Here is a 43,801-nt window from a genome sequence, read left to right as displayed (position 1 = left end):
AGACGGCCCGCGCCACCGAGGCCGCCATCCTGTTCGTACCCCACGTGATCCGGTCCAACGGATTCACCCCCTTCGCGATCTCGATCGCCCGCTGACGGTCGAGCCGCGCCAACTTCGGGTGACCGGAGCCGGAGCCGGCACCGGCACCGGCACCGGCACCGATTGAGTGGTTACGGCCGGCCGGTGAGCCGGTACCGGTCAGAACACACGGCTTCCAAGGCAGGCAGGGCCTGGCGAGGCGATCCCATACGGGATCCACTCCAGGATCCATCACAGGATCCATGACATCGCCGCGAACACCGGCCGGGTGAGCGTCGGCACCGAACACGACACCACCGCGTTCGCGGTCGCCTCCACCCGCCGTTCATGGCGGCCCGAGGCAGGCCCGACGGTCCGGCCGCCGCCGCCTGCTGATCACTGCGGACGCAGGCGGGTCCAACGGCTACCGCACCCGAGCCCCCGAGCCTGGAAGACCGAACTCGCGCTCCTCGCCGCGAAGACGGGCTCGGACATCACGCTCTGCCCCACGCCACCGGGCACCCAACGCCGTTGTTCGAGCATTCATCGAGCGTGTGGGTGGTGACAGGATGCGCAATGGGTCGCTGGGCCGGCTGTGCATCCGTGGGGTGGAGCATCCGAGCGAGCGCGGCCGGGTTGATCACGCAGTGGGTGACGCCCGAGCTGGTGGACGAGGTGCCGGCGGAGTGCCGTGGGCCGGACCGCCGGCCGGGAGCGTTGTCAGCGGGCTCCATGGTCTCCTTCACGTCGCCCTGGCGCCGTTCCATCAGGACTCCCATGACGATGAAGCCGAGCATCTGGTCGGCGAACTCGTCCCGGTCTTCGTGTCCGACGGCCTGTCTCCGGACCCGGATCTCGGTCCCGGCAATGATCCTGATCTGCCCGCCGGCACCGAGATGGCCGATGGCGTCGGCCGGGAACCGCAGGCGCACACCCGGGCTGACAGGGCGGCCTCGCTCGGCGAGCAGGGGCCACACCTCGGCGGAGACGGACAAGCGTGGCCAGGAGTTGGCCGACGAACGCCGGCCTGCACTTCGCACCGCTGTCGGAAGCCCGCTTCGGTGAAAGCGAGTTGAGCCTGGCTCGGCCACGAGTTCAGCGACCACACCGACCGACAGCCCGGTGATCCTCCGGTGGCTGGTGATCGCCGCCCGAGACGAACTCCCACATACAACCAGGGTCAACGATCGAGAGCTCGAAGTCTCACCACCAGCCATGCACGGGTTCTGCGCGGTGGATCGAGCGCGAACGCGACTCCTGGTGATCAGGCTGCGAAAAGCCTGATCACCAGGAGTCGCGTCTCTCGTTGCCGAACTGGGCGAACCGACCACCACGGCGCGTACTCGGGCGATCAGCTCATCTCGCCGATTCGAAAGCATCAGCTCTACCCCTCGACCACTGCCGTGCGCCGTCCATAGGAAGATGGGCACAGCGCCCACGTGAGCCATGGCCACGCCTATGGAACACGAGCACCACAGGATGGCGTTGACGCAGTGAACACGAGGAATCGGAGAGGGATGCACAGGACTGGAGCGGAGGTCGACGGCGCGAGCGGGGTGTTCGCAGTGGACTCGACCGCCCCGGGCGCCGCACCGCAGGGACTCGACGCCTTTCGGCGCGGGTGGGAGACGCAGATCGGCGACGATGTCTTCCAACTGCCGGCCTTCAGCCCGGACACGATCGGTGACTTCCGGGTCAAGGGCAAAGTGGCCAAGGTCCATGGCGCGGCGATCGCCGATCTTCACGCCGCGTCGGCGACCCGGACCGCAGACGTCCCGGGCGGTGATCAGGATCTGATTGCCATGTACGTAGTGCGGCGCGGCGCGTGGACCCTGGGCGGCCCGCCCGCTTACGGCGACCAGACCGTGTCGGCTGGGCAGTTCCTCGTTCGGCACCTCGGGCGCCTGACGGCCTTCGAGACGACGGCGGACCTCACGGCGAAGTTCCTCGTCCTGCCCCCCGACGTGCTCAAACCCCTGCTCGGGAACCGGGTCGTCACCGGGTCGGCGGACTCGGCCGAGATGCGCTTGCTGACGGCCCTCACCGACATGATCCACATCACCGTGGCGGACCTCGGCCCGGCCGGTGTGACAGCCGCCCAGGGCACCCTGATCGAGCTGGCCAAGGCGGTGGCGAAGGGTCGGTTCGACGACGTGGAACCCCGGCTGGCTCCCGCCCTCGCCCAGGCAGCCAAGGACCTCGCGGACCGTCGGCTCGCTGATCCCGAACTCTCTCCGGCGATGCTCGCGCGTGAACTCAACGTCTCCGTCCGTACGCTGCACCGGGCATTCGCCGCGGTGGGTGAGCAGGTGACCACCTACATCCGCCACCGGCGACTGCACGAGGCTCGACTCGCCCTTGTCGCACCGTCAGGTCGCCTGAGTATCTCGGAACTCGCCGCACACTGGCAGTTCGCGGACGGCAGTCACTTCACCCGGGCCTTCAAGAAGCACTTCGGTCAGACTCCCACTGAATACGCGCGTTCGACCGAAGCAGCCACACTCTCGGCGGACCGGCACCCGACGGGCCGTGGGCCGGCCGAAAGGGGCACCCCTCCGCCGCGTGCCTGACCGCTTCCACGCGCCTGGGACGGGACACACCTGTCCCCGGCCCCGGGCGTAAGGAGGACGGACCGCGCCGGCCCAGCGGAGGTCGGTGCGCGGCCACCACCCCAGCGACCGAAGGAGGCGCGAGGGCGGTCCCGGTGGAGCAAGTCCTGGCCGCCGGGCGTCCGCGGACCTGCGTCAGTACACGAGCAGACGGTCGCAGGTGATGGTGCCGCTGGGGAGTGAGGCGTCACTGTTGAGGACGTAGAAAGCGTTGTCGAAGCCGGTCGGGGTCATCCTCGGCACGACGATCAGGGTCTGGCCCGCCATCTGGAGCCCGAACCGCCGCACCACGTTCGTGTCCAGCAGGGCGAACAGGTTCGTCGTCAACGCCGGGAGCCGCAGGATCCGGTAGGTGCGGTCCCCTTGGCTTCCCGTCACCAGCGCCTGGTACTGGGTGTCCCCCCATTGCGACGGGTGTGTTGCGACCCGTCCCGCCGCGTCCAGGGCCTGCAGCCGCAACTGCGTGCTGTCTCGGACGCCGGCCATGTGGATGTGCAGTTGGTCGAGCCGCCGGGCGGCCTGCGAGTTGATCCCCAGCCCGATGTAGCGGTACTGCACGGGAACGTCGCCGCCCCTGCGGGCGTTCTCCCAGGCCTCGTGCCAGTAGTTCGCGACGTTGGGCGTCAGCAGGAACGGGCACTCGATGCCCGTGATCCGGCAGGTCGGGACGGTCAGGTAGTTGTGCGTCGATACGGGCTCGCCGTGCAGCACCACGTGGTTGGGGGTGGTCTTGAGGCAGTCCGCCTTGTGCCCGCTGGGCGGGACGATCCCCTGCGTGCAGTACTGGACGTCCTGCCACAGCGGGTCGGTGTCCGCGGGGCTGCCGCAGAGGGGCTGCATCTGGGCCGGGGGGCACGGGCTCGGACCGCCGGGAGGCGGCGGATCCGTCGGGCACGGACAGCACGACGAACCGCCGGAGCCGGGCGGCGGACACGCCGCCGCGGACGCGCTGCCGCCCGCCCCGGCCAGCAGGGCACCCGCACCCAGGGCACCGGAAAGCGCCACGAACTGACGCCGGGGCATGCCGGTCGACGTGCCGGTCGCATTCATGCAAGGACTCCGATGGTCGACGGCCTCTGCTTCGACAGACCAACCTAGGCGCCGGACCGCCCGCCTCCCGGGAAGGTGCGGGGGAAGCGCCCAGGATTGCGCCGGAAGGCTCAACGACACCGGCCCGCGGCGCGCGGCCGGCCGCCGGGGCGGGGGCGCGCGACCGGGGACCGGGTTGGGACGTGATCACCCACGCGCGCAGTGCGGCGAGCGTCCGTACGTCCGTTCGACGGTTCAGCGCATGCGGAGGGTGATCTCGGAGAGCGGCACGTCGGACAGGTTGAGCTGGAGCCCGGTCATGGTCAGATTGGTCTGCGAGTCGCCCGGGCTGTTGGACGGCGCCTGGGTCGTCCCACGCGTGTTCACCAGCAGGTACCAGCCCCCGCGCTTGTGGCCGCGGGAGACATCGGCGCTGTCGCGGTGCGGGTTCAGCACCCAGCCCTGGCGCTCCAAGTCCGCACGGATCTCCTTCATTTCGGACTGTGCGGCGGCCTTCTCCACGACGGCCGTCCAGCCCGTCTTGTTCGGGTCGGATCCGGCCGGGACCGTCGAGCCCTGCTCCGGGTCCAGGCCCGCCGAGCGGACGGCCGTCCGGATCACTTCGTCCACCTCTGTTGGAGTTGACGAGGGTGAACTGCCGTAGCGACCCGAAGCGCGCCTCGATCGGCCGCACCGCCGCACCGCCGCACCGTCCATGACCCCGCCGTGACGACGGCGACCGCGTCAGGCCGGGGGCTTCTGCAGCCAGTCTGCCTCGGTCGTCCAGAACATGTGGCGCGCGCCGAGGTAATCGTGGGCGAAGTCCGTGAACCGTTCGCGGGTGTACGGCTTACCGGTCTTGGGATCCTTGGCGTTGATGTCGGGTTCCTGGACGGCCATCGCGACGAGGGGCAGGGCATCCTTGTACTCGTGGAGGAACTTGTAGGAGTTCTCCATCTGGTACTTCCGGTCCGGCAGGGTGTCCGGTCCTCCGATGCCGATCTGCCTGTCCTTGGCGATGTCGAACATCTCCTTCATGCGCTTGTGGTCCTCGTCATCCGGCAGGAAGTTGATGTACTGGATGAACTGCGTCTTGGCGAAGACCTTCTTGCCGTAGCGCATGTTGTCGATCTCGGCATCGATGTAGGACTTCGAGGTGTACTTGGTCTGATCCTTCTTGGTGTCCACATCGACCGCGGTCTCCGGAAGGTTCACCCCGGCGAGCTTGCCGTCGAACTTCTCCGCCATCGCCTTCAGCATGGCCTGGAAGTCTGCTCGCACCTCCTTGTTCCACTGCGCGGCCATGGCCCCGTGGGTGGTGGGGTTGTCAGGGTTCTCATCGACCGTCGGCGCTACCCCGCCCTCGTCCTTCACGTACTGGGGAAGGTTGGCGTCCGCCATGGCGACATCGAAGAACCGATCCTGAACCTGGACGAACAGCTTCTTGTGGCGTTCCTGGAGATACTTCAGGGCATTGTCCAACCGCGACCACTTGTACTCCCCCTTATTGCCCTCAAGGGCCTTCCAGGGCGCCACCACCTGTACGCCGCCGATGTCCGTACGGTCAATCATGGCCTTGACCTTCGGGTCCTCGCCGGACATGGCATCCTCGAATGCGCCGAGCGACATGTACAGATTGTCCGTCGCCTTGCCGTGGAACACCGAGGCGGGGGCCTTGTCAGGGGCGGGGGCCGCGGCGGCCACCCCAACAACGGCCGTCAAGGCCACGGCCGTGAGGACAACAGATCCGACTGCACCACGTTGCATCATCATGAACGAGACGCTAGGGGCACGTTCTAAGAGAAGGATAAGAGCGTCCGTCGCGGCGATACGGGCCATCCACGGTGGAATCAACCACTCATGTGTGGCGCGTGTCGGCAATCTCTTGTGCAGGTCGCCTGGTTCGAGCCCCGTTCGGCGCCGGACCTCAGGTGGCAAGCTCATCAGCGAACCCTGTTCACCAGAGTTCGGATTTCACCTCACGGAAAATGTCGACCACTTCTTGAGGAGTCAACACGGGGGCGGTGAATCCGAGCCGGGCAGCGCGCTCCTCGAACTCCCGCGGAACCACGCAATCGTGTTCGCGCACCAGGTGACCCGCGATGTCCGGCCAGATCCACTCGCCGTCGGTCTTCAGGCTGAAGCCACCCATGACCTGCTGCGAGGGTGCGAACGGATGCTTCTCCACTCCGGGCACCACCGCGAGGGTCTCGCACGCGCCCATGTAGCGAGCCAGATCCGCCCGGTTGACGCTCATACCCCCTCGGGGAAGGTCTGCCGCCCGCATGCCCGCTCCGGGCGCGTACGGCATCGCGTCATAGAAGCCGAAGTATCTCAATCGCGTACCCAATCGTCATCCTTCATCGTAGATCCCGCACACCACAAGGTAGGCACCAGGCCCCCGCCGAACGCCCCTCGTCCCATAAGGGCTGTCCCGCAATCCCTGGCGGGCGCACGACGCCGACCACGGCACCTCGCCGCGTCGTCGGAACGCCTGAATACGACCAGTATGAGGACGTCCCTCCGCCTTTCGACGCACCGAATCCGACGCCGTGCGCTGATCCACCAGGGATTGCGTGACAGCCCTTGAGGAACGCCCGCTTGGCCCGGTTGCTCACGTTCTTCTTCGTCAATAGCGATCCGAACTGCCGCACCGGCGACGCCACTGAACGTGGGGCGTCAATGAGTCCGGTTCGGCCACCTGAGAGCCACGAGGCCAGGTGGGCGGTTCCCGTTGGGCATTGGAGTGAAATCGCGTGTCCGGGAACGCCATGTGATGACCTTGGCATATATTCCTTTCCGGCGGTCCGCAACCGCAGGACATCCCCTTACTCGACCTGAAGGGATTGGCAGGACATGCAGCGCATCCGCAATCTGGAAGATCTCCTCGACTTCGTCACCTACAATCCTGGCGTGGCAAAAGAGCTGAAGAAAGACCCTCGGAAAGTCGCCGCGATGCTCGGGGTCGAACTCAATGACAGCGAGGCCGAACTGATCGCGGCCAACCTGGACATCGACGCGGTGCTCGCCAACGCGGAAAGTGCGGATTCAATGGCGGCGAAGGTCGCTCAGGGCGTCGGACTGTCGAGGCATCAAGGCGAATGACCTGGCGGCTCTCCGCCGGCCGGATGCCTCCGGCCGGCGATCCCCGCCCCCGCCTCCTGCGCCCGCGCAAGCGACTTCGCCTACCTCGTGAGTAGATCAGGAACAGCATGCGACCGCATGGTCGAGGAGTGGTGAAGAAATGAAATCTCACATCTTGCTGCTTAGGCCACGCGGTCGAATGACGGACAGCCGGGTTTTCGCACTGGAGCAGCTCGGACTCTCGTACGTGGCCGCGACCGCACGAGCTGCCGGGCTGACCGCGGAGATCGTCGACGGCGCGCTGGAGCCCGATCGTTACGATGCCCTGCTGGAGCAGATGGACGACGGGGACCACGCACTTATCGGATATCCCATCTATCCCGAGACCGTCCGTCGAGTGGAGCGGGATGTTGCCAGGGTCAGGGCGCGCGGCGTACGAGCACATGTAACGGTCGGCAATCACCTGGCCACACTTCACGACAAAGCAGTCTTGACAGACTTCCCGAAATTCGACTCAGCCATTCGAGGCGAAGGGGAGTCCACTCTGCCGGAACTGGCGCAATGCCTCCTGTCCGGAGGCGATTTGACACACATCAACGGCCTCACCTACCGACTGGGGAACGAGATCCGGAGAAATCCTCCGCGGCCTAACATCCAGGATCTGGACACCATTCCCTTCCCGGCCAGGGACACGCTGCCCATGGTGTTGAAGGCGGGAAACGTACCCCTTCTCTACACGAGTCGCGGGTGCAACGCCCGGTGCGACTTCTGCTCGGTCCACAACTACTTCAACGCGTCACCAAACGGGGCGTGGCGCGGCAGATCTCCCGGCAACGTCGTGGACGAGATGGAATCCATCGCGCAAAGATACGGAGTCCGCGAATTCGCATTCGCCGACGAACAGTTTCTCGGCCACGGAAAGTCCGGAAGCCAGAGGGCACTCGGCATCGCCGAAGAGATCACAAAGCGCGGTCTTGACTTTCGGTGGTACATGGACACGAGGGCTTCGAGCGTGACGCCGGATGTCTTCGCAACCCTGCGCGATGGAGGGCTCAGAGTCGTCTTCATGGGCCTGGAGTCCGGATACAACCCCGCCCTCAAGCAGATGCGCAAAGGTTTGACGGTCGACCGGAGCATCCAGGCGATCGACATCCTCAAGGGACTTGAAATCATCCCCAGCGCGGGATTCATCATGTTCCGTCCAGATACCACAATGGAGGAACTCTGGCACAACATGGAGTTCCTGGACGAGGTCGGATGCGTCGAACTGACCGCTCTGGCGACGGCCATGCGGGTGTACTCGGGGACAGCGCTGGAGTCCCGGCTACGCTCCGAGGGCCGCCTGCGCGGGCCGTATTACAACTACGAGTGGTCATTTCAGGATCCGAAAGTCAAGGATTGCTATGCGGTGGTGATGGAGTCAGCTGACACCCTTTCCACCACGTACAACGCCTTCGCAGCTTTTCGCCGCAAAGGTGTTGCATCCTACGCCGAGTGCTCGAAGCTTCAACGGGCGATGAATCGCGGGCCCATCGCGATCATGCGTGAACTCGTCGACGCAGTTGCGAAGGAAGACGGCGCCTCGGACTCCGTCCGTGCCGGAACGCGAGCGGCCTTCAAGGAATGCTGCGAAGACTTCCTCCGCCTCCTGCGTTTCGTAGAGGCATGTTCGAACGGCCGGCCCGCCGACACGGGTAGCCCTCTGCTGAGTCCTACGTATCTTTGCTGAGTTGCCTGCCCTCACGTGGCTCGAGGCGACCACCCTCCGGGTCGTACGACCTGATGCCCCGAGAAGCTGTCCGGCCGAGGCCGGGTGCTCGATGAGGCACCGGGCACCCGGCCGCGAAAAGCCTTCCTTCGTCAGGGATAGAGGCAGAGAGGGACCGCCACGCGTCCGGCATTGCTCACGATGCCCGTGGTTTCGTCGACCGCGAGCACGTACATGTTTCGGTTGGGACTCTGTCGGCACTCCCGAGGGGTCACCACCCGGTCGCCGTAGTAGCTGCCGAAGTTGGCCATCCCCGACTGGTAACCCCTGGCAGGTTCCCAACCGTGGAAGTCGAAGTGCGAGGGGCTTACGGCCAATTGACTGCCGTACTGCGTCCAGTACGCATGGGTGCCATTGGCGGGTAGCTGATCGGGGTGCGCATATCCCGTATACGCGTTTCCGTTGGCGCGGCGGTTGTCGGTGCGACTCTGCACGGAGACGCAGACGTGGTCCGAAGGACGGGTCTCGCGCCAGACGAATCCCTGCTTGCAGGTGTCGGGCCCGTACGGTCCGCCACCGGGCTGCACTTGCGAGGGGCCGATCCGATTCTCCTCCCACGTCTTGCTTCGCCATTGCGGACTTACGCAGACGTGGTCGGAACTCACTGCTTCACGCCACACGAGGCCGTTCACACACGTGTATGGACCGTACTGCGCTTGAGCGGGAGAAGATGGAGCGAGAATCGCCGCTGCCACCGCGAATGCCAATCCTCCCGAGGAAAGCAGACCAAGGCGTCGGCCGCGGCCGCTGAAATTCTTTCCGCCCATGTGGAACCTCCGGACGGGTAGTTGGGTTTCGCGACGAAAAGAGACGGGTCCCCTTCTGTGCCGCCATAGGGGGTTGCATTACGCCATTCGGCGGGCAACACCTCTCCCAGTACACCGCCACTCGGCTCACTCGGCATCTCAGAGTAATTAGCGGTTCAACTTTATCGATCCCTGTGAGTGGTCGTCGCCGATCGCTTGGGTCTTCCACGGGCCGGCCGGTTGGTGCCGCCGCTCTGCGGGCCGTGGCCGTACAGGATGTCGACGTCGGTCTGGAGCGCATCCGACCCCCACGGCCGCTTCCGACTTGCCGTTGCCGTTGCCGTTGCCGTCGAAGTCGAAGTCGCCCCATGGGAGCCGGTGATCCCGACGACCCGCGCTCGTTCCAGCGCTGCTGAAGGCTCGGCCTGTCCGGCGTTGGCGTGCCCAGGTCGTGAAGTCTCCCGCGGGACGGGCGGGCTCAGTTGGCGTCGCCGGCTCGCCGGCGCTGGATCAGGTCGGCCACGGCGGCCGGGCGACCCAGGTAGGGCGAGTGGCCGGTGTCCCACGTCTCGGCGCGAGAGCAACGCCCGGCGAAGCGGTCCGGAAGCGGAGTCGCGATGGTCCAGTCTCGCTGTCCGCGGATGTAGATCGACGGGGTGTCCCGCCAACTCACGCGAGTGGGTGTGGCGTCGAAGATCGAGGGAGGTTCCGGACGCAGCAACTCCACGGCACGCGTGGCCGCCGGTTCGTCGATGTCGCCGTAGAGTTTCGCCCGGGCGTCGTCCGGGTCCAGGCAAAGCCGCCCGTCCCCGTCCGGCAGCGCGAGCAGCCCCTCGCCGGGCTCGCCAGGGGTCTCCGCGAGCACTTTGGCCGGGGATTCACCGACGTCGAGGATCCAGCTGTTGAGGAAGATCAGCGCGGCAGCACCACGCACCGTCCCGGCGACGACGCCCCCGAAGGAATGTCCCACCACCACCGACGGCTCCGACGAGCCCGAAACGATGGCCTCGACCTTCGCGGTGCTCTCGGCGAGCGACAGCCCGTAGAGGTCGGGCACCTCAACGGACAGTTCCCGGGCGCGCAGCACATCGGCGAGTCCGGCGTAGTGAGCGGGCTGGTGCCAGGCTCCGTGAAGGATGATCACGTCAGTCACTTGTGCACATTACCGCTTGTCACCCGGTCGGCGTCAGTCACGTACTGGGCATGATGCGGTCGACACCAGACCTCCTCGACTCCACTTGCCACCCGATCGCCACCGGTGGTCGGGCACACGATCCTCGGTGAACGCGGGACCGGTCGCTGCGGCATCCGACGCGCTGTCAGGCCGGGTTCTCCTCGAGATTGGCGACAAGCCTCGTCAGCAGGTCCACAAGGAGATCGATCTCCTCGGCGCTGAAGCCTCGCAACGCCTGATCGTTGGTCTCGAGCAGCGCCGAGTGCACCTCTGTGAGCTTCGCCAGTCCGGTCTCGGTCAGCGAGATCAGGCTGACGCGTCGATCACGCTCGGAGGCAGTGCGCCGGATGAGGCCGTCGCGGTCCATCCGGGCGAGCAACTGGGCCATGGACGGCTGCTCGATCCGGGCCAGCCCCGCCAATTCCTTCTGGGAGAGCGCGTCGGCCTTGCTCAGCGCCGCCAGCACGGGCATCTGCGCGAAGGTCAACCCCAGCGGCCGCAGCCGCCGGTCATTGACCCGGGACAACGCACGCGAGGCGATGTTGATCAACGCGGCGGGCGCGGAACCGAACCTGGAGTGCATCACGCGTCAAGTGTATAGGCTCCTATTGACCAACTATATAGGCACCTATACAGTTCGATGCATAGGGCCCTATGTATTTGAGCCGTCGGAACAAAGGGAGAGATTCGTGATCACTCGCAACGTGACCGTCATCGACGGGCAAGAGGCCGCCCCCATCACCGATGCCGAAGTGGTGGTGACCGACGGACGGTTCAGCGCCATCCGGCCGGCGACCGACGCGCGGCCGGCGACCGGAGGCACTCCCGTGCTCGACGCGCGGGGCGGCTACCTGGTGCCGGGCCTGTGGGAGAGTCATACGCACCTGGGTGGGCACGCCTGGTTCAAGCCCGAGAACGAGCGCGCGAAGTACGTATCCCGGTTACTCACCGACTTCTTGAGTGCGGGGGTGACCAACGTCGTCGACCTCGGCGGCCCACTGGAGATGGAGCTCGCCGCCCGCGACTACCGCGACAAGGCCACCGACGTCGCTGCCGGGTTGTTCTTCGCCGGGCCGGTGTTCACCGGTGTCAAGGGTTGGCCGGTCCTGGACGATCCGGCACGTGCGCCCATCGCCTACCAGACCGACAATGCCGACGTCGCCTATCGTCAAGCACTGGAGCTGGCCGATCAGGTCGACTTCATCAAGTGCATCTACGACGGCGAGCCCGGCGCTCCGGACAAGCTGCCCCTCGACGCCCTCAAAGCCATCGTCGCGGCCGCGCACGAGAAGGGCAAGAACGTACTCGTACATGTCCACGAACGCATCGACCTGGAGGAGGCGGTGGCGTCCGGCGCGGACGGCATCGAACACGCCTTCCAGCCGGAGGACCCCGGTAGCACCGCAGAGGCCATCGACGTCGCCGCACTACTGGCGGAGACGAACACCTATTACTGTCCCACCCTGGTCACCTGGGAGCAGATCGCGCACAACGGCGAGGCCGGCTATCTGCAGCAGTTGGTCGATGACGGTTTCGCCACGCACGACGACATCCCGCAGATCACCGGCCGCCCGATCTACGGGCACCAGTTCCCCCGGCATTCCGCGCAGGACTCCCACACTCGTTTCACCTACGCGATGCGCACGCTGGCGCTGATGCACGACGCGGGAGTGAAGATCACCGCGGGCAGCGACGTGGCCATGTTGATGCCCTCGCCACCCGTCGCCCTGCTGCGAGAACTGCACTTGCTGGCAAAGGCAGGCCTGCCGCTGCCCGCGGTCCTGGCGGCCGGCACCCGGCACGCGGCCGAGAAGATCGGCCAGCAGGCGACGACGCCGGGGACGATCACCGTCGGCTCCATCGCCGACGCTCTGTTGCTCGATGCCGACCCCTACGCGGACATCGCGCACCTGGTCGACCGTTCCCACCACATCGGGACGTTGCGGGCCGGGCGGCCAAGCTGGGACGAGGGCCACCTCCGAGCCTGACACGGCCGATTCAGGTTCCGATGCGCCGGCACGACGGCGACATCGCCGGTGCCGGGCGATGTCGCCGTCGTGCCGGCGGGCTCGTACGGCACCTCCTCCAACTGCCGCGTTGGTCCGGCCGATCATCCGCTCCGCCATGGGGATTAATTACACGGGCATATGCGCGTAGCGGCCGGTTCCGCCTCTGGGAGTCCCTACCGTGGCGTGCACCACGCAGGCTTGGCTCAGGTGCCCGTCCTGCCCTCCATGTACCGACCACGAAAGGAGTGAGCGTGAACGCTCGCTTCGGCATGAAGCGGAAAGTCGTGCTTGGGGTAACGGCGCTGATCACGATCGCTGCCGGGGTTGCCCCGGCCTCCGCCCTGACCGGCGCAGGTCAGGGAAGCTCGCACCACTGGGGCGTCATCACCCGCAACACGATCGGCTCTCCCGTCGCTGCTCTGAGAGAAGGCCCGTACGGATCGTTCGGCGTGACGGGGACCGCCGCGAGGCCGCCCTACGGACGGGGCAGCCTCGGAATCGAGGTTGCGGACGGCTCCACTTCGCTCACTCCGCCCAGTGAGAAGGCCAGCTTCGGCAATGAGGTCGACTTCAACGGCAAGCCGGTCCTTGGCGCCCAGGGTCTGAACCAGGTCGGTTTCCACGTCTTCCAGACCGGCGAGAACGTCACCTACGGCGGCCCGACGAACATGCCGAACGTCACGTTCGAGATCAATCCGAACCTCACCGCGGCGCCGGCCACCACCTACTCGTCGCTGGTCTGGCTGCCGCCGGCCTCCCCGGTGACGAACCGCTGGAGTGGCTACCTGGACGCCACCACGACCGGTACGTGGTTCCTCACGGGCAACGCGGGCACCGTGACCGGCTGCGGCCCGGGGACCCCGTGCACCTTCACGCAACTGAAGAGCGCGCTCAACGACGGCGGCACACAGCCGAACATCTACACCGCCGCGGTCGGCAAGGGCCGCGACAACATGTGGATCGGCGCGGTCGACGGCCTGCGGATCAACGGGACCATCTACGACTTCGAGGCTGACGGAGTCAGGACGCGTCGCGCCACCTGAGCCCTGACCGGGAGGGCGTTGTCGTCCGCGGCCGTGAGGCTGCGGACGACGCCATCCTCACCGTCCGTTTGCTTGTGTCCGCCGCCTGCACGTGGCGGCGGACAACGATCCTCTCGTGCACCCCCAGCCTGTTTCAGGAGGCTGCGGCAGCCTTCTCGACACGAGGGACGAAGAGCTGGGCCAAGGAGTGGACGGTGGCATCGACCGCAAGGCCTTGACGTTCCGCGGCGCCGTTCCCCGAAGCGGTCGGCGAGGAGTCCACCGGGAGGGCGGCGCTGCCGTCATGTCCCATGAGCATCCAGAGTGCCGATGCTCACTGGACGCCGCCGGAACCCACGAACAGACGCTGTCGGTTGAGGGTTGAGGTGAACGAAGCCAGGTCGCTCGTCCTCTCGTTCGAGCGTCTAGGCACCCGGGTTTCCGTGCGTGGCGAAGCGCGCGAAGACGAGGACTTGCGCCCGCGCCGCTCGATCAACGCTTCAGGGCGCCCACGGCCCGAGCATGTCCTTCATCGCATCCGTCATCGCGAATTGCAACAGCGGGCCGTAGGTGATCCGGCCGATGCCGAGGCGGCGAAAGCGCTCGAGATCGTGCTTGACGGGATGGGCCGTGGAGTTCACGGGAATGGCGACGGCGCCGGTCACCGCCGCGAGCAGGTCGTCGTTGTCCTGGATGCCCACCGGGTAGACGCTGTCGGCGCCGGCCCGCTCCATGGCCCGCAGTCGCTCGATCGCCTCGTCGAGGACGTCGGAGGGCTCTTCCGCGTACAGGAAGAGGTCCGTGCGCCCGTTGACCCAGACCGGAATCCCCGCGTCGTCGGCGGCCGCGCGCAGGCCGGCGATGTAGTTCGCGTGCTCTTTTGTGCTGCGGACGCGTCCGCCCTCCGAGTGGACGGTGTCCTCGATGTTGAGGCCGACGCCGCCGACCTCGATGAGTCCGGCGACGAGATCCGCGGGCTCCTGCCCGTACCCCGCCTCCAGGTCCACGGACACGGGGACGTCGACCGCCGAGATGATCGGCCTGACCGCGGCGAGTACCTCTTCGAAGGTCTGCCCCTCGTGATCGTCGGCTCCCCGCGAGTCGGCGAGCGGATGACTGCCGACCGTCAGCGCGGGGAACCCGGCGCCGGCCGCCGTCCGCGCGGACCAGGCATCCCAGACGGTCGGCAGCACAAGCGGCTGGTATTCGGCGTGCAGTTGCCTGAGGCGTTGAGCGCGCTCAAAGGTGGTACGAGAGTCCATGTCGAGGACGCTACCCCCGAATCGCCACGAACAACGTACCGGCGGGGCACGACCCGGCGACGGAAGACGCAGCCTGGTTCCCGGTCGAGTCGGGGACGGTTGCGAGGTGCTGGGCCTGTGGAGCGGGTGGCATGGAGCGGTGTCGACCGCGCTGCTCGGCAACTGGATGATGCCGTTGTCGCAGGAAGGCCGGCTGTCACCCGGAGCGCTCGCCCTCCTGAGGAAGGAAGTCAGCACAACCCATCAGCAGTGGTGTGCCCACCTGAGGGTGCGTCATCGGAGTACTGGCGCGGGGTGGTTCAGCGGCCGAGGGAGGGGCTGGAGCGGCCCTGGGTCGGTGGTGGTACCGGTGACTCGCCCCGTGCCTGGCGCCTTCCTCTCGGAGACTCCCTGGCCGACGCCTCTCTGAGACCCCCTGGCCGACGCCAACAGCGCCACCCAGTTGAGAAAACCCCCTTGCCAAATGGTCAAGAAGTGTTGACCATTGGGGACATGACTACCGATGATCTTCCCGAGACGTTCCACGTCACCACTGACGAGCAACTGCGCGCCGTTTCCAACCTCACGCGCCACCGGATCATGGCCGTGCTCCGCTTCGAGCCCACGACGATCACGCAGGTCGCCGAGCGAGTGGGCCTCGCGAAGGGGAGTTCCAGCTACCACATACGGCTGCTCGAACGGGCCGGCCTGGTGAAGGTGGTACGAACTCGGAAGGTCCGGGGAGTCACCGAGCGGTACTACGCCATGGCCGCGCGGTCGATCGTGCTGCCGGATCCGGGCGAGGGAGGCCCGGATGTGCTGATGCGGCACGCGGTGGCGGACCTGGAGGCAGCGCCGGCGGATGGCGAGCGGCACGTACGGATGGCGCACCTGCGGCTCACCGACGAGCAGTTCGCGGAGCTGGGGGCGCGGCTGGAGGCACTGGCGGACGAGTACCGGGAGCTGTCCGATCCTTCCCTGCCGGACGCGTCACTCGTCTTCGCACTGTTCCACCCGACATCGCGCGAGCAGGCCGAGGGGGACGTCAAGTGACCACAGACATGCGGAAGTTGCCGGCCGGGTTCGGGCGGCTGTGGACCGCGCAGACGGTGTCCTCGCTCGGTGACGGGGTGTCGCATGCCGCGCTGCCGCTGATCGCGTTGACGTTGACGCGGGATCCGATGGCGCTCGCCGTCGTCACGGCCGCCGGAACGCTGCCGTGGCTGCTCTTCGGAGTGCTCGGCGGCGCGCTGGTGGACCGCTGGGACCGCCGGCGCACGATGTGGGTCACGGACGCGGCGCGTGCGGTGCTGCTCGCGATACCGGCGGCAGCGGCCGCGCTCGACGTGCTGAGCATTCCACTGCTCGCGGCCGTCGCCTTTCTCCTCGGCCTCGGCGGACTCTTCTTCGACACGGCCGCCACGGCCTATCTACCGGATCTGCTCGGCCGCGACCCCGCACTCCTGGAGCGCGCCAACTCCCGCCTGCGCGGCACCCAGACCGCCGCGTCCGGCTTCGCCGGGCCGCCCGCGGGCAGTGCCCTGCTCGCGCTCGGGCGGGCGGTTCCACTGCTCGCCGACGCGGTGTCATTCGCGCTCTCCGCACTGCTCGTGCGGTCGCTGCCTGCCGCACCCCGGCCCGCACCACAGGCCCGCGAGTCGCTGCTGCGGCAGGCGCGGGCCGGCGCCTCACACGTATTCAGGGATCAGCTGCTGCTCGGACTCGCGCTGCGCCCGGCGGTCGGGAACATCGCCTTCCTCGCCGTGGAGACCGTACTCGCCCTCTTCGCGCACGATCGTCTCGGCATCGACACCTTCGGTTTCGGCCTGCTCCTCACGGCGGAGGCCACCGGCGGTCTGCTCGGCGCGGGCATCGCCTCCTTCCTCGGCCGACGACTCGGCACCGGCACCGCGTTGACCTGCACGGCCGCGGTCGAGGGACTCGCCATCCTGGGCCTTGCCGCCGCCCCGAACCCGTACGTCGCCGGCCTCGCGCTCGCCGTCTGCGGAGCGGGAATGGGCGCCACGATGGTGCTCGCCCCCTCCCTCCGACAGGCGATCGTCCCCGCCCACCTGATGGGTCGGGTGGCTTCCACCTCCCGCATGCTCGCCATGTGCGCCGCCCCGTTCGGCGCCTTCCTCGGCGGCTGGCTGGCCACCACCTACGACGTGCGCACCCCGCTCTACGCCGCCGGTGGCCTCCTCCTCACCATGACCACCGTCACCGCGACCATGACCGGCAACCGCCGGGTCGAGGCGGCGCTGCGTGCCGCCTCCCCGGCCGATGATCGAGATCGACTGGAATCCCTCACGTAGACATCACGGTGACCAGTCGTCAGGCATGGGGCGGGATCACGAGAACCGGAGGGACGGCCCCCAGAGACGGGAGGGCTGCCACGATCGGATGGTCCCGTTCGATCGGACCGAGCTTCGCGCTGCTGCCTGGGGCGCCGATGTCGGAGAAGAACTCGGCGTTCACGGTGTTGAAGTGCTGCCAGTCCTGCGGGGTGTCGTCCTCGAAGAAGATCGCCTCGACCGGGCACACCGGCTCGCAAGCTCCGCAGTCGATGCACTCGTCCGGCTGAATGTAGAGCATGCGCTCACCCTCGTATATGCAGTCGACAGGGCACGCCTCGACGCACGCCTTGTCCTTGACATCCACACAGGGCAAAGCGATCACAAACGTCATCGAACTGCCGTCCTCTCCAGGTAGTTCCTGCCTGCTGTTCCCATGCGGCCGACCGTATGGCCTCAAGTAGCCTTGAGGTCAACAGGAGGCTTTCCATGGCGAGTGACCGTTCCGGCTCCGTCCGGGCCACCCCGGACGACTGGCTGAGCATCGGTGAGGTGAGCGCACGAACCGGGGCGGCCGTCTCCGCCCTGCGCTTCTACGAAGAGCTCGGCCTGATCGCGTGCGAACGCGACGACCGCAACCAGCGTCGATTCCCTCGGCACATGCTGCGCCGTGTCGCATTGATCTCGGTGGCCAAACGGATCGGCATCCCGTTGCAGGACCTTCGGGAGGCGTTCGCCGACGTACCGCTCGACCGCCCGCCGAGTCACCAGGAGTGGCAGCGCGCCTCACGGAGCTGGAAGCGTCGGCTGGAGGAGCGCCGACAGACCATCGAGCGACTTGAGGCGGAGCTCACTGGATGTATCGGATGCGGATGTCTCTCGATGAGGGCATGCGCTCTGCTGAACCCCGGAGACACGCTCGCCGGGGACGGTGTCGGCCCCCGACGGCTCTGAGACGAGGCGTCGCGCCGGTGAGTTCGGCGCGGTCGCCACACGGGCCGGCGAGACATCGCCTGAGAACAGATCATCGCCCCCAACGGCCGATCCATAGGCCCTTTCTCCGTGTCTACCGGGATACCCGTCCGATGGAAACGCTTCCAAAATTCGGAAGCGCAATTGGCGATAGCACAATGGGCGATATACGGAACGGCGGAATGACGGAATGGCGGAATGCATGACACGCGATACGGTCAGCCGCCATGGATTCAGCCGCCATGGATTCAGCCGCAGGGCCATGGCCTGCCAAGTAAGTCAAGACTTACCTTCAGGGAGCTTTGACCGTACGGTGTGGCTCGGATCGAAGGAGCCCCCTGTTGTCGAACATGAAGGATCCCGCTGTGCGTGCGCTTGAATCGGAGCGGGATTACGTGTCCTCCTTGTACGAGTTGCTCACCGAGCGGCTTTCCGAAGCGCGAGCACACCGAGCGCGTGTGCTGAAGGCCCCGGCGGAAAGCACCGGGGAGGCATACGAGAGGGAAATCGCCGCCGAGCGTCTGGCCAAGGAAATCAGTCGGCTGGAGGGCGCCGAAAGGGGGCTGGTCTTCGGGCGCGTCGACTGGACGGATGGCACGGCCCTGCGCATCGGGCGGATCGGACTGCATACGGAGGAGGACGACCTGCCTCTGCTCGTGGACTGGCGCGCGAACGCGGCGCGGCCCTTCTACGAGGCGACACCGGTCCACCCGATGGACCTGCGGCGGCGCCGGCACCTGCGCCTCGAGGGGCGCACGGTCATCTCGGTGAGCGACGAACTGCTGGACGGGACCGCCCCGACCGACGAGGACGTCGTGGGGGACGGCCCGTTGACCGAGGCTCTGTCGGCACGGCGTACGGGCAGGATGCACGCGGCCGTCGCGACGCTGCAGGCCGAGCAGGACGAGATCGTCCGCTCCGCCCATCGCGGGGTGACCGTGGTGCAGGGCGGGCCCGGCACCGGAAAGACGGTGGTCGCCCTGCACCGGGCGGCCTATGTCCTGTACGCGTTTCCGCGCGCCGCGGAGGAGGGCGTCCTGGTGGTGGGCCCGAACGCCCGGTTCCTCGACTACATCTCCCAGGTCCTTCCCTCGCTCGGAGAGAACGACGTCGTTCTGGCGACCTGCCGGGAACTGGCCGGAGTGTCCACGGACGCGGTGGACCCGTTCGATACGGCGCGCCTCAAGGGCAGCTCCGACCTCGCTGACGCCTTGGCCGACCTGCTGCGCGTCCACCAGGCCCCGGCCGGTGACTTCACCGTGCGGGTCGGACGGGAAGTGGTTCACCTGTCCGGCGAGGAAGTCGCCGCGGCACGCGACGCCGCCGTGGCGGCCGCACGGGGGCACAACCCCGCGCGCCAGGTGTTCAGGGAGCTCTTGGTCGACGCCGTCACCGACGCGATGCGACGAGACATGGGCGACCTCCTGGAGCAGATCGACGCCGATGCCGTCACGATGACGGGCTTGGACCTCGACCGGTTCACGGGAGTGGCCCAGCACCGTACCGAAGGTGCGGCCGACTCGGTTCCGGTCCACGAACTGGACCTGGACGCCATCCGAGCCGATCTCCTCGACGACGCCGGCGTCGACCGAGCGATCGAGGTGTTGTGGCCGCGGCTGGTACCGGGTGACCTCGTGAAGGCGCTCCTGACGAACGCCGGCGCGCTCGCCGAGCGCCTGCCCCGCCTGACCGCGCAGGAGCGGTCCCTTCTGCTGCGCGGTCCGGACGACCCGTGGACCGATGCCGACGTGCCGTTGCTGGACGAGGCGGCGAGCCTGGTCGACGGCTCCCCCGAGCGGACGTACGGGCACGTCGTCGTCGACGAGGCGCAGGAACTGACCGCCATGCAGTGGCGGATGATCGTCCGCCGCTGCCCGGCAAGGGCGATGACGCTGGTGGGTGACTTCGCCCAGGCAGGCCCGGTCGCGATGGCACGCGACTGGAAGGAGGCACTGAGCCCCCACGTCGGATCGCGGTTCACACTGCACAATCTGACCGTCAGCTACCGCACTACGCAGGAGATCCTGGAGAGCGTCCGGGACCTGCTGGCGCGCATCGCTCCGGACCAGAAGCCCACACGGTCACTGCGAAGCGGTGAGAGCCCTCGCACCGTGACCACACCTCAGGACGGGTTGGTCACCGCCGTCGTACAGGAACTCCGCGCGCAGAGCGCCGCGCACCCGGGCGAGCTTCTGGGAGTGATCTGCGCGGACACCAGGGTGAGTGAGCTGACGGCCCAGGGCATCGCTCACCACGCACGCATCGTGCCGGCGTCCGAAGCCCGCGGCCTGGAATTCGACGGGGTCGTCGTCATCAACCCCGAGGAGATCATCACCGCCCGCCCCGGTGGGGAAAGGGACTTGTACGTAGCCCTGACCCGGGCCACCAAGCGCCTCCGCACCATCACCGTCCAGCCCGCCTGACCACTCGGCGCCCGCGTCGCCGCCGCGGGCGCACCCGGCGCCGTACGGACACCGGACCCCACGGGAACTCGTCACCGAGCCGCGCGGGCTGACCGACATCCGCTGGGAGACCATGGCGAAGTGTCATGAGCCGGTGGCAGTACGGCGCAGTCGCACCTCAGACCCGCTCGAAGCCGCTCCGGGATCCGTGCCGGAAACCGAGAACGGGCCAGCCCCACTTCTTCTGGTCGCGCACGTGCTGCGTGACGGTTGATCTCTGGGTGCCGCGGGTTGAGTCGCCCGACAATCGCCCGGCCGGAATCCGGTGGGGGCGACAGTGCGCACCGTGAACGAAATGCGGCCGCAGTGGGATGTGCTGCTGTTCTCCTCGGCAGAGGGCGTGTTCGTGGAATCCGTCAAGGTGTCCGATACGGTCGTCCGGGTCGAGGCCCGGACGACCGCCGACCGGGCGGCACGCACGGTACGCGGGTGCTGGGCGTACCGAATCCAAGGCTCCCACCTGCGGTTCCCTCGTGATCTGCCAGATCACGAGACAGCTCTACGGTCGAGCCGGATTCGAACCGCTTCGCACAATGAATCTTGCTTCAGCAGCTTTCGCGACGGTTCTGGTCTGTCGCCGGCCGGCACGTTCGAGGTCAGAGTTCGGTCGTCCAGATCCCGACAGGGTGTTCACTCGGTGGCAGCCACAACTGAGGCTGCGACTCCCGATGCCTCTCCTCAGCCTGTTCTTCCCAATGAAATCGGTCGTCCACGTCGGGCCACGCAACTTGCAAGACGGGAAAGGGAGGCCGCCGGTAGAACCCAATGGCCCGCCCGAAGAAGGTCCGGTACCAGCGAAGATCGACCTGCCTGAGCAGGACTTGGTGGCCTTCGACAACTTCAGGATGTCTCTGGCCGTCAGTCAGTACGGCGCCTGCGGCGGACTTCGCTCCGAGCCTGTTGAGCATGCGGTGCATGGCGTGGATGTCGAGTCCGAACATGGCGAGTTCAGGTCCGCCGTGAGTGTGCGCAAGGCCGATCGTGTAAGCGAATCCAGGACCGATCTCGTCCTCGGGAACCATCACGACGTGCCATCCGTGCTGCTGCACATTCTCGATGATCGTCAGATCCGCGCGGTCCGCGCCGTCCCGGTCACCGTAGTCATGACAGAGGACACAGCGGCACTGGAACGGATCATCAGTCATGTGTGGAGGCTACGAGGTGAGCGTTCGAGTCCGTCAGTCGGGGTTCACGACCCCCCTCTCGATCGAACAGCATCGTCACCTTCCCGAGACCGCTCGGTTTCGTTCGATTGCAGGGCACTCGCGAGCTCGAGATATGCGGCTCGTGGTGGAGAAGTTGTGACGGGGATCGAGGAGGTGACCACTATTCGTGTACCCAGCGGCCGTCTTGTCGTCGATGCTCCATTCGACGATGACGACGTCTCGAGATACGAACGAGGGCTGCCTACGAGGCCCCCGCGGGAGCTGGCGGTGAGCATTCCCCCGGGCGTCTACCCCGTGGAGATCGCCTGGACGGCGGGCCCGTACGAGTTTTTCGGCGAGTACTTCGATGGCGTTGAGTGTGCCGCGACGCGCTTGCGTCTCAGCGACGACCCTGTGATCGGGTGGGAGATGGGCCTGGGGGTCGAAGACGACATCGACCGGATTCAGCCAGGCAAGGAACCCCAGTTCTACTCCGACGCCAATGTCGGCTGTTTCGCCGACGCAGGTGCGTGGACGACCTTGGCCGCGCCATTTCGAGCTATCAAGGACGGCATTCCGGTGCCGCGCGACACCGAACGGCTGCCCGGATGGTGCGAGCGGGTACGCGACGAGTCGCAACAAGCCGATCTGGTCACGTTCGGGGCCGAGTCGGGCGGCATCGTCTGGTTGGGCCGCACCGCGACCGGCGACGTGGCCGCGATCGTCGTCACCAGCGGTATGCCGGGCACCAAAGCCTGATGCAGCTGCTGCCTCTGCTTGTGCGGATCGCGAAGTCATCCACGCCCAGCACACGCGGCGTGCTGAACTGTGGATCAGGCAATGCCATGACCCTGCGTAGCAAGGTCATCCGTCCCGCACTGAAGCCCAGCTGGGCAGCCAGCCGAGCCCCGGCCCGCCCGGCCGGCGCGAGCCCCACTCGCTCCAGGGCGTGGTTGAGCCGCGTGGTGAACCGTGCGTGAGGGGCAGCCCGCCGCGAGAACGGCTCGGCGAACGTCCGGCGCGGGCAGTCCGCAGACCCGCAGATGAAGCGCCGGACCGTCAGCCGGATCCCGAAGCCCTGTTCAGCAAGGGGAAGGTGTCTCACCCGAACCATTCCCTCGCAATCGAACAACGAGGTGACGCTCCGCAATGACTCCCCAAGATCTGTGCCAGAACCGAGTTCGGAAGCCACGGCCGTCTTGGCTTGAGCGAGGGCGGGACCGGGACCGGGGCCGGGGCCGGGGCCGGGGCCGAGGGCATCAAGTCAGGCGCCTGAGCGGCTCATTGACTCTTCTCGGTGATCATGTTGATCAGGCCCTGAGGGCGGCGGTGACGTGTCCGCCCGCCCTCGCGCCCGGGGCCGGCCGAAGACGAACTCAGCGCCGTGCTTGGGCGGGCCCGCTTCGCGGCGCGCTGATCCACGGCATCGAGACGGGCTCGCGCGTCACCCGGCCGGAACGAGTGCCGGGTCACGGGTGTTTCTTCCTGCCCTTCTTCGGGCGCCTCTTGACCATGACCGGCTCCATGTCCGCGCCGATCATCGGGACGTCGTCGTCGTGCCGTGAGGGCCCGGCCTCCGGAGCGGCTTCCGGCACGGCGGTCTCCGGTTCCACGAGGTGGAGCATGACCTGGGCGCGCAGGGCGAGGATCCCGTCGTGCAGGCGGCCGAGTTCGTGGGTCATCGCCGGATACTCGCGGAGCTGAGTGAGCAGCGTGCCACGGGCATCCGGTCCCGACGCCTCGTCCAGGGCGCGGACCTCGCCCAGGAACCCGCGTACCCGGACGTGCATCGCCTGGATGTCGCGATGGTACTGCCGGATCGGTTCCAGGACCTGCCCGATGGCGGCGGCGGCCTCCGGGGTGCCCTGGTCGGCGCTGGTCTTCAACTGGGCGATCAGGTCCGCCACGTCCTGCTCGGCGGCCGTCAGCTCGCGGTCGAGAACGCCCATGCCCGCGACCAGGTCCCGCTTGGCGCTGCCCTTGCGGTGGCGGTCGAGGTCCTTCCCCGGGTCGAGCATGTTGTACGGGACCCCGTAGTTCTGCGCGATGTCCATCACCTCCTGCAGGGGGTGGTACGCGAGGTCCGAGGTGTGGTCGTAGTCCAGGCGCCAGAAGGCGAACGTGCCCCAGGCCACCGCGCTGAGTTCCGAGATGGTGCCGCCGACGGCCTTGGTCAGGCCGAGCATCCGCATGGCGGTGAACGAGGACCCGGCCCACACCGGCAGGTGGTGCCGCCGGGCCAGTTTGGTGCTGTCGGCGTACTCCGCGCGGGTCGAGGGGATGTGCCGGACCCGGTTGCCCGGGATCCGGAAGGCCATCTGCCCGCGGTCCTCGGTCGTACCGGTCCGCTTCCCGTCCGCGTCGATCTCCGTGGTGGTGAGGTTCATCCCGTCCTCGTCCGGGACCGTGCCGTTGCCGGCGGTCTCGGCGTTCCACGGCTTGCGCGGGCCGAAGAACTCCATGAGGTCGTGCAGGACGATGATCTTGTCGCGGAAGGTGAACCGCGTCGGCTGGTTCAGCACCTTCCCCATACCGCCGTTGATGGCGGTCCGCAGCCGCTGCCGGACGGGCTCGGGGATGTCCATCTTCGCCTGGATCACCCGGTCGTAGTACTTCTGGTAGTGCCCGAACTCGTGCAGTCCGTCGTGCCCCTGTCCCGGGGTCAGCCCCGTGTCCAGTTGCTGCTGCACGTCGTTCCACCGCCCGCTCTCGTCGGCGGGCGCGTTCTTCTGCTGCTCGTCGACCCACTTCCGGACGCGCAACAGCAGCGACTCCAGGTGCAGTTCGACGTCGCTGTTGTTCTTCACCTCCTCGGCCAGCTCCTTCTCCCGGTGGCGGTTGTCCTTCGCCTCCACCCAGCCGACGAGCGCCCGCGCCAGGTCGCTGTACCCCGCGTAGGTACGGTCCTGCTGCTTCGACCCGAAGTCCGGGTGGGACTTGGGGCCCCGGGTGCCGGGGACACCGGCGACCCACTTGTGCAACTGGTCCTTGACGGTGTCCTGATGGCGTCGCAGCGCGGCCGTCTCGTCCGAGGAGAGCGTGCCTTCCCCGGCGACCCGCTGGAGGAGGAACGCCAGCAGCCCGTCGGCATCCGTGGGGGCGCCCTCCTTCTCCGCACGGGTGCGCATGTCGGTGGGGTTGCCGTCGGCCAGGACGATCCGGACGGTCCGCTGTACGGCGCCGGTCGGAGCCGCGGAGCCGTGCCCGCCGCCCACGGGCCCCTCGGGCGCGGCGTCGTCGGCCCGCCCGGGCCCGGACCGGGACGGTGCGACCGGCCTGCTCATCACCTCGTCCGCCTTGGCCTCGGCCGAGCGCTCTCCGGCGTCACCGGGAGTGGACATCGTCGTTCCGTCTCCCTGGGGCGTCCCGGGCACGGAACCGTTCTCCTGGTCGATGGTGTGTGCGATCTCGTGCGCGACGGTGTGCTTGTTCCGCAGTGCGGCCGGGGTGAAGACCATGTGTGAGCCCGAGGTGTACGCCTCGGCGCCGATCTCCGCCGCCGAGTCCTGCGCCCGGGCGTCGGTGTGCAGCCGCAGATGGGAGAACTTCCGCTGGAAGCGGCCCTCCATCTCGGTCCTCAGCGGGCCGTCGAGGGGCACTCCGGGAGTGTTCAGCACGTCCAGAACCGCCGACCTGCGCTGGATGACGGGCGCGTGGCCGCAGCCGTCGCCGTGTTGGTGGGCCTTCGCGCCAGGCTCCTCCCGGTCCCGCGCGAGCCGCTGCACCAAGGCCGCGTTGCCCGCCGCGCCCTGCAGGGCAGCCGCCTGCCGCGGGGTCAGCGCCCCGCCCGCCGCGACCCGCTGCGCCGCGGCCTGGGCGAAGGAGGCCGCGGACAGCCACCCCGGACGTTCCGTCCGGCCGGCTGCCGGCCCCGCGACGTTCGGCTCTCGTTGACTGCGCATCCGTCCTCCCGCCTACGGCGGCGGCGGCCGCACGGTCCCTGTCTAGACGGGGTGGCCCGCACGGCGGAAGGACCGCGAGGGCAGGAAGTCCTGACCGCCGGGGCAGCCACGGAGGAGGGGGCGGAGACGGGGCACCGCTTCACCCCGGACGGGCATGAGGCCGACGTGAAGGCGCCGCGTCAGGCGGGAGGGAAGCTGTGTCTGCCGGCGGCGGCGGAGCTGCAGAGCAACGTCGCGGCCGCCGTGGCACATCCCGAGTGGCCTGCGGAGCGTCAGGCTCCGGGACGGACCGGGCCGACGACGGTGCCTGCGGTCACCTCGAAGCGACCTTCGGCGACGGAGGTACCGGGGATCTCGCCGCCGGGGGCCCTGAGCGTGAACGAGGCCTCGTCCGCCGGGGTGGCGCGGCCGTTGGCGGGGACCCGGATGTCGAAGTGCACGGGGCGTCCCGGCCCGAAGGTCACCGAGGTGGTCTGGTCGCCGTACCGCCCGGCGGTGATGCCGAGGGGCGTGCCGTGCCGCACGAAGGCCACGTCGGTCGGGGAACCGGCGAGGCGGCACGTCGCGTACCCCTTCGGTGCGGTGAGCGTGACACGGAAGTGCACGTGCCCGGAGTCGGGCCGGTCCCGCGTGATCTTCGCGAGGTGGTTGGCCGGTCGACAGGCCGACGGGGCGGTGACGTCGCCCGATGGCACGGCCTGCGCGGTGCCCGCGCTCGCGAGGGCCGCCCAGGTGACGGCGATGGCGGTGGCGGTGGCGGTGGCGGTGGCGGTGATGACCGTGGCGGTGGTGCGGCTGGTGGGCATGCGGGATCTCCCTGCCTCGCGGTTCGGTTCACGAATGGTCCCCACCGAACCACGGGACGCTGGGATCCCCTGACCGACACTCCCCGTGACAATGACCCGAAACATCTACAAACCGGCCATTTCGGGTGGGGTGGTCGGTGCCGAGTCGTCCGAGGGGTCGCGACCTCCGCGGGTGCCCCGGCCGGGGCGGCCCGTAAATTCGTTTGTCCGACCCCCGGGTCTGCGGTGATCATCCTCGGGACCCGATGCCCGACGAACACCGGAGACACATGACCACCGAACTCGCCAAGGCCTGGAAGCTCTTCGAGACCGGCGACCCGCAGGGGTCGATGCGGACCCTGCGGTTCGCCGCCGAGGAACTCACGTCCGCCGAAATCGCCCCGCTGGTGGCCAAGTTGGCCGAGGGCGCCGGATTCGCGGACCTGGCCGAGGCGTCGACCGGGCTGGCCGCCCGGCCCCTGGAGGTCGAGTGCCTCTACGTGTTCGGTTACGCCTGTGTCGAACGCGGCCTCTCCGCGCTGGCCGTCCCCGCCCTGCGGGAGGCACTGGAGCTGGTCCTGGCGCCGCCCGAGCCGAAGCGCACGGGACTGTTCCGCCGCAAGCCCCCGCAGCGGACCGACCCGAGGCTCACGCCCCTGCGGGTACTGCTGGAGTTGGTGGCGGCCCTGGAGGACGTCGACCGGTACGGCGAGGCGACGAACCTCCTGCGCGCCCATGACGACCTGTTGGAAGACTGGCCCGGTCGCTACCTGACGGTCTACAACGCCCTGATGAGCGGTCGGATCGACATGGCCCGAGCCGTGTACGCCGCGCTCTCGGCCCCTGACGGAATCTGGGTGGAGCCCGGCCAACGGGTCGGCCGGATGCTCGCCCGCGCCGCGGCCCTGCCGCCCACGGGCGACACGGACGTGCGCGGCTGGCACTACGTACTGACCGGCGGACTGCTCAGCACCCTGTCACCCCACGGCTTCAACGAGGGCATGAACGGGCGCTGGGCGTACCTGCAGGACGGGTTCGAGTCCTGCAGGTACGGACTGGAGCGGCTGCGGAGCGTCCTGGGGGCGGCGGGGCGCGAGCCCGCCTCCATCGGACTGCTCGCGGACCGGGGCAGCCGGGCGCTCGGCCTGGCGGCGGCCCGGCTGCTCGGCATCCCGGCCGCCCCCTACCGGCCCGGCACCCCGGACGTGCTGGTGGTGGCGTACGACCTGAACGAGTGCGAACCCGCCTCGGTCGCCGCGCTGCGCGATCGGGCGGAGGGCGAGCTGCTCTTCGAACACGCCACCTGTTGGACCGACACACCCGTCGCGACCGCCGATGTCTCCACCCTGCTGGTGCAGAGCGTGGTGGCTCCCTGGGAATCGGGCCTGCGGTTCACCGAGGACGGCGAGGTGGAACAGGCGGAGGCCGACGAGCGCTCGGCCGAGGAACTGGCCGAGGCGATCCTGGCGGCCGACCCGACCCCGCAGGAGGGCGACGAACAGTCCCCGCCCGACCCCGACGAGGCCTTCACCGCGTTCGCCGCCCGGGCGACCGCCCTGTGGGCGACGGGCCCGCGCCATCGGATCAACTCCCCCGGGCCGGTGCACAGCGCACGCTTCAACTGAGATCGTCTCCGCAACGGGCCCGGCCCGCCGTGCGGCCGAGGGACGTGCGGCGGGTGACGCCGCGGGCGCTCCCCTCGGGGCACGGTCGGCCGAGCGAGCCGTAGACCCCGCCGACCGTCCCCACCACGAGGGCCAGACCGCGCCCGCCGAGGGGCCGTCACCAGGAGTTCCGGGGCGCCCGGTTCGGCAGGAGCGCGGGCGATCAGCTGCGACGGCCGGGCCGGAACCCCGTACCCATGGACAAGGCCAGTCCCGGGCCGTGCGGCCGCACGGCCCGGGAACTGCGAACCGTGCGGTCGTCACGCGCCGGTCAGCCTCGCCGACCGGCGTCCCGTACGTACTTCATGTCGGCGTCGTGCGGGAGGAACCCCTTACCGCCTTGACCATCCGGGTGAACCACCAGGTGGATCCGGCACGACTTCCCGGTGTCGGGCCCCCGGAAATCGAACCGGATTCCCGATGCCTCGTCGGGGAAGGTGTCGAACTCCCACATCGCGGGCCCGGTATACGTGAGGGGAGCCGGCCCGCTGGGCTGCCCGCAGTTCACCTCGGGCTCTGTCACGCGCTCCAGTTCCGCGGACCCGTCCGCGCTGACCATCAGGCGTCCACCGCCGGCTGCCGTCCAGGTCCCCTCCACATCGCTGATCACGAGCGCCGCACGGCCGTTGTCCTCCAGTACGTCCATGAGGAAGGCGGCCGACGCCGCGAGGACCAGCCCCGCGATGGCCAGGTACCAGACGGGCCCGCGGAGTAGAACCTTCATCGACTTGTCCTCCTTTCAGAGCCGAGCACGGCCTCAGTAGCCCTTGAAGTAACTGGTTTTCGCATGACTCTCGGATTCCACGTACTCCTTCGCCTCGCTGACGATCCGGGCGTTGAACAGCGGGGACCCAACCTGGAACTCGGCAGCGGTCGCCCGGTCGAGGAAGTCCCCGCCGATCTCCCTTCCCCGCGCGTTGTTGCAGAGGTCCGCGATGTGGTCGAACCTCTGCCCGTCCTACAGGTAGGCCTCGTGGGCGTCGGCCCACACGATCGCCCGGTCCTCACCGCGCTCCAGCGTCGGTCTGGCCTGCCACAGCGTATGCCGGTAGGCGTTCGTGTTCAGGCCGGTGCGCTCGCCTTCATCTTCGGGGCGCGGTAGTGCGCGTCGATGATCTGCGGAACCCGAAACCGACAGCGGGTGGTGCCACATCTCCGACAGGTCACCGGTGGTGGTGAAAGCGGTGATGGACGGTTGCTCGCCGACCATCCGGCACCAGACCCGGGCACCGGTATGGCCGGCGGGGGTATGGCCGCCGGGGGTCGAGTAGCGCGCCGCGTTGAAGCTGATCGTGCGGTCCTCGCCGACCACCCGCTCCTCGCCAGGCGCGAATGAGGTGGGCCCGCCAGGGATCGCGGGACAGCTCTCAGCCGAGGAGTCGGATCAGCTCGACCGGGAGGAACGCGGGCCGGTGGGGTTGTCCGACCTGGTACGGCACATAGCCCAGGGAGGCGGCGACCTTGACCTCGTCGGTCGTCTCCGCTTGGAAGACGAGCCGGCAGGGCCCCGACTCGGCCCTCGCGCGCTGCCAGAGGACGGGGGCCGGTTTGCGCTCCGCCTCGGTGCGGGGGGTGAGGATCCGGCCGTCGAAGTCCTTCCAGGCGAAGGGCGCGGAGCCCTTCCACGTGGCGTCGACTTCCTTCTTCAGCCTGGCGGCACGCTCGGCGTCAGTCGTGCCCCAGGAAGGCGGAACGTTGGTGATCAGGCCGATTCTGATGTGGCGCTCGCGCAGGGCGCGCAGGTATGAGGCCGCTCCGGGCCGATAGGTGATGCTGCCGTCGTCGGCGGTGTGCACGAGGGTCTCGCCCAGATCGAAGTACACGACGGGGCAGGCGCGCTCGCCGACCGTGCGCGCGACGGAGTCCACACCCGCGACCCCGCCGAGGCCCCCGGGCTCGGCCGCACTCGCCGTGGTGCAGAGCACGGTCGACGCCAGGGCCGCGCCGAGCGCGAGGCTCACCCGGCGCAACTTCTTGGAGGCGGATCGGTTCATGGTGTCGTAGCCCTTCTCCTTGTGCACCCCGCGGATACACGAATGTCCGGTACATGACATGCAAGTGACGCAGAGTCTCTCACACAAGCGTCTGACGGAGCGGCACCTTCCCCCGCGTCGCGCGACGGGCGCGCAGCGCCGCCCCCTGGTCGACGGATCGTCGCGACGAGAGCCCTGGCCGCGGTTGACGACGAACACGATCCCGAGGAGCGGGCACGCTTCGAGCGGCCCGGGCAGGCGGCAGGTTCGGGTGCGTGGACGAACCTGGCTGGAGTGCGAGTGTCATCGACATCTGCGTCGGCGAATCGTGACACGCGCTGGAGGCGCTGCTGAACCGGAGAACCCGCTCTTCACCAGGATCCCCGGCCGCGTACTCGTCCGCCTCGACGCGCACGCCCCGGCGGACATGCCCGGCGTGACGCCCCGCCCGGCGAGCGGGGTCAGCGACCTGCCGGAGTGGATTCCCGACTGGTACCAGGCGCACGCGGTGGAGCAGGCGCGACTCGAATACGAGACCCCGAACGACGAGGACCGCCTGATCGAACGGCTCCGGCACGTGGTCGGCGGCGCGCTCCGCACCAGCGGATCGATCCACGGCCACCTCGGTCAACTGGCCACGACCCCGGTGGCCGAGAGCGGGCCGGACACCGACTCGTACCTGTGGCTGCACGCCTTCCAGCATCCCGACGCCCCGCAGGGCCGCCTTCCCGCCCACCACATGGCGCACGTGATCAGCGTCCTCGCGAACCACGAGGCGAAGGGGTCGGCCCGCACCCCGGAGACGGTGGACCCCGGCCTCACCCTCCACTACTACGACCTCTTCGACCCGCGCATGCAGAACGCCCTGGCCGTCACGGGCCGGGAGGCCTGCGCGCTGTGGAAGCCGGTCCGCGCCTCGTACGAGCGCTCCGCCACGGGCAAGATCCGCCTCGTCACCCCTCAGGACGTCCTGGACCGCCTACGGTCCACCCACGGGACCGGGTGACCGGGTGACCGGGTGACCGGGTGACCGGGTGACCGGGTGGCGCCGGGAAGTCCCCCACGAAGAGGCCGGGCGGGATGCCCCATGCGGTGAGCAGGGGGGCGCAGGGGCGGATTGGCCTGCGATGATGACGGCGTGCCAGATCCAGGGACCACTGCCGTCGTCATCGTCTTGCCCGATGCCACCCCGCTCCTCGACGCGGCGTGGCGTATCGACCCGGCTCTGGTGCGTCGTGGGGTGCCGGCGCACGTCTCGCTCCTCTACCCGTTCGTGCCGGAATCGGCGCTGACAGGCCAGGACGAGAAGAACGTGCGCTCCCTGGCGGCGAGTTGTCCGGCGGCTGATCTGCTCTTGGAGGAGGTCGTGACGGAGTCCGGCTTCGTCGCCGTCACTGTTCCGGGACTCCAGGCGATCGCCGACGCGTTCCGCGCCCAGTGGCCCGGGTTGCTCCCGTACCGGGGCCGCTTCGGGGCGCGGCCCGCCGCCCATGTCACGGTGGCCATGGGTGCTGACAACCCGACGACTGCCGCCCGTGTCCACGCTGCGCTCGGCAGCCTGCTGCCGCTGCGCACGCGTGCGGCAGCGGTCCAGTTGGTGGTGCTGACGGAGGACGGCTGGCGGCCCCGGTTCACCGCGCCGCTCGGAGTCCCGGACGGGCCGTGAACACCCCCCGCCCGTCCGTCCCCCTGGCCGCGCCCAGGCCCGAGGCTGCTCACCCGGCGGACGGCGGCGCTCACGTCACCAGTTGCAGTGACGTTCCCGCGATGCCCAGCCGTACGCTCTGGCCCCAGGTCAACTGCAGGGCGTCGCTCTCCATCCCGTCGCCGAAGACCACGATCCGGTCCGACTCCACGGTCAGCCGCAACTCCTGCCCCCGCCCCAACTCACCGGCGACTTTCGTCGTTCCGGTCGTGGGAGAGGGCCAGGCCTCGCGCACGAACCACAGGAGCCGCCGGTCGCAAGGCGCGGGCAGCCCCGCGGTGCCGCCGCGCTCCAGCCACAGGGAACGCAGCCAGCCGGTGGCGCCCGTGCCGGTGCCCACCAGTACCCCGGAGGATGCCTGGGCCTCGCCCGGGCCCTTCTCCCCGTCGGAGCCCAGGCGGTAGCGGGCCGTCTGATGACCGGGGGAACCCAGGTAGATCTCGTTCAGCGCGAGAAGGCGCTGGCTGTCGTCCGCGACCGCTTCGACCATGGTCAGCCGCTCTGCCCGGTCCCCTGCGGCGGTCGCCGCGCGCAGCAGGGCGGCCGCGTCGGCGCAGCGGTGACGGACCAGAACCCCCGGGTTGCGCCCGGGGTCGGTGTCGATGCCCACCACCGGCTGCCCGCGAAGATACTTCGCGGTGTTGGCGACCAAGCCGTCCTGACCGACCACGACCACCACGTCTTCGGGGGCGAACAGGAAGCGGTCCAGGTCCGCCCGCTCCACCCGGGAGCTGCGCCATGTGAGCGGTACCGCCGCGGCCACCTCCCGCAGCGCCTGCCGCGTGCGGTCGTGGCGGCGGACCACCTCGTCGATCGACCGGCCCCGACTGGACAGGAAGAACGCGGCCTGACCGTGGGTACCGTGCCGGGCGAGCAACTCCTCGTACTCGGTCCTGCGGTACACGAGCACCGCCCGCGGGGCCAGGCTCACGCGCCCGCGCCGCCTTCCGGACGTCCGAGCCTGCCGAGGAGCCCGGTGAGGACGTCAGGAGAGAGCGTGATGCTCTCGATCCGCGGCAGGTTCTCCGCCAGCCGGGTCGCCGCCAGGGCGTGCAGCGTGCCCGTGCCGGCTTCGTCGTGCACGCGCAGCCAGGCTGCCTGGACCTCGGCGCGCGCCGCGCCCGTCTCGCGGGCCGCCTCGGCGTCCGCGCGGGCCAGGCGGACCTTGCGGGCCGCCTCCGTCTCGGTTTGTACGCTGTCCGCCGCCGCCTTCTCCTCGGCCTCGCGGCGGGCGTTGGTTCCGCGTTGGTCGATCAACTGCTCCTCGCGTCGGGCCAGTTCGATCTGACTGGCCAGCTCGTTCTCGGCGATGGCGCGTTCACGCTCGACGGCGACGGCCCGCCGTTCATAGGTGGCCCGGTCGGCCTCCTGCTGAATCTGCTCGCGGGCCGGGGTGCGCAGGGCGCGCTCCACGTCGGCCTCGGGGCGGATCGCCACGACCCGAACGGCCACCACGTCGATGCCGGTGGCCGGGAGCCTGGGCTCGGCGGCGAGACCGGTGGCGACCCGTTCCCGCACTGAGGCGACGCCGTCCACCAGGGCGACGGCCAGCGGGGTGCGGGCCAGTACGTCAAGCGTGTGCTGCTGCGCGGTCTCGGTGAGGAGAGTGGCGATCTGCTCCAAGGGTGCGCCGCGCCAGATCCCGGTGTCCGGGTCGACGGAGAAGTCGAGTCGGTCCGCGGCCTCGGCCGGGTCGCTGATCCGATAGGTGACGGTGGCCTGCACCGCGACGTCCTGGAAGTCGGAGGTACGGGCGTGGAACGCCATGGCCAGCTCCCGGTCGTCGACCGGGACTTCGGAAAGCGCCGCCGACAGCGACCGGTACCAGAAACTGAGCCCCCGCCCGTCGTGGGCGAGTCGGCCGCGCTTGTGGTGGCGGATGTGGGTGGTGGGCGCGGAGCGCAGATGACGCCAGCCGAAGCGCCGGGTGATGTCGGCCATGGCTAACCCCCTTCATTTCGTCAATGCGACGATAACGAGATGCACCCATAGCGTCAAGGGGACGAAAAGACGGGAACCGGGGCGTCTTCCCTCCGGCGACGGAAGCCGCTCGAACGGATCCCGGGCCCGCGGGACGGGACTGCCCGAGCGGTCCCATGGTCCGCGCCCGCGCCCGCCCTGCTCGCAGAGGAAGCCCGCCTCCTTCCCGTGTGGCCCCTTCGCGCCCTCTCCGCAGTGGTCCGTACACCCTGGCCCCGACTCACGCAGCAGGCTCCAGCGGTACCAGTTGCTCAGGTTCAGGGCGGGGCGCCGGGCGGCGAAGCCGGCCGGGGAGGTGTGACGCCGCGCCGGCTCGCGTACGCGGGGCCGCGCGGCCCGGGCGCTCCTCGGCGAGGGCCCGGCCGCCCTAACCGCGGCGGTCCCCGGCCGGAAGGACGCCCGGGACATCATGGGGCACTTCGTGCCGCCTGTGCGTTGCGGACGACATCCGGACAGGGGCCGGCCAGTCGCCCGAACTCGCTGGTCAGGGTGCACTCTGCTGCCCCGTGCGCCCCGCCGGGTCGGGAAGCGGTCACGCCCTAGCGTGGTTCCGGAACGATCCGGGCGGACCAGCGCCGGGATCCACGTCCCATGGAGGCACCGTGACCACGACACCCGCCCTCGCCGAGCTCACCGGGGACTACGTCCTCGACCCCGCCCACACCCGGATCGGCTTCATCGCCCGCCACGCCATGGTGACCAAGGTCCGCGGCGCGTTCCACCACTTCGAGGGCACCGCCCGCCTGGACGGCGCCGATCCGGCCCGCTCCACCGCACAAGTGGTGATCAAGGCCGAGAGCATCGACACCGGCGTGGAACAGCGCGACCAGCATCTGCGCACCAACGACTTCCTGGACGTTCCCAACTTCCCCGACATCACCTTCCGCAGCACCTCGGTCGAGCCGGCCTCCGACACCGAGTACCGCGTCACCGGGGACCTGACCATCAAGGACACAACCCGCCCGGTCACCATCGACTTCGAGTACACGGGCAGTGCCGCCGACCCGTTCGGAAACCGGCGGGTCGGCCTGGAGGGATCGGTGACGATCTCGCGCAAGGACTTCGGCGTGACCTGGAACGCGGCTCTGGAAGGCGGCGGTGTGCTCGTCGGCGACAAGGTCGTCCTGGAGTTCGACATCTCCGCGATCAAGCAGGACTAGCGGGCCCGACCGGCCGGCACACCAGCGGTCCGCGCCGCACGGAAGATGACCATGTGGCGCGAACCGCGGTGGCCGGGCCACCTGCCGGCCGGCACCTGTCCGACAGACACGGGACCGAGACGGTCGGGAACGAGGTGGTCGGGAACGAGGTGGTCGGGAACGACTGCGGACCCTGGGCAGGAGAGCGGCCCGACGTTGGAGCCTCCTGGACCCACTGGTCCCCGGCGCCGCGCCCGCGGTAGGCCGATCTGTCCGAGGTCGCAGGCGATCCGGCACCGGACCCGGGGCTGCCGGTGGAGTCGTCCGCCGAGGCAGATCACCCGGTCGAAGCAGGCGGCAAGTATCCGGGCAGGCCGGGCAGGACGGGCATAGTCTCGGGGGATGACCGCGACCCATGACACGACGTACGCATTCCGTGTCGCCCGCCCCGAGGACGCCGAGGCCATCGCGGCCGTCGACGGCTCCTTCACCACCAGCACCGTCTTCGAAGTGGCCGTGTCCGCGGACGGATTCGCCCTGCGCGAGGTCACGGTGGACCCGCCGCTGGTCAAGGTGTTCCCCGAGGACGACGGCGGCCACGATACGGAGGGCGAGGACTCCGGCCGGCATACGTGCGTGGCCGTGGGAGCCGACGGCGGGGTCGTCGGCTTCACCACCGTCTCCTACTCCCCGTGGAACCGGCGGCTGACCATCGAGGACATCGAGATCGCCCCCGGCCACCGGGGCCGGGGCATCGGCCGGGCGCTGATGGGACAGGCCGTGGCGTTCGCCCGGGAACGGGGCGCCGGACACGTCTGGTTGGAGGTGACCAACGTCAACGCCCCGGCCATCCACGCCTACCAGCGCCTGGGCTTCGCCTTCTGCGGCCTGGACACCACCCTCTACCAGGGCACCGAATCCGAGGGCGAACAGGCGCTCTACATGAGCATGTCCTGCCTTTGAAAGCGTGGGCGGGCAACGGGGCGGAATGATCGGTGTACGTCTACGGGTCCGTGCGGTCTTCTTGTCGGCACTCCGTCCGCGTACCGGCGGTCAGGTATCGGCCAGGGAAGCCCGCCCGGTCGTCCTCCTCGCCCCAGGTCATCATCAGCGACGCCTTCACGGCCGACCACGCTTGCTCATCGTCATAGTCGGTCCTGATGATCAGTGCGGCATCCTCGTCACGCCCCGCCGGCCACTCGACACGGTCGCTCATGCCGCTCCCCCCACCCATCCACACAGGTCACCACCCCACGCATCAGGTCACTGCCGGGTCATCCGCATCGACGCGACGCACCGGGCTCGTCACCCAGTCCGCCTCAGGTGGGGAATTCGCCGCACCAGTTGCCGGCGAGGAGGGTGGCGGGCAGGTATTCGGACTCGACCTCGATCGGAATGCCCTCGTTCCGGGCGAAGCAGGCCACGGCGAGCGGGGCCAGGGCGACAAGACCCGAGACCCGGGCAGCCCGGCCCTCGTCGGTCCAGTACTCCTTGTGCCATTCCAGGGCTGCGGCGAGGGCGCGGTTGAAGCCGGCGTGGTCCCCGCGAACGACGCGATGGAACATCTCCATCGGTGGATACATCAGCTTGCCCGCTGCATCCGGATGAGTGGCGACCGCCGGGTCCGTGCCGTCGATCGCGGCCACCAGCTTCGCGCTGAGGCCGTCACCACCGAGCCAGTAGGTCTGCAACGCGTCGATCCACGCGTACTCGAACTCGTCGAATCGCACGTTGTCGTGCCGGAGCAGTGACAGCGGCACCCGGCACAGGGCCGTGATCCGGTCCCGCTCCCGGCACACCACGGCCAGGTAGAAGGCGGCCAGCCAGGTGCCCGGCGACACGTACTGCCGGGGACCGGTGGCCCGGAGCGTACGGTCCTCGTGCGCGATCCGGCACTGCGCCCGGCCCTCGGTCGCGGTCGCGGCGGCGAACACGGCCGAACCGACCTGCATGGCGTTCACCCAGGCATCCCACGTGGGAAAGACCGACCCCGGTGGATCCGTGAGGCACCGCAACTTGGCCACCATGAGCGTGGTGTCCAAGGCTTCACCCAGACCAGTCGAGTCGGCCTCCAGACCACCGATCCACCCCTGCGCACTCTCCGTGAGCACGGTGAGCGCCGCTTCCACGTTCTCTGTGGGGATGTGGTGGCGGGGTATGACCGAAACCAAGTTGTTTCTCCCTATGAGAGCTCGAAATGAAAGCTCGAAGTCTTGAGTTGGTTCCACCATACATACTGGTGTTTCGCAGGCCCGGACGCCGATGCCGGTGACGCTGCGAGCGGGTGTCGAGAGCGGCAGCCGCCAGACGGGCCGGCACGTGACGAACGCGCCTGAACTCGCCTTCTTGAAAGGGTTGTTGTACGCCGAACCTGCAATCCCACGACACCTCATCGATCGAAGCTTCATGATCGAGGGAGGCAGGGCGGGGACGGCAAGTGGCCATCCGCCCCAGGCGAGCGGTCACGGCGACTCGACCGCGATCCGGCGACGGGCGGAGTCCCAGACCTCCTCGAACTCGTCAAGGGTCAGCTCTTCCGGATCGTGGCCTTCCCACTCGGAAACAGGCAGTTCTGCTGTGATCCCGAACCTGCTCTCGTACGCGCCGATGTCGCCCGTGTCCCAAGCCCGCTGCCATTCGGCGAGGGAGGCGGCGGCGATCGGGACCAGCTCAGGCCCTTGGAGCTCGACCTGCCGGTCCACCCACCCTTCGGCGTCGACCTCGAGGTAGTACCAGACGGCTTCCTCGTCCCAGTAGCAGCGCATCCATGTCGTCACCAGCCCATGGTGACAGGAGGCTCTCGGATGGGTCAGGGCCGCCGGTAGGGGTGGCAGAGCAGGTCCTTGAGATTGCCGTCGTCGAGGCAGACGCGTACGAGTCCGGCACCGCCGCGGACATCCGCCGGAACGGTGAAGCTGAAGCCCTTGGACGTACCGCACGCCGTGTCGGAAGAGTCGGAGCCGGCCGATCCCAGCTTCACGGTGTCAGCGGCGTTGTAGGTGTACGTCCAGGTGCGCCGGCAGTACGCCGGACCGGCCGAGCTCACCGACTTGTGGGTCCCCGTCACCACGACCGACCGGTTCTGCCAGGTGATCTTCCCCTTCGTCCACGTGTTCCCGACCTTCACCTCGAAATCGGTGGTGGGGTAGGTGGCCGTCTGCGCGCCGGCGGCCGGAGCGCCCAGCACGGTGCCTGCGGTCAGCACGACGGAACCGAGGGCGGCGGCGAGATGAGTCCTCATGCGATCTCCAGGATGGGATGAGCCGGTTACGGCTTCACATCCTTGCCGGGTCGGCCACCCGCGGCCCAGCTCTGAAGTCACGGCTTAAAGGGGAGCCGGAACGGCGGGCTCGGCGCCTCGCGCACCTGGGTACGAGTGTCCGGTGGCACCCGGGCAGGGCGGCGCTGCGCGCGGCTCAGGTGCGGGCCGGTCGGATCAGAGTCCGGCGGAGTGACTGCCGGCGTCGGGGTGAGGCGAGGCGCTGTGCCGTACGACGCCAAGGGGATGGCGCTCCGCTCGATGGAGCAGGGTGACGAAGGGGCCTGCGCCGACGGGCCGGGCACGTATGACACCTGGTCATAGGCCGCTTGAGAGAAGGTATTTCACTGCGTGGCACAATTTCCTCGGACTATCGGATGTCCTGCTCACATGTCATCAGTCAGATGAACGTGACGCAGAAGGCCGGACGAAGGCCGTGTGGGAGGGGACCGCATGAGCGAGCTGCGCGCAGGCGCGAGTACGGACACGGTGGAGCCGGAGATCAAGGAAATCCCTGCGCCACAACAGTCCGCTGACGGTGACGCGATGGGCGAAGCCGTCGAGCCCGTCGAGCCCGCGGAGCCCGCGGAGCCCGCGGACTTCCCTGAGGGCCCGGATGATCCTGCGGCGCAGACGGAGCCTGACGAGCCGGTCGAACCCGAAATGCCTGACGTTGCCGCGGACGCCGTCCAGGACACCGACCCCGAAGAATTCTCCGAGCCTGCGGCGGTCGCCGAGATACCGGACCCCTCCGACGCCTCCACATCTGAGCCCGAGGCCGTCACCGAAACCGACGTGGACGTGGACGTGGACGTGGATAGGGTCCCCGCCCCGGACTTGGAAGAGGAACCGGCTCCTGATGCCGAGGGGGCGTTCGATCCCGCGTCCGAAGCCACTTCGGGCACGGGCGGTACTGGACAGCCTGAAACACCCGCGGACGAGGTGGAGGCCCAGACCGGGCTGGAGACCCAGCCCGAGGTGGAGAACCAGCCCGAGGTGGAGACCGATCCCGAGACCCAAGAGGTCGACGAGACGGCCGCACGGATCGAGCGTCCAGACATCGAGCGGATGTACGACAAGAACGCCGTGGCAGTCGAGTACGGTGACCCCATCAAGGAACTCGGCGTGCCCCTGTTCGAGGGTGAGCCGGGCCGAGATCAGGTGGCGCAGGGCAGTTTGAGCGACTGCGGAATCGTTGCGGTGATCGGGGCGGCCGCATCGGCACGTCCGGACGCCATCAAGGAGAACCTCCGGAAGAACGCGGACGGTACGTACTCCATCACCGTTCACGAGGCGCATTACGACGGCAAGGGGTACGTGCCGGGCGAACGCGTCGAACTGTGCGTCACCCAGGATCTGCCCGTCCTCAAGGGGCAGCCGGAGAGCGCCGCGTTCGTCTCGGTCGATCGCGCGGCGTGGCCTGCGCTGTTGGAGAAGGCGGCAGCCGGAATCGACGAGACGTGGCCGGAAGGACGCCGTGGTCTCTGGGAGCAGGACTGGGCGAGCCAACGGGATTACAAAATCCAAAACGACGAGACCGTCAGCCCGGAAGACGTGCAAGGCCCTACTCCCTCGGGGTACGGCCGGCTCAACCAGGGCACGCCCTACTACAACCAGGCCGAACTCCTCACCCAACTCACGGGTGAACCCACCGACCTGGTCGCGTTTCCCCAGGGGGAAGGGGCGGAGGCCGAGTTCGAGCAGCAGATCAAGTCCAAGCTCGCTGACGGGAAGGCCGTCGTCGCGGCGACGCGAGTGGCGGATGCCGCGAACGGGGAGACCATGCTGCCGAAGGACCTGGTCGGTGGTCACGCGTACGAGATCGTGTCCTATGACGACGCCGACGGAACCTTCACCCTGCACAACCCCTGGAACAGTTACCAGCCGGAGCCGCTGACGGCGAATGAAATCGTAGAATATTGTCAACCCAAGGGATACCCGGGGCAGTACATAGCACTTCGCTAGGGGATTTGAGATGTCCGAGATTGAACGTGAATTCACTGTCAGGGGAGGCCAGATCATGCGCCTACCCTTCGGTACTGTCGGAGGGGTCGGAGCGATGGCGGCGCAGGAGGGGCAGCCTGCGCGAGTAAAGCTCTTCATCGAGGTACCGGGTGGCGCGAGCGGAGCACAGACCCTGCCCCTGGGAGCCGAGTTCGCCCTGGCCAATGGCACCTGGACCGTCGCCGAGATCAATAGTGCGGGCAGCAGCGAGTGGTCCGTCCGCCTCCAGCGGACCAGCTGACACCCCGTACGGCGACCCTGCCGAGACCCTGGGTCGGCGAGCCCTGTCCCGTGCGGGCCCAGCACCGGAACGACGTCGATACCCTCACGGATGTGATCTACGAGGGAACGACGGACATGACCGAGGGCGCTCCGACAACAGCTCGCCTGCGCGATGTGCTGAACCGTGCCGGGCGTGTCGTGATCGTCGAGGCATCGCCTGACGAGGCGGACTCAGCCGACGTGGCGCAGATCGTGGTGACCGGTGCCGAAATCGCCGACCTGGCCCGAATGTTGGCCATTGTCGACGGCGGTACCGGCGACCGGTGCCTGTGCGACGGCTGGCCAACGATCATGGTTCACGACGCGACCGGGGAACTGATCGCCTGCTGGACGCTGCACCACCAATCCGGTCTGCGTGGGACGGGTGACTGCGATGCCGACCTGCGGGATGGTCCGGCACTCACCGAGTGGCTGGCGGAGCGAGGTCTGACCGGATCTCGGGAGGTTCAGGCGGAGCTGGCCGTGCAGGAGGCCGAGGAGGACCGGCGTCGAATGCGTTGGCTCCAGGGCGCGCCCGCCGGGCTGCGCGACGCGGCCAAGGACCTGGCTCACCCGCCGGGGGATGACCTGGAGGCCTGGGCAGGTCAACTGCGCGACGTCCAGGCCCGCCTCGCCACGCTCATCCACCACTGCCATCCCGACGCCATCGAGCGGATCCGCGTCCTGCTGGGATGGGCCGGGATCCCCGCCAGGGAGCCCGGTGGCGGCCTGAAGTGGTACGACATGGCCGTCCAGCAGCAGTTGCTCGCCGAAGACCCCGACCTGATCCTCGCCGCGCTCGCCACCTCGCCGAGCCCGGCCCAACTCGACGGCGCGGCCCAACTCTTCGGGTCCCTCGATTGGACCGGAGCACATGGCAGGCGGCTCCCCGAACCGGTGAGGTCGTTGCTGGTGGGGCACATCCAAGCGGCCGGCACCGACCCCATGAGGTTCCGGCTGCGCCACGGCTATTACGCGTAGGAGCCGATGCCGATCCCGGCGGGGGTGGCCGGCTCCTCGCGGCGCAGGCCGGGGACGCGGCGCAGGCCGGAGGCGCGGCGCAGGCCGGAGGCGCGGCGCAGGCCGGAGGCGACGGTGAGGCCCACCGAGGCCGAAGGCGACGGTGAGGCCCACGTGCTGCGGGCCGGTCCGAGTGCGGCGGGTTCCCCGCGGACAACCCGGCCCGCCCAAGGACACGGAATGACGCGAGGGTGGGTAGACGACGACCGGTGCCACCCCTGAGGTGATCGGGAACGGATCGCTGTCCGCAGCGGCGGGACCGGTGAGCCGGCCAGGTGCATCCCGCTGCGGGGCACCCCCTACGACGACGTGATCCGCAGCCGGCCGCCGAGGGTCGAGGACAGGGGAAGGAGCAGGAGCAGGGATGAACTGGTGTCGGTGAAAGCCCAGTTGGTGGAGATGGGCGCCACATTCGGAGTCCATCAGGGTGGGACCCGCTCTTTCGGATCGCTCTGACAGGCGTGCGATAGATTGCCGGCCATGACTGGACTCGGCCGCACGGCTTGGCCACCCGCCCCGATCAGGACCGAACGGCTCGTGCTGCGGGAGTCCGAGGCCCGGGACCGCGCGGCGTTCATCGAGCTGTTCGCCTCGCCCGAGGTACGCGCCTACCTTGGTGGCCCCCGTCCGCGTGATGAGCTCGAGCGTGCGGTGCCCGCCGTGCCCGGACGGCGTACCGGCCTTTTCGTGATCGAACTGGACGGAGCGATGATCGGCATGGTCACGCTCGATCGGCGCAACGCGGAGCGTCCGGGGCACATCCGTCCGGATGCCGGGGAGGCCGAGCTCAGCTACACGTTCCTGCCGGAAGGTTGGGGATGCGGCTACGCGGCCGAGGCGTGCACGGCGGCACTCGACTGGTTTGCCGGCGCCGTTCCCGGCGAACCGGTGGTGCTCTGCACCCAGACGGCCAACGACCGTTCGATGCGCCTCGCGGCGAAGCTGGGTTTTGCCGAGGTGGAGCGGTTCGAGGAGTACGGCGCCGAGCAGTGGTTCGGCGTGTGGTCGGTCCCGTCGTCCGCTTGAGGGCTCTCCCGGCGATCGATCCGAACGAGGACCGGGCCTCTCAGGGTGGGTCCAGCGGCAAGGGAGACAGCCGACCGCAGTGAACTGGCCGCCCTCGCGGCTACCGGCCGAGCAGCGAGCCGAGCGTTACGCCGTACCGGGTGCGCAGCCGCCGTATCTCCCACAGGGACAGCGCGGACACGGACAGCGGGCCGGCCAGCGAGAAGGCGTAGAGCACGACGGGCGGCGCGGCCACGTCCGGGCCGTCGAAGAGCTGGAAGACGTAGAGGGACCAGACCAGCAGCGGGGAAAGCAGGGCCGGTAGCAGCTCGTGCACCTCCCCCGTACGGAAGCAGGAGTTCAGGCCGGTGTAGGCGGCGGTCAGGGTGAAGAGCACGGCCGCGACGAGGACGGCAACGCAGACGAGCGCGGCCGCGACGAACAGCAAGCCGATCAGGAGACCGGTGAAGATCGTGCCCAGGGTGGTGCCGAAGAGTCCCAAGGTGATGTCGTGCGGGCCCACATCCGACATCGAGAGGATGTCACCGCGCAGGGCCGCCACCATCAGCCAGATCACACCGGCTCCGAGCGGCAGCGCGCCCAGGGCTTTCAGAGGGCCGGTGACACGGCGGGCGTACACGCGGCGCGAGGGCGGCCTGGCCGAGAGGATGCAGAGGGCGACGGCGATGACCCCTGCCGCCACGACGATGGCGCAGCCGATCAGCAGTTCCTCCAGCTTGCCGAGCACGAAGTCCTGGCGCCCCCCACTCAGGGGATAGGCCAGAAGGAGCCAGGCCACGCCTGCCAGTCCCAGGGCCGTGCGGATGCGCTGTCCCCTGGCGATCACCGGGTCCTCGATGCGGTCCGGGGCGGAGGGGCCGGTCATCGCCCGGGCCGCCACCAGGGGATTGGGCAGGGCGCCCACCTGCGCGTTGAGGCGCTGACGCGTGGTCAATTGACTTCTCCGAAAGGTGTTCGCCTACGCCGAGGTGGCCAGACTCCGCCACCGGGCGTGCGCCACCCTAGCTGATCATGCCCGCGTCACTATTATCGTCACTCAGATGACAATAGGTGGGGATCCGTCTCATGAACGACGCACCACAGGACCAGAGCACCGGCCCCCTCCCTTCGGCCCGCGCACCTTCCCGTGTGGCACCGGCCCCCATGGGCGGACAGTCCCGGGACGGGGGAACCGGCGCCGGTGGGATCCCCTCTTTGATGAGGGACCCGAGGGGGGAAATGCATGGCGGGGAAAACCGTTCCGGCAGCCGGGCGCATGGTGGTGGCGGGGCTCCTGTGCGCCCTGATGGCGGGGTGCGGCAGCACGGCATCGGGAGGGGCGGCAGGAGCTGCGCCCGCGCCCTCCTTCTCGCCGACCGCCGACTGCGGCCTCGACACGACGACTGATGACCCGAACGGCGGGTACGCGGGCCCGCCGACGGACGAGGAGACCGGTGGGTACGCCGGCCCACCCACCGACCAGGAAACCGGCGGGTACGCGGGCCCGCCCACCGACCAGGAAACCGGGGCA

General features: G+C 68.7%; 44 protein-coding genes and 2 pseudogenes. 22 read left to right on the top strand and 24 right to left on the bottom strand.

Features of this window, described 5'->3' with window-relative positions:
• Together ACFYW3_RS28790 and ACFYW3_RS28785 are read left to right on the top strand one after the other, a co-directional pair.
• Window positions 1-95 (top strand): annotated as a pseudogene (locus ACFYW3_RS28790) (NADP oxidoreductase); the annotation flags it as partial.
• A 146-nt stretch (window positions 96-241) separates the two neighbouring features.
• Entirely contained in the window at window positions 242-583 is a 342-nt protein-coding gene (locus ACFYW3_RS28785) for a hypothetical protein (protein ID WP_389387812.1), read from the top strand.
• Here ACFYW3_RS28785 and ACFYW3_RS28780 read toward each other — a convergent pair.
• Window positions 513-1,013 (bottom strand): hypothetical protein, encoded by a 501-nt coding sequence (locus tag ACFYW3_RS28780; protein WP_389387805.1) that lies wholly within the window; start codon window positions 1,011-1,013, stop codon window positions 513-515. The genes ACFYW3_RS28785 and ACFYW3_RS28780 overlap by 71 nt on opposite strands.
• Window positions 1,014-1,535: 522 nt before the next feature.
• On the opposite strand from ACFYW3_RS28780, the gene ACFYW3_RS28775 reads away from it, so the two are divergent.
• Complete coding sequence (locus ACFYW3_RS28775; RefSeq protein WP_389387804.1) at window positions 1,536-2,588, top strand: helix-turn-helix domain-containing protein; 1,053 nt, start codon at window positions 1,536-1,538, stop codon at window positions 2,586-2,588.
• A 174-nt stretch (window positions 2,589-2,762) separates the two neighbouring features.
• Here ACFYW3_RS28775 and ACFYW3_RS28770 read toward each other — a convergent pair whose 3' ends face one another.
• From ACFYW3_RS28770 to ACFYW3_RS28755, 4 genes are all read right to left on the bottom strand, one after another.
• On the bottom strand, window positions 2,763-3,467 hold the full coding sequence (locus ACFYW3_RS28770; RefSeq protein ID WP_389387803.1) for a CDP-diacylglycerol diphosphatase: 705 nt from the start codon (window positions 3,465-3,467) through the stop codon (window positions 2,763-2,765).
• A 444-nt stretch (window positions 3,468-3,911) separates the two neighbouring features.
• On the bottom strand, window positions 3,912-4,286 hold the full coding sequence (locus ACFYW3_RS28765) for a hypothetical protein (RefSeq protein WP_389387802.1): 375 nt from the start codon (window positions 4,284-4,286) through the stop codon (window positions 3,912-3,914).
• 114 nt (window positions 4,287-4,400) lie between these two features.
• On the bottom strand, window positions 4,401-5,429 hold the full coding sequence (locus tag ACFYW3_RS28760; protein WP_351750378.1) for a hypothetical protein: 1,029 nt from the start codon (window positions 5,427-5,429) through the stop codon (window positions 4,401-4,403).
• Window positions 5,430-5,613: 184 nt separating this feature from the next.
• Complete coding sequence (locus ACFYW3_RS28755; RefSeq protein WP_351750379.1) at window positions 5,614-5,913, bottom strand: hypothetical protein; 300 nt, start codon at window positions 5,911-5,913, stop codon at window positions 5,614-5,616.
• A 599-nt stretch (window positions 5,914-6,512) separates the two neighbouring features.
• On the opposite strand from ACFYW3_RS28755, the gene ACFYW3_RS28750 reads away from it, so the two are divergent.
• Window positions 6,513-6,761 carry a hypothetical protein gene (locus tag ACFYW3_RS28750; RefSeq protein ID WP_351750380.1) on the top strand — a complete coding sequence of 83 codons (249 nt, stop codon included), beginning with the start codon at window positions 6,513-6,515 and terminating at the stop codon, window positions 6,759-6,761.
• A gap of 139 nt (window positions 6,762-6,900) precedes the next feature.
• On the top strand, window positions 6,901-8,469 hold the full coding sequence (locus ACFYW3_RS28745; RefSeq protein ID WP_389387801.1) for a B12-binding domain-containing radical SAM protein: 1,569 nt from the start codon (window positions 6,901-6,903) through the stop codon (window positions 8,467-8,469).
• A 131-nt stretch (window positions 8,470-8,600) separates the two neighbouring features.
• On the opposite strand, the gene ACFYW3_RS28740 is transcribed toward ACFYW3_RS28745, so the two are convergent.
• From ACFYW3_RS28740 to ACFYW3_RS28730, 3 genes are all read right to left on the bottom strand, one after another.
• Window positions 8,601-9,275 (bottom strand): hypothetical protein, encoded by a 675-nt coding sequence (locus ACFYW3_RS28740; protein ID WP_389387800.1) that lies wholly within the window; start codon window positions 9,273-9,275, stop codon window positions 8,601-8,603.
• A 457-nt stretch (window positions 9,276-9,732) separates the two neighbouring features.
• Complete coding sequence (locus ACFYW3_RS28735) at window positions 9,733-10,407, bottom strand: alpha/beta hydrolase (RefSeq protein WP_389387799.1); 675 nt, start codon at window positions 10,405-10,407, stop codon at window positions 9,733-9,735.
• Between the two features lie 166 nt (window positions 10,408-10,573).
• Window positions 10,574-11,011, bottom strand: coding sequence for a MarR family transcriptional regulator (locus tag ACFYW3_RS28730; protein ID WP_351750456.1), 438 nt, complete (start codon window positions 11,009-11,011; stop codon window positions 10,574-10,576).
• A gap of 106 nt (window positions 11,012-11,117) precedes the next feature.
• Here ACFYW3_RS28730 and ACFYW3_RS28725 point away from each other — a divergent pair, with 106 nt between their 5' ends.
• Together ACFYW3_RS28725 and ACFYW3_RS28720 are read left to right on the top strand one after the other, a co-directional pair.
• The gene (locus tag ACFYW3_RS28725) at window positions 11,118-12,416 is read left to right on the top strand and encodes an amidohydrolase family protein (RefSeq protein WP_389387798.1); all 1,299 of its coding nucleotides are present in this window, start codon (window positions 11,118-11,120) and stop codon (window positions 12,414-12,416) included.
• A 272-nt stretch (window positions 12,417-12,688) separates the two neighbouring features.
• Window positions 12,689-13,480 carry a hypothetical protein gene (locus tag ACFYW3_RS28720; RefSeq protein ID WP_389387797.1) on the top strand — a complete coding sequence of 264 codons (792 nt, stop codon included), beginning with the start codon at window positions 12,689-12,691 and terminating at the stop codon, window positions 13,478-13,480.
• 479 nt (window positions 13,481-13,959) lie between these two features.
• Here the strand turns inward: ACFYW3_RS28720 and ACFYW3_RS28715 are convergent, their stop codons facing one another.
• Complete coding sequence (locus ACFYW3_RS28715; protein WP_389387796.1) at window positions 13,960-14,721, bottom strand: isocitrate lyase/phosphoenolpyruvate mutase family protein; 762 nt, start codon at window positions 14,719-14,721, stop codon at window positions 13,960-13,962.
• A gap of 492 nt (window positions 14,722-15,213) precedes the next feature.
• Here ACFYW3_RS28715 and ACFYW3_RS28710 point away from each other — a divergent pair, with 492 nt between their 5' ends.
• Window positions 15,214-15,753: a winged helix-turn-helix domain-containing protein gene (locus tag ACFYW3_RS28710; protein ID WP_351750387.1), complete on the top strand. Its 540-nt coding sequence runs from the start codon at window positions 15,214-15,216 to the stop codon at window positions 15,751-15,753.
• Window positions 15,754-15,770: 17 nt separating this feature from the next.
• Complete coding sequence (locus ACFYW3_RS28705) at window positions 15,771-17,015, top strand: MFS transporter (RefSeq protein WP_389387811.1); 1,245 nt, start codon at window positions 15,771-15,773, stop codon at window positions 17,013-17,015.
• A 19-nt stretch (window positions 17,016-17,034) separates the two neighbouring features.
• Here ACFYW3_RS28705 and fdxA read toward each other — a convergent pair whose 3' ends face one another.
• Window positions 17,035-17,388 carry a ferredoxin gene (gene fdxA / locus ACFYW3_RS28700; protein ID WP_389387795.1) on the bottom strand — a complete coding sequence of 118 codons (354 nt, stop codon included), beginning with the start codon at window positions 17,386-17,388 and terminating at the stop codon, window positions 17,035-17,037.
• Between the two features lie 95 nt (window positions 17,389-17,483).
• On the opposite strand from fdxA, the gene soxR reads away from it, so the two are divergent.
• Window positions 17,484-17,948 carry a redox-sensitive transcriptional activator SoxR gene (soxR, locus tag ACFYW3_RS28695; protein ID WP_351750390.1) on the top strand — a complete coding sequence of 155 codons (465 nt, stop codon included), beginning with the start codon at window positions 17,484-17,486 and terminating at the stop codon, window positions 17,946-17,948.
• 413 nt (window positions 17,949-18,361) lie between these two features.
• Window positions 18,362-20,389, top strand: a complete 2,028-nt coding sequence (locus ACFYW3_RS28690; protein WP_389387810.1) for a HelD family protein — start codon at window positions 18,362-18,364, stop codon at window positions 20,387-20,389.
• 635 nt (window positions 20,390-21,024) lie between these two features.
• Here the strand turns inward: ACFYW3_RS28690 and ACFYW3_RS28685 are convergent.
• Window positions 21,025-21,573 carry a DUF4262 domain-containing protein gene (locus ACFYW3_RS28685; RefSeq protein ID WP_389387794.1) on the bottom strand — a complete coding sequence of 183 codons (549 nt, stop codon included), beginning with the start codon at window positions 21,571-21,573 and terminating at the stop codon, window positions 21,025-21,027.
• On the opposite strand from ACFYW3_RS28685, the gene ACFYW3_RS28680 reads away from it, so the two are divergent.
• Window positions 21,532-22,332, top strand: coding sequence for a DUF4241 domain-containing protein (locus ACFYW3_RS28680; RefSeq protein WP_389387793.1), 801 nt, complete (start codon window positions 21,532-21,534; stop codon window positions 22,330-22,332). The two genes, ACFYW3_RS28685 and ACFYW3_RS28680, sit on opposite strands and share 42 nt — an antisense overlap.
• Before the next feature lie 710 nt (window positions 22,333-23,042).
• Here the strand turns inward: ACFYW3_RS28680 and ACFYW3_RS28675 are convergent.
• Together ACFYW3_RS28675 and ACFYW3_RS28670 are read right to left on the bottom strand one after the other, a co-directional pair.
• Complete coding sequence (locus ACFYW3_RS28675; RefSeq protein ID WP_389387792.1) at window positions 23,043-25,475, bottom strand: DUF4157 domain-containing protein; 2,433 nt, start codon at window positions 25,473-25,475, stop codon at window positions 23,043-23,045.
• Between the two features lie 272 nt (window positions 25,476-25,747).
• Entirely contained in the window at window positions 25,748-26,281 is a 534-nt protein-coding gene (locus ACFYW3_RS28670; RefSeq protein WP_389387791.1) for a DUF4232 domain-containing protein, read from the bottom strand.
• A gap of 269 nt (window positions 26,282-26,550) precedes the next feature.
• Between ACFYW3_RS28670 and ACFYW3_RS28665 the strand changes: the two genes are divergently transcribed.
• On the top strand, window positions 26,551-27,885 hold the full coding sequence (locus ACFYW3_RS28665) for a hypothetical protein (protein WP_389387790.1): 1,335 nt from the start codon (window positions 26,551-26,553) through the stop codon (window positions 27,883-27,885).
• 310 nt (window positions 27,886-28,195) lie between these two features.
• Here ACFYW3_RS28665 and ACFYW3_RS28660 read toward each other — a convergent pair whose 3' ends face one another.
• The 3 genes from ACFYW3_RS28660 to ACFYW3_RS28650 form a co-directional block, all read right to left on the bottom strand.
• Complete coding sequence (locus tag ACFYW3_RS28660) at window positions 28,196-28,648, bottom strand: hypothetical protein (protein WP_389387789.1); 453 nt, start codon at window positions 28,646-28,648, stop codon at window positions 28,196-28,198.
• 234 nt (window positions 28,649-28,882) lie between these two features.
• Entirely contained in the window at window positions 28,883-29,236 is a 354-nt protein-coding gene (locus tag ACFYW3_RS28655) for a hypothetical protein (protein ID WP_389387788.1), read from the bottom strand.
• Window positions 29,237-29,291: 55 nt separating this feature from the next.
• The gene (locus tag ACFYW3_RS28650) at window positions 29,292-29,945 is read right to left on the bottom strand and encodes a hypothetical protein (RefSeq protein ID WP_389387787.1); all 654 of its coding nucleotides are present in this window, start codon (window positions 29,943-29,945) and stop codon (window positions 29,292-29,294) included.
• A gap of 280 nt (window positions 29,946-30,225) precedes the next feature.
• On the opposite strand from ACFYW3_RS28650, the gene ACFYW3_RS28645 reads away from it, so the two are divergent.
• Together ACFYW3_RS28645 and ACFYW3_RS28640 are read left to right on the top strand one after the other, a co-directional pair.
• A complete protein-coding gene (locus ACFYW3_RS28645; RefSeq protein WP_389387786.1) occupies window positions 30,226-30,903 on the top strand; it encodes a hypothetical protein in 678 nt (225 codons plus the stop codon).
• A 132-nt stretch (window positions 30,904-31,035) separates the two neighbouring features.
• The gene (locus ACFYW3_RS28640; protein WP_389387785.1) at window positions 31,036-31,563 is read left to right on the top strand and encodes a 2'-5' RNA ligase family protein; all 528 of its coding nucleotides are present in this window, start codon (window positions 31,036-31,038) and stop codon (window positions 31,561-31,563) included.
• Between the two features lie 70 nt (window positions 31,564-31,633).
• Here the strand turns inward: ACFYW3_RS28640 and ACFYW3_RS28635 are convergent, their stop codons facing one another.
• Both ACFYW3_RS28635 and ACFYW3_RS28630 read right to left on the bottom strand, forming a co-directional pair.
• Window positions 31,634-32,533 (bottom strand): hypothetical protein, encoded by a 900-nt coding sequence (locus ACFYW3_RS28635; protein WP_389387784.1) that lies wholly within the window; start codon window positions 32,531-32,533, stop codon window positions 31,634-31,636.
• A complete protein-coding gene (locus ACFYW3_RS28630) occupies window positions 32,530-33,543 on the bottom strand; it encodes an SPFH domain-containing protein (RefSeq protein WP_389387783.1) in 1,014 nt (337 codons plus the stop codon). The genes ACFYW3_RS28635 and ACFYW3_RS28630 overlap by 4 nt, the downstream gene beginning before the upstream one ends.
• A 641-nt stretch (window positions 33,544-34,184) precedes the next feature.
• Here ACFYW3_RS28630 and ACFYW3_RS28625 point away from each other — a divergent pair.
• Both ACFYW3_RS28625 and ACFYW3_RS28620 read left to right on the top strand, forming a co-directional pair.
• Entirely contained in the window at window positions 34,185-34,742 is a 558-nt protein-coding gene (locus ACFYW3_RS28625; RefSeq protein ID WP_351750413.1) for a YceI family protein, read from the top strand.
• A 381-nt stretch (window positions 34,743-35,123) separates the two neighbouring features.
• Complete coding sequence (locus tag ACFYW3_RS28620) at window positions 35,124-35,684, top strand: GNAT family N-acetyltransferase (RefSeq protein ID WP_389387782.1); 561 nt, start codon at window positions 35,124-35,126, stop codon at window positions 35,682-35,684.
• Between the two features lie 40 nt (window positions 35,685-35,724).
• Here the strand turns inward: ACFYW3_RS28620 and ACFYW3_RS28615 are convergent, their stop codons facing one another.
• The 4 genes from ACFYW3_RS28615 to ACFYW3_RS28600 form a co-directional block, all read right to left on the bottom strand.
• The gene (locus ACFYW3_RS28615) at window positions 35,725-35,937 is read right to left on the bottom strand and encodes a hypothetical protein (RefSeq protein ID WP_351750417.1); all 213 of its coding nucleotides are present in this window, start codon (window positions 35,935-35,937) and stop codon (window positions 35,725-35,727) included.
• Window positions 35,938-36,040: 103 nt separating this feature from the next.
• Complete coding sequence (locus ACFYW3_RS28610) at window positions 36,041-36,832, bottom strand: immunity 49 family protein (protein ID WP_389387809.1); 792 nt, start codon at window positions 36,830-36,832, stop codon at window positions 36,041-36,043.
• Between the two features lie 351 nt (window positions 36,833-37,183).
• Entirely contained in the window at window positions 37,184-37,486 is a 303-nt protein-coding gene (locus ACFYW3_RS28605) for a hypothetical protein (RefSeq protein ID WP_389387808.1), read from the bottom strand.
• A gap of 44 nt (window positions 37,487-37,530) precedes the next feature.
• Window positions 37,531-37,962, bottom strand: coding sequence for a hypothetical protein (locus tag ACFYW3_RS28600; protein WP_351750422.1), 432 nt, complete (start codon window positions 37,960-37,962; stop codon window positions 37,531-37,533).
• Window positions 37,963-38,433: 471 nt separating this feature from the next.
• Between ACFYW3_RS28600 and ACFYW3_RS28595 the strand changes: the two genes are divergently transcribed.
• From ACFYW3_RS28595 to ACFYW3_RS28585, 3 genes are all read left to right on the top strand, one after another.
• A complete protein-coding gene (locus ACFYW3_RS28595) occupies window positions 38,434-39,945 on the top strand; it encodes a hypothetical protein (RefSeq protein ID WP_389387781.1) in 1,512 nt (503 codons plus the stop codon).
• A gap of 10 nt (window positions 39,946-39,955) precedes the next feature.
• Window positions 39,956-40,225: a DUF6406 domain-containing protein gene (locus ACFYW3_RS28590; protein ID WP_389387780.1), complete on the top strand. Its 270-nt coding sequence runs from the start codon at window positions 39,956-39,958 to the stop codon at window positions 40,223-40,225.
• Window positions 40,226-40,317: 92 nt separating this feature from the next.
• Window positions 40,318-41,226 carry a hypothetical protein gene (locus ACFYW3_RS28585; protein WP_389387779.1) on the top strand — a complete coding sequence of 303 codons (909 nt, stop codon included), beginning with the start codon at window positions 40,318-40,320 and terminating at the stop codon, window positions 41,224-41,226.
• On the opposite strand, the gene ACFYW3_RS28580 is transcribed toward ACFYW3_RS28585, so the two are convergent.
• Window positions 41,217-41,351 (bottom strand): hypothetical protein, encoded by a 135-nt coding sequence (locus ACFYW3_RS28580; protein ID WP_389387778.1) that lies wholly within the window; start codon window positions 41,349-41,351, stop codon window positions 41,217-41,219. The genes ACFYW3_RS28585 and ACFYW3_RS28580 overlap by 10 nt on opposite strands.
• Before the next feature lie 394 nt (window positions 41,352-41,745).
• On the opposite strand from ACFYW3_RS28580, the gene ACFYW3_RS28575 reads away from it, so the two are divergent.
• Window positions 41,746-42,291 carry a GNAT family N-acetyltransferase gene (locus tag ACFYW3_RS28575; protein WP_389387777.1) on the top strand — a complete coding sequence of 182 codons (546 nt, stop codon included), beginning with the start codon at window positions 41,746-41,748 and terminating at the stop codon, window positions 42,289-42,291.
• Window positions 42,292-42,391: 100 nt separating this feature from the next.
• On the opposite strand, the gene ACFYW3_RS28570 is transcribed toward ACFYW3_RS28575, so the two are convergent.
• Window positions 42,392-43,225, bottom strand: a complete 834-nt coding sequence (locus ACFYW3_RS28570; protein WP_389387776.1) for a hypothetical protein — start codon at window positions 43,223-43,225, stop codon at window positions 42,392-42,394.
• A gap of 288 nt (window positions 43,226-43,513) precedes the next feature.
• Here ACFYW3_RS28570 and ACFYW3_RS28565 point away from each other — a divergent pair.
• Window positions 43,514-43,801 (top strand): annotated as a pseudogene (locus tag ACFYW3_RS28565) (hypothetical protein); the annotation flags it as partial.

The organism is Streptomyces sp. NPDC002602, from assembly GCF_042889445.1.
Taxonomy (GTDB): domain Bacteria; phylum Actinomycetota; class Actinomycetes; order Streptomycetales; family Streptomycetaceae; genus Streptomyces.
The sequence above is the reverse complement of the archived record's forward strand: the minus strand, read 5'-3'. Positions and strand labels throughout refer to the sequence as shown.

What these genes read in the sequence shown, in the direction of transcription:
- ACFYW3_RS28670 (WP_389387791.1), bottom strand. Translation starts at nt 26,281, where the DNA reads ATGCCCACCAGCCGCACCACCGCCACGGTCATCACCGCCACCGCCACC.
- ACFYW3_RS28715 (WP_389387796.1), bottom strand. Translation starts at nt 14,721, where the DNA reads ATGGACTCTCGTACCACCTTTGAGCGCGCTCAACGCCTCAGGCAACTG.
- ACFYW3_RS28770 (WP_389387803.1), bottom strand. Translation starts at nt 3,467, where the DNA reads ATGCAGCCCCTCTGCGGCAGCCCCGCGGACACCGACCCGCTGTGGCAG.
- ACFYW3_RS28745 (WP_389387801.1), top strand. Translation starts at nt 6,901, where the DNA reads ATGAAATCTCACATCTTGCTGCTTAGGCCACGCGGTCGAATGACGGAC.
- ACFYW3_RS28680 (WP_389387793.1), top strand. Translation starts at nt 21,532, where the DNA reads ATGACAGAGGACACAGCGGCACTGGAACGGATCATCAGTCATGTGTGG.
- ACFYW3_RS28760 (WP_351750378.1), bottom strand. Translation starts at nt 5,429, where the DNA reads ATGATGATGCAACGTGGTGCAGTCGGATCTGTTGTCCTCACGGCCGTG.
- ACFYW3_RS28660 (WP_389387789.1), bottom strand. Translation starts at nt 28,648, where the DNA reads ATGAAGGTTCTACTCCGCGGGCCCGTCTGGTACCTGGCCATCGCGGGG.
- ACFYW3_RS28685 (WP_389387794.1), bottom strand. Translation starts at nt 21,573, where the DNA reads ATGACTGATGATCCGTTCCAGTGCCGCTGTGTCCTCTGTCATGACTAC.
- ACFYW3_RS28615 (WP_351750417.1), bottom strand. Translation starts at nt 35,937, where the DNA reads ATGAGCGACCGTGTCGAGTGGCCGGCGGGGCGTGACGAGGATGCCGCA.
- ACFYW3_RS28605 (WP_389387808.1), bottom strand. Translation starts at nt 37,486, where the DNA reads ATGCGCTGCTACTGGGACGAGGAAGCCGTCTGGTACTACCTCGAGGTC.
- fdxA (WP_389387795.1), bottom strand. Translation starts at nt 17,388, where the DNA reads ATGACGTTTGTGATCGCTTTGCCCTGTGTGGATGTCAAGGACAAGGCG.
- ACFYW3_RS28775 (WP_389387804.1), top strand. Translation starts at nt 1,536, where the DNA reads ATGCACAGGACTGGAGCGGAGGTCGACGGCGCGAGCGGGGTGTTCGCA.
- ACFYW3_RS28595 (WP_389387781.1), top strand. Translation starts at nt 38,434, where the DNA reads ATGAGCGAGCTGCGCGCAGGCGCGAGTACGGACACGGTGGAGCCGGAG.
- ACFYW3_RS28575 (WP_389387777.1), top strand. Translation starts at nt 41,746, where the DNA reads ATGACTGGACTCGGCCGCACGGCTTGGCCACCCGCCCCGATCAGGACC.
- ACFYW3_RS28755 (WP_351750379.1), bottom strand. Translation starts at nt 5,913, where the DNA reads ATGAGCGTCAACCGGGCGGATCTGGCTCGCTACATGGGCGCGTGCGAG.
- ACFYW3_RS28630 (WP_389387783.1), bottom strand. Translation starts at nt 33,543, where the DNA reads ATGGCCGACATCACCCGGCGCTTCGGCTGGCGTCATCTGCGCTCCGCG.
- ACFYW3_RS28710 (WP_351750387.1), top strand. Translation starts at nt 15,214, where the DNA reads ATGACTACCGATGATCTTCCCGAGACGTTCCACGTCACCACTGACGAG.
- ACFYW3_RS28590 (WP_389387780.1), top strand. Translation starts at nt 39,956, where the DNA reads ATGTCCGAGATTGAACGTGAATTCACTGTCAGGGGAGGCCAGATCATG.
- ACFYW3_RS28730 (WP_351750456.1), bottom strand. Translation starts at nt 11,011, where the DNA reads ATGCACTCCAGGTTCGGTTCCGCGCCCGCCGCGTTGATCAACATCGCC.
- ACFYW3_RS28600 (WP_351750422.1), bottom strand. Translation starts at nt 37,962, where the DNA reads ATGAGGACTCATCTCGCCGCCGCCCTCGGTTCCGTCGTGCTGACCGCA.
- ACFYW3_RS28740 (WP_389387800.1), bottom strand. Translation starts at nt 9,275, where the DNA reads ATGGGCGGAAAGAATTTCAGCGGCCGCGGCCGACGCCTTGGTCTGCTT.
- ACFYW3_RS28675 (WP_389387792.1), bottom strand. Translation starts at nt 25,475, where the DNA reads ATGCGCAGTCAACGAGAGCCGAACGTCGCGGGGCCGGCAGCCGGCCGG.
- ACFYW3_RS28620 (WP_389387782.1), top strand. Translation starts at nt 35,124, where the DNA reads ATGACCGCGACCCATGACACGACGTACGCATTCCGTGTCGCCCGCCCC.
- ACFYW3_RS28665 (WP_389387790.1), top strand. Translation starts at nt 26,551, where the DNA reads ATGACCACCGAACTCGCCAAGGCCTGGAAGCTCTTCGAGACCGGCGAC.
- soxR (WP_351750390.1), top strand. Translation starts at nt 17,484, where the DNA reads ATGGCGAGTGACCGTTCCGGCTCCGTCCGGGCCACCCCGGACGACTGG.
- ACFYW3_RS28750 (WP_351750380.1), top strand. Translation starts at nt 6,513, where the DNA reads ATGCAGCGCATCCGCAATCTGGAAGATCTCCTCGACTTCGTCACCTAC.